Origin of the sequence: Pseudomonas sp. SORGH_AS_0211 (assembly GCF_031453455.1) — a bacterium.
In the GTDB taxonomy this organism is placed as follows: Bacteria; Pseudomonadota; Gammaproteobacteria; order Pseudomonadales; family Pseudomonadaceae; genus Chryseomonas; species Chryseomonas aestiva.
Genome location: NZ_JAVIZV010000001.1, coordinates 227,553 through 283,845, shown reverse-complemented (window position 1 = coordinate 283,845; position 56,293 = coordinate 227,553). Strand labels below are relative to the sequence as shown.

Annotated in this window: 49 protein-coding genes (2 of these 49 only partly in view); 19 read left to right on the top strand and 30 right to left on the bottom strand. The window is 67.4% G+C overall.

The genetic code is table 11. The features are described from left to right. A protein-coding gene (argJ, locus tag QE393_RS01290) for a bifunctional glutamate N-acetyltransferase/amino-acid acetyltransferase ArgJ (protein WP_273810012.1) crosses the window boundary here: on the bottom strand, nt 1–632 show its 5' portion. It extends 586 nt beyond the left edge of the window; the window shows 632 of its 1,218 coding nt (coding positions 1–632); the start codon lies at nt 630–632; the stop codon falls past the left edge of the window. 188 nt (nt 633–820) lie between these two features. Continuing rightward, nucleotides 821–3,562, bottom strand: coding sequence for a preprotein translocase subunit SecA (secA, locus tag QE393_RS01285; RefSeq protein ID WP_187981174.1), 2,742 nt, complete (start codon nt 3,560–3,562; stop codon nt 821–823). Nucleotides 3,563–3,796: 234 nt separating this feature from the next. On the opposite strand from secA, the gene QE393_RS01280 reads away from it, so the two are divergent. Continuing rightward, nucleotides 3,797–4,255 (top strand): DciA family protein, encoded by a 459-nt coding sequence (locus tag QE393_RS01280; protein WP_273810014.1) that lies wholly within the window; start codon nt 3,797–3,799, stop codon nt 4,253–4,255. Nucleotides 4,256–4,259: 4 nt separating this feature from the next. On the opposite strand, the gene yjiA is transcribed toward QE393_RS01280, so the two are convergent. The 3 genes from yjiA to QE393_RS01265 all read right to left on the bottom strand — a co-directional run bounded on the left by yjiA (nt 4,260) and on the right by QE393_RS01265 (nt 7,727). After that, entirely contained in the window at nt 4,260–5,252 is a 993-nt protein-coding gene (gene yjiA, locus QE393_RS01275) for a GTPase (protein ID WP_310041702.1), read from the bottom strand. A gap of 201 nt (nt 5,253–5,453) precedes the next feature. Beyond that, entirely contained in the window at nt 5,454–5,657 is a 204-nt protein-coding gene (locus tag QE393_RS01270) for a YbdD/YjiX family protein (RefSeq protein WP_007162682.1), read from the bottom strand. 12 nt (nt 5,658–5,669) lie between these two features. Continuing rightward, nucleotides 5,670–7,727: a carbon starvation CstA family protein gene (locus QE393_RS01265; protein ID WP_273810020.1), complete on the bottom strand. Its 2,058-nt coding sequence runs from the start codon at nt 7,725–7,727 to the stop codon at nt 5,670–5,672. Between the two features lie 310 nt (nt 7,728–8,037). On the opposite strand from QE393_RS01265, the gene QE393_RS01260 reads away from it, so the two are divergent. The 3 genes from QE393_RS01260 to QE393_RS01250 all read left to right on the top strand — a co-directional run bounded on the left by QE393_RS01260 (nt 8,038) and on the right by QE393_RS01250 (nt 10,556). Then, nucleotides 8,038–9,411, top strand: coding sequence for a cache domain-containing protein (locus QE393_RS01260; RefSeq protein ID WP_273810021.1), 1,374 nt, complete (start codon nt 8,038–8,040; stop codon nt 9,409–9,411). After that, nucleotides 9,408–10,046 carry a response regulator transcription factor gene (locus QE393_RS01255; RefSeq protein WP_273810022.1) on the top strand — a complete coding sequence of 213 codons (639 nt, stop codon included), beginning with the start codon at nt 9,408–9,410 and terminating at the stop codon, nt 10,044–10,046. The genes QE393_RS01260 and QE393_RS01255 overlap by 4 nt, the downstream gene beginning before the upstream one ends. Before the next feature lie 144 nt (nt 10,047–10,190). Beyond that, nucleotides 10,191–10,556, top strand: a complete 366-nt coding sequence (locus QE393_RS01250; protein ID WP_273810023.1) for a PilZ domain-containing protein — start codon at nt 10,191–10,193, stop codon at nt 10,554–10,556. 465 nt (nt 10,557–11,021) lie between these two features. Here the strand turns inward: QE393_RS01250 and QE393_RS01245 are convergent, their stop codons facing one another. From QE393_RS01245 to QE393_RS01225, 5 genes are all read right to left on the bottom strand, one after another. Further along, the gene (locus QE393_RS01245; RefSeq protein WP_158895664.1) at nt 11,022–11,732 is read right to left on the bottom strand and encodes a copper resistance protein B; all 711 of its coding nucleotides are present in this window, start codon (nt 11,730–11,732) and stop codon (nt 11,022–11,024) included. A gap of 86 nt (nt 11,733–11,818) precedes the next feature. Further along, entirely contained in the window at nt 11,819–13,180 is a 1,362-nt protein-coding gene (gene radA, locus QE393_RS01240; RefSeq protein ID WP_017639095.1) for a DNA repair protein RadA, read from the bottom strand. 115 nt (nt 13,181–13,295) lie between these two features. Then, nucleotides 13,296–13,565 carry a hypothetical protein gene (locus QE393_RS01235; RefSeq protein WP_133862128.1) on the bottom strand — a complete coding sequence of 90 codons (270 nt, stop codon included), beginning with the start codon at nt 13,563–13,565 and terminating at the stop codon, nt 13,296–13,298. A 142-nt stretch (nt 13,566–13,707) separates the two neighbouring features. Continuing rightward, a complete protein-coding gene (locus tag QE393_RS01230) occupies nt 13,708–13,917 on the bottom strand; it encodes a hypothetical protein (RefSeq protein ID WP_183633565.1) in 210 nt (69 codons plus the stop codon). A gap of 93 nt (nt 13,918–14,010) precedes the next feature. Further along, nucleotides 14,011–14,250 (bottom strand): YdcH family protein, encoded by a 240-nt coding sequence (locus QE393_RS01225; RefSeq protein ID WP_007162691.1) that lies wholly within the window; start codon nt 14,248–14,250, stop codon nt 14,011–14,013. A 224-nt stretch (nt 14,251–14,474) separates the two neighbouring features. Between QE393_RS01225 and mscL the strand changes: the two genes are divergently transcribed. Further along, a complete protein-coding gene (gene mscL / locus QE393_RS01220) occupies nt 14,475–14,924 on the top strand; it encodes a large-conductance mechanosensitive channel protein MscL (RefSeq protein WP_273810026.1) in 450 nt (149 codons plus the stop codon). A 213-nt stretch (nt 14,925–15,137) separates the two neighbouring features. On the opposite strand, the gene QE393_RS01215 is transcribed toward mscL, so the two are convergent. Together QE393_RS01215 and QE393_RS01210 are read right to left on the bottom strand one after the other, a co-directional pair. Then, complete coding sequence (locus QE393_RS01215; protein WP_273810027.1) at nt 15,138–16,691, bottom strand: TerC family protein; 1,554 nt, start codon at nt 16,689–16,691, stop codon at nt 15,138–15,140. A gap of 233 nt (nt 16,692–16,924) precedes the next feature. Next, nucleotides 16,925–17,701, bottom strand: a complete 777-nt coding sequence (locus QE393_RS01210) for a ferredoxin--NADP reductase (protein WP_273810030.1) — start codon at nt 17,699–17,701, stop codon at nt 16,925–16,927. 261 nt (nt 17,702–17,962) lie between these two features. Between QE393_RS01210 and QE393_RS01205 the strand changes: the two genes are divergently transcribed. From QE393_RS01205 to QE393_RS01195, 3 genes are all read left to right on the top strand, one after another. Further along, on the top strand, nt 17,963–19,093 hold the full coding sequence (locus QE393_RS01205) for a class I SAM-dependent methyltransferase (protein WP_273810031.1): 1,131 nt from the start codon (nt 17,963–17,965) through the stop codon (nt 19,091–19,093). Nucleotides 19,094–19,121: 28 nt separating this feature from the next. Further along, a complete protein-coding gene (cls, locus tag QE393_RS01200) occupies nt 19,122–20,561 on the top strand; it encodes a cardiolipin synthase (protein WP_273810032.1) in 1,440 nt (479 codons plus the stop codon). 86 nt (nt 20,562–20,647) lie between these two features. Next, on the top strand, nt 20,648–21,532 hold the full coding sequence (locus QE393_RS01195) for a hypothetical protein (protein WP_310041691.1): 885 nt from the start codon (nt 20,648–20,650) through the stop codon (nt 21,530–21,532). A 204-nt stretch (nt 21,533–21,736) separates the two neighbouring features. On the opposite strand, the gene glsB is transcribed toward QE393_RS01195, so the two are convergent. From glsB to QE393_RS01180, 3 genes are all read right to left on the bottom strand, one after another. Further along, nucleotides 21,737–22,651 (bottom strand): glutaminase B, encoded by a 915-nt coding sequence (gene glsB / locus QE393_RS01190; RefSeq protein WP_405046271.1) that lies wholly within the window; start codon nt 22,649–22,651, stop codon nt 21,737–21,739. Nucleotides 22,652–22,727: 76 nt separating this feature from the next. Further along, nucleotides 22,728–24,044 carry an ATP-binding protein gene (locus QE393_RS01185; protein ID WP_273810037.1) on the bottom strand — a complete coding sequence of 439 codons (1,317 nt, stop codon included), beginning with the start codon at nt 24,042–24,044 and terminating at the stop codon, nt 22,728–22,730. Between the two features lie 178 nt (nt 24,045–24,222). Then, on the bottom strand, nt 24,223–24,951 hold the full coding sequence (locus QE393_RS01180; RefSeq protein WP_405046220.1) for a response regulator: 729 nt from the start codon (nt 24,949–24,951) through the stop codon (nt 24,223–24,225). 118 nt (nt 24,952–25,069) lie between these two features. Here QE393_RS01180 and QE393_RS01175 point away from each other — a divergent pair, with 118 nt between their 5' ends. Together QE393_RS01175 and QE393_RS01170 are read left to right on the top strand one after the other, a co-directional pair. Then, nucleotides 25,070–26,221: an efflux RND transporter periplasmic adaptor subunit gene (locus QE393_RS01175; RefSeq protein ID WP_310041688.1), complete on the top strand. Its 1,152-nt coding sequence runs from the start codon at nt 25,070–25,072 to the stop codon at nt 26,219–26,221. Then, the gene (locus QE393_RS01170) at nt 26,221–29,319 is read left to right on the top strand and encodes a multidrug efflux RND transporter permease subunit (protein ID WP_273810040.1); all 3,099 of its coding nucleotides are present in this window, start codon (nt 26,221–26,223) and stop codon (nt 29,317–29,319) included. Before QE393_RS01175 ends, QE393_RS01170 begins: the two co-directional genes overlap by 1 nt. Nucleotides 29,320–29,321: 2 nt before the next feature. Here QE393_RS01170 and QE393_RS01165 read toward each other — a convergent pair whose 3' ends face one another. From QE393_RS01165 to QE393_RS01140, 6 genes are all read right to left on the bottom strand, one after another. Then, the gene (locus QE393_RS01165; protein WP_310041687.1) at nt 29,322–30,710 is read right to left on the bottom strand and encodes an MFS transporter; all 1,389 of its coding nucleotides are present in this window, start codon (nt 30,708–30,710) and stop codon (nt 29,322–29,324) included. Between the two features lie 77 nt (nt 30,711–30,787). Continuing rightward, a complete protein-coding gene (locus tag QE393_RS01160) occupies nt 30,788–31,714 on the bottom strand; it encodes a hydroxymethylglutaryl-CoA lyase (protein WP_273810043.1) in 927 nt (308 codons plus the stop codon). Continuing rightward, nucleotides 31,711–32,901: a CaiB/BaiF CoA-transferase family protein gene (locus tag QE393_RS01155; RefSeq protein ID WP_310041686.1), complete on the bottom strand. Its 1,191-nt coding sequence runs from the start codon at nt 32,899–32,901 to the stop codon at nt 31,711–31,713. Before QE393_RS01155 ends, QE393_RS01160 begins: the two co-directional genes overlap by 4 nt. A gap of 109 nt (nt 32,902–33,010) precedes the next feature. After that, nucleotides 33,011–33,916 (bottom strand): LysR family transcriptional regulator, encoded by a 906-nt coding sequence (locus QE393_RS01150; RefSeq protein ID WP_310041684.1) that lies wholly within the window; start codon nt 33,914–33,916, stop codon nt 33,011–33,013. A 72-nt stretch (nt 33,917–33,988) separates the two neighbouring features. After that, a complete protein-coding gene (locus QE393_RS01145) occupies nt 33,989–34,459 on the bottom strand; it encodes a nuclear transport factor 2 family protein (protein ID WP_273810047.1) in 471 nt (156 codons plus the stop codon). A gap of 264 nt (nt 34,460–34,723) precedes the next feature. Beyond that, nucleotides 34,724–35,488 carry a LuxR family transcriptional regulator gene (locus QE393_RS01140; protein ID WP_273810048.1) on the bottom strand — a complete coding sequence of 255 codons (765 nt, stop codon included), beginning with the start codon at nt 35,486–35,488 and terminating at the stop codon, nt 34,724–34,726. A 154-nt stretch (nt 35,489–35,642) separates the two neighbouring features. On the opposite strand from QE393_RS01140, the gene QE393_RS01135 reads away from it, so the two are divergent. After that, nucleotides 35,643–37,025, top strand: coding sequence for an APC family permease (locus tag QE393_RS01135; protein ID WP_273810049.1), 1,383 nt, complete (start codon nt 35,643–35,645; stop codon nt 37,023–37,025). Nucleotides 37,026–37,051: 26 nt separating this feature from the next. Then, the gene (locus tag QE393_RS01130) at nt 37,052–37,984 is read left to right on the top strand and encodes an acetamidase/formamidase family protein (protein WP_310041679.1); all 933 of its coding nucleotides are present in this window, start codon (nt 37,052–37,054) and stop codon (nt 37,982–37,984) included. Here the strand turns inward: QE393_RS01130 and QE393_RS01125 are convergent. Next, on the bottom strand, nt 37,950–38,867 hold the full coding sequence (locus QE393_RS01125; protein WP_310041677.1) for a DMT family transporter: 918 nt from the start codon (nt 38,865–38,867) through the stop codon (nt 37,950–37,952). The genes QE393_RS01130 and QE393_RS01125 overlap by 35 nt on opposite strands. Nucleotides 38,868–39,005: 138 nt before the next feature. Between QE393_RS01125 and QE393_RS01120 the strand changes: the two genes are divergently transcribed. Beyond that, a complete protein-coding gene (locus QE393_RS01120; RefSeq protein ID WP_310041675.1) occupies nt 39,006–39,932 on the top strand; it encodes a LysR family transcriptional regulator in 927 nt (308 codons plus the stop codon). Here QE393_RS01120 and modC read toward each other — a convergent pair. The 4 genes from modC to QE393_RS01100 are packed head-to-tail and all read right to left on the bottom strand — an operon-like array spanning nt 39,924 to nt 43,269. Continuing rightward, nucleotides 39,924–41,000 carry a molybdenum ABC transporter ATP-binding protein gene (gene modC, locus QE393_RS01115; RefSeq protein WP_310041672.1) on the bottom strand — a complete coding sequence of 359 codons (1,077 nt, stop codon included), beginning with the start codon at nt 40,998–41,000 and terminating at the stop codon, nt 39,924–39,926. The genes QE393_RS01120 and modC overlap by 9 nt on opposite strands. Next, nucleotides 40,997–41,674: a molybdate ABC transporter permease subunit gene (modB, locus tag QE393_RS01110; RefSeq protein WP_273810054.1), complete on the bottom strand. Its 678-nt coding sequence runs from the start codon at nt 41,672–41,674 to the stop codon at nt 40,997–40,999. The genes modC and modB overlap by 4 nt, the downstream gene beginning before the upstream one ends. Before the next feature lie 4 nt (nt 41,675–41,678). Further along, nucleotides 41,679–42,434: a molybdate ABC transporter substrate-binding protein gene (gene modA, locus QE393_RS01105; protein ID WP_310041670.1), complete on the bottom strand. Its 756-nt coding sequence runs from the start codon at nt 42,432–42,434 to the stop codon at nt 41,679–41,681. 22 nt (nt 42,435–42,456) lie between these two features. Then, nucleotides 42,457–43,269 (bottom strand): TOBE domain-containing protein, encoded by an 813-nt coding sequence (locus QE393_RS01100; protein ID WP_310041669.1) that lies wholly within the window; start codon nt 43,267–43,269, stop codon nt 42,457–42,459. Nucleotides 43,270–43,367: 98 nt separating this feature from the next. Between QE393_RS01100 and QE393_RS01095 the strand changes: the two genes are divergently transcribed. After that, the gene (locus tag QE393_RS01095) at nt 43,368–43,796 is read left to right on the top strand and encodes a TOBE domain-containing protein (protein WP_310041668.1); all 429 of its coding nucleotides are present in this window, start codon (nt 43,368–43,370) and stop codon (nt 43,794–43,796) included. A 107-nt stretch (nt 43,797–43,903) separates the two neighbouring features. Here QE393_RS01095 and ettA read toward each other — a convergent pair whose 3' ends face one another. Continuing rightward, complete coding sequence (gene ettA, locus QE393_RS01090) at nt 43,904–45,568, bottom strand: energy-dependent translational throttle protein EttA (protein WP_310041666.1); 1,665 nt, start codon at nt 45,566–45,568, stop codon at nt 43,904–43,906. Nucleotides 45,569–45,779: 211 nt separating this feature from the next. Here ettA and QE393_RS01085 point away from each other — a divergent pair, with 211 nt between their 5' ends. Together QE393_RS01085 and glyA are read left to right on the top strand one after the other, a co-directional pair. After that, nucleotides 45,780–49,973 (top strand): EAL domain-containing protein, encoded by a 4,194-nt coding sequence (locus QE393_RS01085; protein ID WP_310041664.1) that lies wholly within the window; start codon nt 45,780–45,782, stop codon nt 49,971–49,973. Nucleotides 49,974–50,096: 123 nt separating this feature from the next. Beyond that, nucleotides 50,097–51,350 carry a serine hydroxymethyltransferase gene (gene glyA, locus QE393_RS01080; protein ID WP_273810062.1) on the top strand — a complete coding sequence of 418 codons (1,254 nt, stop codon included), beginning with the start codon at nt 50,097–50,099 and terminating at the stop codon, nt 51,348–51,350. A gap of 209 nt (nt 51,351–51,559) precedes the next feature. Here the strand turns inward: glyA and trxB are convergent, their stop codons facing one another. Beyond that, the gene (gene trxB / locus QE393_RS01075) at nt 51,560–52,534 is read right to left on the bottom strand and encodes a thioredoxin-disulfide reductase (protein ID WP_273810063.1); all 975 of its coding nucleotides are present in this window, start codon (nt 52,532–52,534) and stop codon (nt 51,560–51,562) included. Between the two features lie 300 nt (nt 52,535–52,834). Between trxB and cysZ the strand changes: the two genes are divergently transcribed. Continuing rightward, the gene (gene cysZ, locus QE393_RS01070) at nt 52,835–53,587 is read left to right on the top strand and encodes a sulfate transporter CysZ (RefSeq protein ID WP_273810064.1); all 753 of its coding nucleotides are present in this window, start codon (nt 52,835–52,837) and stop codon (nt 53,585–53,587) included. Nucleotides 53,588–53,862: 275 nt separating this feature from the next. On the opposite strand, the gene QE393_RS01065 is transcribed toward cysZ, so the two are convergent. After that, nucleotides 53,863–54,348 (bottom strand): peptidylprolyl isomerase, encoded by a 486-nt coding sequence (locus QE393_RS01065; RefSeq protein ID WP_017639847.1) that lies wholly within the window; start codon nt 54,346–54,348, stop codon nt 53,863–53,865. 224 nt (nt 54,349–54,572) lie between these two features. Between QE393_RS01065 and QE393_RS01060 the strand changes: the two genes are divergently transcribed. Both QE393_RS01060 and QE393_RS01055 read left to right on the top strand, forming a co-directional pair. Next, nucleotides 54,573–55,301: a GNAT family N-acetyltransferase gene (locus QE393_RS01060; RefSeq protein WP_273810067.1), complete on the top strand. Its 729-nt coding sequence runs from the start codon at nt 54,573–54,575 to the stop codon at nt 55,299–55,301. Then, nucleotides 55,298–56,095 carry a 1-acyl-sn-glycerol-3-phosphate acyltransferase gene (locus QE393_RS01055; RefSeq protein WP_273810079.1) on the top strand — a complete coding sequence of 266 codons (798 nt, stop codon included), beginning with the start codon at nt 55,298–55,300 and terminating at the stop codon, nt 56,093–56,095. The genes QE393_RS01060 and QE393_RS01055 overlap by 4 nt, the downstream gene beginning before the upstream one ends. Here QE393_RS01055 and QE393_RS01050 read toward each other — a convergent pair. Beyond that, nucleotides 56,038–56,293, bottom strand: the 3' end of a protein-coding gene (locus tag QE393_RS01050) for an ACP phosphodiesterase (protein ID WP_273810080.1). 332 nt of this gene lie beyond the right edge of the window; 256 of the gene's 588 nt are visible here — the last part of the coding sequence; the start codon falls outside the window, past its right edge; its stop codon occupies nt 56,038–56,040. The two genes, QE393_RS01055 and QE393_RS01050, sit on opposite strands and share 58 nt — an antisense overlap.

Here is a 56,293-nt window from a genome sequence, read left to right as displayed (position 1 = left end):
TCGGCCAGCAGATCCTGCAACAGGCCCCGCGCGACCTTGGCGTCGGTGGCCACATAGCCGAGCATGGTCGCCATGTTCGGCTTGATCATGCCGGCGCCCTTGCTGATGCCGGTCACGGTAACGGTGGCGCCGTCCACCTGGAACTGACGGCTGGCGCCCTTGGGCAGGGTGTCGGTGGTCATGATGCCGGTGGCGGCAGCGGCCCAGTTGTCCTCGGCCAGATCGGCCAGGGCGGCCGGCAGCGCGGCTTCGATCTTTTCCACCGGCAGCGGTTCGCCGATCACCCCGGTGGAGAACGGCAGCACCGCCTCCTCGCCGACGCTGGCCAGGGTGGCCAGGGTCTTGGTGGTGCGCTCGGCCGCGGCCAGACCGGGCTGCCCGGTACCGGCGTTGGCGTTGCCGGTGTTGGTCAGCAGGTAGCGCACGGGACCGGCGAAGCGCTGGCGGGCGACGATCACCGGCGCGGCGCAGAAGGCGTTTAGGGTGAAGACCCCGGCCACGCTGGAGCCTTCGGCACAGCGCATCACCACCACATCCTTGCGCCCGGGACGCTTGATGCCGGCGGAGGCGATACCGAGTTCGAAACCGGGAACCGGGTGCAGCGTGGAGAGCGGACCGAGACCGACAGCCATGGGAAAACTCCAGTGAAAGAAAAGGAAACGCCGCGAGCGGAAAACCGGTCGCGGCGTGGAAAGCAGCCTTCCCGCGCCCGCCTCGCCCAGCCTGGGCAAGGGGCGCAGACAGCCTAGCGGGTGGAGTTTACAACCTGTCGGCGGCTATGCCGACAGGTTGCCGTCGCCACGGCTGCCCGGGCCGGCCCTCAGTCGAGCTTGCCGTGGCACTGCTTGTACTTCTTGCCGGAGCCACAGGGGCACGGCTCGTTGCGACCGATCTTCTGGTCATTGCGCTGGGGCTGCAAGGGCACCACGGTGTCTTCGCCCTGCTCATCCTCGAGCACCTCGGGGTCGACCAGCGAAGGCGCCTCGGCGTGCTGGAACTGCATGCGCTCGGCCAGGGCTTCGGCCTCGCGGCGCATGCGCTCCTCTTCCTCGGCCGGATCTTCCCGGCGTACCTGGACGTGGGACAGCACGCGAATGGTGTCGCGCTTGATGCTGTCCAGCAGTTCCTGGAACAGGTTGAAGGACTCGCGCTTGTATTCCTGCTTGGGATTCTTCTGGGCGTAGCCGCGCAGATGGATGCCGTGACGCAGGTGATCCATGGTGGTGAGGTGGTCCTTCCAGAGGTCGTCGACCACCCGCAGCAGCATCTGCTTCTCGAAGTTGCGCAGGGCCTCGCGACCGGCCATGTCTTCCTTTTCCAGGTAGGCCGCTTCGAGCTGCTCGAGGATCTTCACCCGCAGGGTGTCCTCGTACAGCTTGTCGTCTTCGTCCAGCCATTGGCCGATGGGCAGTTGCTGACCGAAGACGCTGTAGATCTCGGCTTCCAGGCCGGGAACGTCCCACTGCTCGGGCAGCGACTGCGGCGGGATGTGCTCGTTGACCACCTGGGTCAGGGTCTCCTCGCGGAAGCCCTTGATGGTGTCGCCGACGTCTTCGTTCTCCAACAGGGTGTCGCGCATGTGATAGATCACCTTGCGCTGCTCGTTGGCCACGTCATCGTATTCCAGCAGCTGCTTGCGGATATCGAAGTTGCGGCCTTCGACCTTGCGTTGCGCCTTTTCGATGGCGTTGGTGACCATGCGGTGCTCGATGGCCTCGCCGCCCTGCATGCCCAGGGCCTTCATGAAGTTCTTTACCCGGTCGGAGGCGAAGATGCGCATCAGGCTGTCTTCCAGCGACAGGTAGAAGCGGCTGGAACCCGGGTCGCCCTGGCGACCCGCACGACCGCGCAGCTGGTTGTCGATCCGCCGGGATTCGTGGCGCTCGGAGGCGATCACGTGCAGGCCGCCGGCATCGATGACCTGCTTGTGGCGCGCCTGCCAGGCGGCCTTGATCGCGGCGATCTGCTCCTCGGTGGGATTCTCCAGGGCCGCGACTTCCACTTCCCAGTTGCCGCCGAGCAGGATGTCGGTACCACGACCGGCCATGTTGGTGGCGATGGTCACGGCGCCCGGACGACCGGCCTGGGCGATGATCTCGGCTTCCCGTTCGTGGTACTTGGCGTTGAGCACCTTGTGCTCGATGCCGGCCTGGGTCAGCAGCTGGTCGACGTACTCGGAGCTCTCGATGGAGGCGGTACCCACCAGCACCGGACGGCCTTCGGCCTGGCACTGCTTCACGTCCTCGATGATGGCCTGGTACTTCTCGGCCTGGGTCAGGTAGACCAGGTCGTTGAAGTCCTTACGGGCGATCTCGCGGTGGGTCGGGATCACCAGCACGTCGAGGTTGTAGATCTGGCGGAATTCGAAGGCCTCGGTGTCGGCGGTACCGGTCATGCCACCGAGCTTGTTGTACAGGCGGAAGTAGTTCTGGAAGGTGGTCGAGGCCAGGGTCTGGCTCTCGGGCTGGATCGGCAGTCCTTCCTTGGCCTCGATGGCCTGGTGCAGGCCTTCGGAGAGGCGGCGGCCCGGCATGGTCCGGCCGGTGTGCTCGTCGATCAGCAGCACCTGGTCCTGCTGGACGATGTACTCGACGTTGCGATGGAACAGGGTGTGGGCGCGCAGGCCGGCGAACACGTGAGTCAGGAGGCCCAGGTTGTGCGCGGAGTAGAGGCTCTCGCCCTCGGCCAGCAGACCGGTCTCGGTGAGCATCTCCTCGATGAACTGGTGACCCAGCTCGGTGATCTCCACCTGGCGGGTCTTTTCATCGATGGTGTAGTGGCCGACCTGGGTCGGATTGCCTTCCTCTTCCTCGATGTGCTGCTGCAGGCGCGGGATCAGCAGGTTGATCTTCTGGTAGAGCTCGGAGCTGTCTTCGGCCTGGCCGGAGATGATCAGCGGGGTCCGGGCTTCGTCGATGAGGATGGAGTCCACCTCGTCGACCACCGCGAAGTTCAGCTCGCGCTGGTACTTCTCGGCCATGCTGAAGGCCATGTTGTCGCGCAGGTAGTCGAAGCCGAATTCGTTGTTGGTGCCGTAGGTGATGTCCGAGGCGTAGGCGGCGCGTTTCTCTTCCGGCGGCTGGAACGGCAGGATGATGCCGACCGACAGGCCGAGGAACTCGTACAGCGGCCGCATCCAGTTGGCGTCGCGGCGGGCCAGGTAGTCGTTCACCGTGACCACATGGACGCCCTTGCCGGACAGCGCATTGAGATAGACCGGCAGGGTGCCCACCAGGGTCTTGCCCTCACCGGTACGCATCTCGGCGATCTTGCCTTCGTGCAGCGCGGCGCCGCCGATCAGCTGGACGTCGAAGTGACGCATGCCCATGACCCGCTTGCCGGCCTCGCGGACCACGGCGAAGGCCTCGGGCATCAGCACGTCGAGGGACTCGCCCTGCGCGACGCGCTGCTTGAATTCCTCGGTCTTGGCGCGCAGTTGCTCGTCGCTCAGGGAGGCAATCTGGGATTCCAACGCATTGGTGGCCACCACGACCTTGCCTAGGCGTTTGACATCTCGTTCGTTCTTGCTTCCAAAGAATTTCTTCAACAAAGGCGCAAACATATCGACTGGAATTCTTCCGCTGGAATGAGGGGAGCGAAACGGGCGGCAAGGCCTCTGCAGAGCCTGGCCAGACGCCTGGGCGCGGGGGTTGAAACCCGCGGTGTCCCGCGATGGTAATCGGGCATTCTACTCGGAAATGCCGATGAGGAAAGAACGACGGCCCCCCGGCCGCCAGGACGCCAGAGCGATCTGTTACCATCGGCGTCCTCTCTTCGCCCATCGCGAGTCCTGCGCATGGCCTTTCGCCCCCTCTCCGCCGTCGCTCCCGCCGCCCTGCTGCGCCAGGCCAAACCGCTCAAGGCGCTGTTTCGCGAGGCCGAGCGGCTGGGACGGCTGCAACAGTTGCTGGAAGAGCAGCTGCAACCCGCCGCCCGACCTCATTGCCGGGTGGCCAGCTGGCGCGAGGGCACGCTGTTGCTGGTGGTCAACGACGCCCACTGGGCGACGCGATTGCGCTATCAGCAGCGGCGCCTGCTCAGACTGCTGCAGCAGGCACCGGAATTCGCCGGCTTGCTGCGCCTGCAGTTCAAGATGCAGCCAAGTCCTGGCGTCGCCACCCGTACCCGGCCATTGCGTCAGGTCAGTCAGGTGGGCGCCGACAGCCTGCGCGAAGTCGCGGCCGGCATCCGCGACCCCAAGCTCAAGGCGGCCCTGGAGCGGCTGGCCAGTCGCACTGGCCAGTCCACCGAGTAAGTCCCTAGGTCTTGGCCACCGCCCGCTCGAAGGCGGCGCGGATGCGCTCTTCCGGCAGGTCCATGCCGATCAGCACCACGCGGCTTTCGCGCTCCTCGTCCGGCGCCCAGTCGCGTTCCCAGTCGGCGGCATAGATCTGCTGCACGCCCTGGAACAGCAGGCGGCGCTCCTCGCCAGCGATGTTGAGCAGCCCCTTGTAGCGCAGCAGGTCGCAGCCGAGGGTGTCGAGCAGCATCTCCATAACCTTGCCGATCTTGTCCTGGTCGTAGGGACACGACTCGCGGATGGCGATGGACTGGATGCGCTCGGTGAGACTGACGGCTTCCGATACCGGTCGCAGCGGACGAAACAGCGTGGGCGGCGCCAGGTCTTCGTCGTGCAGGTTGAAGCCGCGGATGTCCAGCAACTCGGCCAGGTGGATGCGGCCATGGTCGACATGGCGGATTGGCGCGCGGCGGTTGATGCGCTGCAGGCGGTTCTCCAGCGCCTCGACGGCCGCCGGTTCGGCCAGGTCGAGCTTGGTCAGCAGCAGGCGGTCGGCGAACCCGATCTGCGCCTGCAGCAGCGGATCGCTCAGTTGCTCGCTGGCGTGGACGGCGTCCACCAGGGTCAGCACCCCGTCGAGCAGATAACGCTCGCGCAAGAGCTCGTCGGTAAAGAAGGTCTGGGCCACCGGACCGGGATCGGCCAGACCCGTGCACTCCACCACCAGGCGCTCGAAGTCCAGCTCACCGCTGTCCAGCCGCTCCAGCAGCACGGTCAGGGCATAGGCCAGGTCCTTGCTGCCGGTGCAGCAGACGCAGCCGTTGGCCACCTTCATCAGTTGCACGGCGCCGGCGTCTTCGAGCAGTTCGCCGTCGACATCCAAGGCGCTGAATTCGTTTTCGATCACCGCGATCCTGAGGCCGTGCTCGGCCTGCAGGATGTGCTTGAGCAGGGTGGTCTTGCCGGCGCCGAGAAAGCCGGTCAGGACGGTTACGGGAATAGCTTCACGCATGGAAAACTCCAGACAGAAAGAGGCCGGGCATGGAGCCCGGCCTTAGAACCTGCTCACGATCTCGCGAGCTAGAGACAAACAAGGCGAAAATGGCTGAGGAAGCGGAGTTTACGAAGGGTAAATGAGCATTCCGAAGCCATTTTCAACGCGGTTTGGCCGACGCGCAGCAGCTCGTGAACAGGTTCTGAGAGTGACCCTGGGTCAGCAGCAGCGTATGGCGCCCGACTTGCCGCCACCGTAGCGCGCTTCCTGGCGCTCGCGGAAGAAGGCTTCGTAGCTCATCACCGGCTGGTCCGGGTGCTTGCCGCGCATGTGCTCGACATAGGTGTCGTAGTCGGGCATGCCCACCAGCATCTTGGCGGCCTGCCCCAGGTACTTACCCATGCGACCCAGGTCATTGAACATGAGGACTCTCCTTTAAACGCCCGTAGCCGGCTGGAACGGGGTCTCGCGGTCGCTGCGCTCGGGCTTGGCCAGGGCGGCGCGACCGACCTTGATGGAAAAGAACAGGATGCTCATCACCACCACCAGGAACAGCACCGACAGGGTGGCGTTGGTGTAGGCGTTGAAGACGATGTGCTGCATCTGTTCCATGCTCTTGGCAGGGGCGATCACCTGCCCCTGGGCCATGGCGGTGCTGTACTTCTTGGCCAGGGCCAGGAAGCCGACCGCCGGATTCGAATCGAACAGCTTGATCAGGCTGGCGGTGGTGGTGCAGATCAGCAGCCAGACGGCCGGCACCAGGGTGACCCAGACATAGCGCTGGCGCTTCATCTTGATCAGTACCACGGAACCCAGCATCAGGGCGATACCGGCGAGCATCTGGTTGGAAATGCCGAACAGCGGCCAGAGGGTGTTGATGCCGCCCAGCGGATCGACTACGCCCTGGTACAGCAGCCAGCCCCAGAGGGCGACGCAACCGGCGGTGCCGATGACGTTGGCGGTCCAGGAGTCGGTGCGCTTCAGGGACGGCACGAAGCTGCCCAGCAGATCCTGCAGCATGAAGCGCCCGGCGCGGGTGCCGGCGTCCACTGCGGTAAGGATGAACAGCGCCTCGAACAGGATGGCGAAGTGGTACCAGAAGGCCATGGTGTTCTCGCCCGGCAGCACGTTGTGCATGATCTGGGCAATGCCCACCGCCAGCGTCGGAGCGCCACCGGCACGGGCCAGGATGGTGTGCTCGCCGATCTCGGTGGCGGTGGCCTGCAGCATCTCGGGCGTTACCACGAAGCCCCAGGTGCTGATCTTGGCAGCTACCGACACCACGTCGGCACCGACCACGGCGGCCGGGCTGTTCATGGCGAAGTAGACGCCCGGCTCGATCACCGAGGCGGCGACCATGGCCATGATGGCGACGAAGGATTCCATCAGCATGGCGCCGTAGCCGATATAGCGAGCGTGGGTTTCCTTGGCGATCAGCTTGGGCGTGGTGCCCGAGCTGATCAGGGCATGGAAGCCGGACACCGCGCCGCAGGCGATGGTGATGAACAGGAAGGGGAACAGGGTGCCCTTCCATACCGGACCGGTGCCGTCGACGAACTGGGTCAGGGCCGGCATCTTGAGCATCGGCATGGTCACCAGGATGCCGATGGCCAGGGCGATGATGGTGCCGATCTTGAGGAAGGTGGACAGGTAGTCACGCGGCGCCAGCACCAGCCAGACCGGCAGTACGGCGGCGACGAAGCCGTAGCCGATCAGCATCCAGGTGATCTGCACGCCGGTGAAGGTGAAGGCCGGACCCCACACCGGATCGGCGGCGACCACGCCACCGGCCCAGATGGAGGCCAGCAGCAGCACCACGCCGACCAGCGAGATCTCGCCGATGCGACCAGGGCGGATGTATCTCATGTAGACGCCCATGAACATGGCGATCGGCAGGGTGGCGATCACCGTGAACATGCCCCAGGGACTCTCGGCCAGGGCCTTGACCACGATCAGCGCCAGCACCGCGAGGATGATGATCATGATCAGGAAGCAGCCGAACAGGGCGATGGTGCCGGGGATGCGCCCCATCTCCTCGCGCACCATGTCGCCCAGGGAGCGCCCGTTGCGGCGGGTGGAGAGGAACAGGACCACGAAATCCTGGACCGCGCCGGCGAAGACTACCCCGGCGATCAGCCAGAGGGTGCCGGGCAGATAGCCCATCTGGGCGGCGAGCACGGGGCCGACCAGCGGACCGGCGCCGGCGATGGCGGCGAAGTGGTGGCCGAAGAGGATGTGCTTGTTGGTGGGGACGTAGTCCAGGCCATCGTTGTTGAGGACGGCAGGCGTGGCCCTTTTGGCGTCGAGCCCCATCACCTTGGTGGCGATGAACAGGCTGTAGTAGCGGTAGGCAACGAGGTAGATCGCCACGGCGGCGACCACGATCCAGAGGGCGTTGATCGCTTCGCCTCGACTCAGCGCCACGGTACCCAGCGCGAAGGCGCCCAGTACGGCAACGGCGAACCAGGCTAGATGGCTGGCCATTCGGGTCATGCTTGTTCTCCTGCCGCGCGCCAGTGGCCGCGGCGATACTTGTTATTGTTTGAGAGCCTATTCAAAGTCTCGCGAGCTAGAGCCAAACAAGGCGAAAATGGCTGAGGAAGCGGAGTTTACGAGTGGTAAATGAGCATTCCGAAGCCATTTTCAACGCCGTTTGGCCGACGCGCAGCAGCCTTTGAACAGGCTCTGAGAGCCCATAGCGGAGCCATATTACTATCGGCGGCTCGACGCGACAGCGAAATTCGCAGAACTACCCAAGGCCCGCTACGTAGTTCTACGTAGCGGACAGTCCGGACAGGTGCCGATGCAGCTCAAATACAAGATGGTTGCCCTCGGACTGCTGCCCCTGCTGCTGGCGGTGGCCGCGGTCTGCCTGGTGGTACTGGAACAGAGCCAGCGCCTGGGCGAGCAGCAGGCCCGGCTGCTCGAACACAGCATCCTCGGCAGCAAGAAGACCGAGTTGCGCAACTATGTGGAGATGGGCGTCAGTGCCATCCAGCCGCTGTACGGCAGCGGTCGCGACGACGAGGAAACCAAGGCCAGGGTACTGGCGCTGCTGGCCAGTCTGAATTTCGGCAGCGACGGCTACTTCTTCGTCTACGACCAGCATGGCCACAATCTCATGCATCCGCGCCAGCCCGAACTGGTCGGCCAGGATCTCTGGCAACTGACCGACGGTACCGGCCTGCTGGTCATCCAGGCGCTGCTCAGGAGCGCCCGGGAAGGCGATGGCTTCCAGCGCTATGGCTGGCAGAAACCCTCCAGCGGCCAGATGGCGGAAAAGCTCGCCTACGTGACCCAGCTGCAACGCTGGGGCTGGGTGCTGGGCACCGGCCTCTACCTGGACGACGTGGACGCCGCCCTCGCCCAGGTCCGCCACGACGTGGCCGCCGGCATCCGCACCACCCTGCTGGCCAGCGCCGGGGTGGCCCTGGTGGCGGTGCTGCTGGTGTTCGCCGGCGGCCTGACGCTCAACGTCAGCGAGCACCGCCTGGCCGATCGCAAGCTCAAGCAGCTGACCCAACGCCTCATCACCTCCCAGGAAGAGGAAAGGTCGCGGCTGTCACGCGAGCTGCACGACGGCATCAGCCAGTTGCTGGTGTCCATCAAGTTCCAGTTCGAACTGGCCAGCCGCGAGCTGGGTGCGGGCAGGCCCAGTGCCGGCGAGACCCTGCGCGAGGGCACCCAGCGCCTGGCCGCCGCCATCGGCGAGATCCGCCGCATCTCCCACGACCTGCACCCTTCCCTGCTGGACACCCTCGGTCTGCCTGCCGCGCTCGGCCAGCTGGTGGAGGAATTCCGCCAGCGCAGCGGCCTGGACGTGGACTATCGACAGACCCTGGACGACAATCCCGCCGGCGGCGACATGGACGTCGCCCTGTTTCGCATCGTCCAGGAGGCCCTGACCAACATCGAGCGCCACGCCGCGGCCCGGCGCGTGGTCATCGACCTGCAACGACGCGGTCGCTGGATCTGCCTGACCGTGCACGATGACGGCCGCGGCTTCGATACCGGCCAGGTGGAGCGCCTCAGCGGTGGCATCGGCCTGCGCAACATCCGCGAGCGCGTGGAGCTGTTCGGGGGTCGCTGCGCCATCCAGTCCGGACCCGGTGGCACGACCCTCGACGTGGTTCTGCTACGCTCGGACCTCCCGGCCGACGAGGAAAGCCCGACATGACGCCCATCCGCATCCTCCTGGTCGACGACCATGCCCTGGTCCGCGCCGGCGTGCGGGCGCTGCTGGGCACCATCGAGCGCTTCGTCGTGGTCGGCGAGGCCGGCAGCGGCGCGGAGGCCCTCGAACTGCTGGCGCGCCTCGATCCGGACATCCTGCTGGTGGACATCGGCCTCAAGGACATCAACGGCCTGGAGCTGACCGCCCTGATCGCCGAGCGCGCGCCCCGCGCCCGGGTACTGATCCTGAGCATGTACGACAATCGCGAGTACGTGAGCACCTCGCTGCGGGTCGGCGCGGCCGGCTATGTGCTCAAGGATGCACCCTCGGAGGAGATCATCGCCGCGGTGGAAGCCCTGGCGGTCGGCGGGCGCTTCTACAGCAGCGCCATCGCCGCCCGCCTGGGTGAAGGAGGCGCCAGCGAGGGCGACCTCACCCCGCGGGAACGCCAGGTGCTGCTGCTGATGGCTCAGGGCCTCAACAACAAGACCATGGCCCAGCAGCTGGGGCTCAGCGTGCGCACGGTGGAGACCCATCGCCTGAGCATTCGCCGCAAGCTGGACATCCAGAAGCCGGCCGACCTGGTCCGCCATGCGCGCGAGTACGGCTGGCGCCCAGAGGGCACGTCCAGCTTCTGACAAAGGCCACTGCTCGCACCCTGGCGACCAATGAGCGCCCTCGCTGTGGCTCCGCTGGCCGCAGCCGGCTACCCTTCCAGGCGCAGTCGATACGGGACGGCCACGGTCGTCTACAGTGATCAGGAAACCTCAGGAAGCCTTTCCATGAACGACACCAACGAGCGTCGCCGCTTTACCCGCTTCACCTTCGATGCCCCTGCGCAGTTGCACCAGGGTGAGCGCCAGTGGGCGGCGCCCGTGGACGACATCTCGCTCAAGGGTGTGCTGCTGGCACGACCCGCCGACTGGTCGGCCCAGCCAAGCGCCGCCTATGAACTGCGCATCCTGCTCAACGACGAGGCCCAGGTGACCATGGGCGTGGAGCTGGTGCGGGAAACTCCCGAGCAGCTGGCCTTCGCCTGCCGCCAGATCGACCTGGATTCCATCAGCCACCTGCGCCGCCTGGTGGAGCTGAACCTGGGCGACGAGACCCTGCTGGAGCGCGAGCTGGCGGCACTGGGCACGCCTTGAGCGACCTAAGCAGTAGGTTGGGTTGAGCGAAAGCGAAACCCAAGGGGGCGAGCTCAGCCCTGGCTGTCGGGCTTCGATGATGAGGCTGTCTCAACCCAACCGACGGTATCGGTAGCTTCGTAGGTTGGGTTGAGCGATAGCGAAGCCCAACGGGGCGAGTTCAGCCCTGGCTGTCGGGCTTCGATGATGAAGCCGTCTCAACCCAACCTACGGTATCAGTAGCTTCGCAGGTTGGGTTGAGCGAAAGCGAAGCCCAACGGGGCGAGTTCAGCCCTGGCTGTCGGGCTTCGATGATGAAGCCGTCTCGACCCAACCTACGGTATCGGTAGCTTCGCAGGTTGGGTTGAGCGATAGCGAAGCCCAACAGGGCGAGTTCAGCCCTGGCTGTTGGGCTTCGACGATGAGGCTGTCTCAACCCAACCGACGGCGAAATTAGCCTCGTAGCGCAGCGAAGCCCAATGAGGTTTAGAACTCCAGATGCAGACCCACCACCAGGCGCGCGTCGTGGGTGTCCTCGCCCTCTTCGCGCGCCATGGCGGCGGTATTGCCGTGGGTGGCGTTCCAGGATACGCCGACATAGGGCGCGACCTCCGGGGTCACCTGGTATCTCAGGCGCAAGCCCGCCTCGCTTTCGGCAAAGCCGGCGCCCTGGCCGCGAGACTCGTCGTTGCGGCCGTAGAAGTTGAGCTCGGTATGGGGCTGGAGGATCAGCCGCTGGGTCAGGGCCCAGTCGTATTCGGCTTCCAGGCGCAGGGCGGTCTGGCTGTTCTCGCCGAAGAAGGCGGTGATCTCGATGTCGAGATCCTCGGGATCGTGCTCTTGGATGCCCAGGGCCGCCCAGGTCTGTGGCGAGCCGGGTTTGAAATCCTGGCGAATGCCGGCCACGCTGCCCCAGCCCTTGGCCAGGCTGTGTCCCCAGAGCGCCTGCACCTCGGCCTGCTCGGTGTGGCCGTTGGTACGCTCGCCCTGGCTGCGGAAATCCAGGCGATTGGCGCCGCCGCCCAGGGCCCAGCCTTCCAGATCCCAGTTGAAGACGCTGCCTTCGTCGGCATGCTGCCACTCCAGCTGATCCACCTCCAGGCTGGCCGGGGCGGAGCTGCTGGGATCGGCGGCCTGCACCAGGGCACTGGTGGCAAGGCCGGCAAGGAACAGGGAAAGCGGGAGCAGACGAGGCATGGCAGGTATCCGGGTTCGTGGAAGCGCCTGATAGACCACCCTGCCCCACCGAGAGTTTTAAAAAATATTACAAATGCCGCCCAAGGCTACTCGAAGAGCGCATCCAGCGCCTGCTCGAGGCGGGTCACGGCCACCACCTGCAGACCGGGCGGCGGATCCTTGGGGGCATTGCCCTTGGGTACGATGGCGCGCTTGAAGCCGTGCTTGGCGGCTTCCTTGAGGCGCTCCTGGCCACTGGGCACCGGGCGGATCTCGCCGGACAGGCCGATCTCGCCGAACACCAGTAGGTCATGCGGCAGGGCGCGGTCTCTCAGGCTGGAGATCACCGCCGACATCAGCGCCAGATCCACCGCCGTCTCCAGCACCTTGACCCCGCCGACCACGTTGATGAAGACGTCCTGGTCGTAGGTGGGAATGCTGCCGTGGCGGTGCAGTACCGCCAGCAGCATGGCCAGGCGATTCTGGTCGAGGCCCACGGTGACCCGGCGCGGATTGGCCAGGTGACTGGTGTCCACCAGGGCCTGCACCTCCACCAGCATCGGCCGCGAGCCTTCCCAGGTCGCCATGACCACGCTGCCGGCCACTGCTTCCTGGGCGCGGTTGAGGAAGATCGCCGAGGGGTTGGAGACCTCCTTGAGGCCCTTGTCGGTCATGCCGAACACGCCCAGTTCGTTGACCGCACCAAAGCGGTTCTTGACCGCTCGCAGCATGCGCAGACGGCCGTCGGACTCGCCCTCGAAATAGAGCACGGTGTCGACCATGTGCTCGAGTACCCGCGGTCCGGCCAGGGCGCCCTCCTTGGTGACGTGGCCGACCAGGAAGATGGCGGTGCCGGTCTGCTTGGCGAATCTCACCAGCAGGGCCGCGCTCTCGCGCACCTGGGCCACACCGCCGGGAGCGGACTGCAGCTGTTCGGTGAAGATGGTCTGGATGGAGTCGATCACCATGACCCGCGGCTTTTCCTGGCGGGCGGTGGCGACGATGGTCTCGATGCAGGTCTCGGTCATGACCTTGAGCTTGTCTTCCGGCAGCCCCAGGCGTCGAGCGCGCATCGCCACCTGCTGCTGGGATTCCTCGCCGGTGACATAGAGTGCCGGCATGCGCGCCGCCAGGTGGCAGAGGGTCTGCAGCAGGATGGTGGACTTGCCGATGCCGGGATCGCCGCCGATCAGCACCACGGAGCCATCCACCAGGCCACCACCCAGCACCCGGTCGAGTTCGGTGGAGTCGGTGGTGAAGCGCGGGGTTTCTTCGACGCTGACCTCGGCCAGGGTCTTGATGGTCGCCTGTGCCCCGGCCCAGCCGGCGCGACCGGAAGGGACGGCCGAGGTCTCGACGACGGTTTCCACCAGGGTGTTCCAGGCACCGCACTCGCCGCACTGACCCGCCCACTTGGGAAAGGTGGCGCCGCATTCGGTGCAGCCGTAGAGACGCTTGGCCTTGGCCATGGCGGAATTCTCCAGTCGAGAAAGGAAGGTTCCCAGCATATCACGACTGGATGCATAGACAGTAAAAAGGCGCGATCCCGGGGGAGCGCGCCTCTCTCACTAGCGGGCTTGAGCGTTAGTTGCCCTCGCCACCCGGCTGACGCAGCATGGTCAGGGCCTGGTTGGCCTGGGCGATGCACTTCTTCTCGTCGCCGGCCTTCTGGGCCTCCATGGCGCTCTTGCGGAAGCTGGCGATCTGTTGGGCCTGGGAACTGCCCGGGCCGATCATGTTGGTCTTCATCTTGCTGGCATCGTCCAGCTTCTGCAGCTGGACCGCGCACAGATCCTTGGCGAATACGGGTGCAGCGGCGAACATCATCAGGGCGATCAGGGCGGTACGCTTCATGGGGACATCCTCGTTGGGAGGGCCAGGTAGGCCGGATAAACCTCGCTCACCCCGCGAAATTCGCCTGGGGTACCCCATTGACCGCCAGGTACCGCCGGTCGTTCAGCGCTTGATCATCCGGGTCTGCTGCGAGGTTCTGGCGCTAGTGCTTGAGCGTGGACACCATCTCAACATCGCCCCTTAACCAGACCGGCAATGCCTGTTGCCAGCGCTCCTGTTCGAGTAGCTGCAGATTGGCCAGCAGGCGGCTGTATTCGGCAAATTCCAGCTGCACCCGACGACGCTGGGCTTCCACGGCCGCCTCGGTGATCCACAGGTGCCACTGCTGGTACATCGCCACTTCGTCGGTCATCGGTCCTCTCCTGGGAGACCATGATGGCAACGCCAGCGGCCCTTGCCAATCGCATAAACGTGGGCTCGGCGTCACGCGCCGAGCCCGGCACGGCTAGGACGGGTATTTCAGCTGCTGAGCGATCTTGTCCTTGAGCAGGACCCGTTCGCGCCGCAGGCGACCCAGTTCCTCGTCGCCGCTGGATTCTTCGACCTCCTCCAGATCGAGGATCTGCTGGTCGAGCTTGGCGTAGTCTTCCAGCAGTTTGGCAAAGGCCGCATCGGTCTGGGGACGGCTGTCCAGCTGCTCGGCGTATTCGGGAAAGTCTTTGTGCAGGTCGTGTTTGGCAACCATCAGGGGCTCCTAGGGGCGAGAGGTGGAAGTCGCGAGGGTTGCAGCCCTCGACGTACAGGGTGGACCCGGCCCTTTCGACAAAGTGCGACAGCCACGACCAGCTACCGATTTCGCGGCGATTTGCCGCTGCCGGGGAACCTCAGGACCGTTCGCAGGGTTCCAAACCCGAGCGAAGCGAGCACAATCGTCTATCGTCTCTTCGAAACCATCCAAAGGAGTGCAGCATGAGCATCATTGCCGAGTTCAAGAAATTCGCCATGAGAGGCAACGTGGTCGACCTGGCGGTCGGCATCATCCTGGGCGCGGCTTTCGGCAAGATCGTGTCGTCCTTCGTGGCCGACATCATCACGCCGCCGCTGGGCCTGTTGCTGGGGGGCGTGGATTTCTCGCAACTGGCGATCACCCTGAGGGCCGCCGTGGGTGACCAGCCGGCCGTGGTCATGTCCTACGGCAAGTTCCTGCAGACCATCTTCGACTTCGTGATCATCGCCTTCGCCATCTTCATGGCGATCAAGGTGCTCAATCGCCTGCGTCTGCACCAGGAGGCCGCTCCGTCCGGCCCGACCAAGGATCAGGTGCTGCTGACCGAAATCCGTGACCTGCTGAAGGAGCAGAACAGCCAGGCGACCGTGGCCCCTGCAGTGAAGCAGGAACCGCCGATCAACCCGCTGTAAGCCTTTCAAAGGCGGCTGCGCGTCGGCCAACCTGCGTTGAAAATGGCCTGGGTCGCCAGCCCGGCCTGGGCGGCCCCGTCGGAATGCTCATTTACCACTTGTAAACCCGAGCGCGGGTCCGATCCGCTTCCTCAGCCATTTTCGCGGGGCCGCCTAGGCCTTGTTTGACTCTAGCTCGCAGCCTTTGAACAGGCTTTCAGAACGCCCGCCTCGCTAGGAGGCGGGTCGCTCCAGGCGGATCCAGCCGATCCGCCGATCCTTGACCGACTCCACCGTCAGCTGCCAGCCCTGGTATTCCAGGCGATCGCCGGCCACCGGCAGGCGGCCCAGCAGGTCCACCACCAGGCCGCCGAGGGTCTGATAGTCCTCGTTTTCGGCGATCTGGAAGCCGGTGCGCTGGGCCAGGGGATGCAGCGTCAGGCCACCGCTGGCGCGATAGCCGTTTTCCACCTTCTCCAGCTCCGGCAGGCTTTCCTCGCTGGCGTCCGGCATCTCGCCGGCAATGGCCTCGAGGATGTCGGTCAGGGTCAGCAGACCTTCGAAGCCACCGAATTCGTTGACCACAAAGGCCACGTGAGTCGAGGCCGCACGCAGTTGCTCCAGGGCCCCGAGTACCGAGGCCTGGGCCGGCAGATGGATGGGCGTGCGCACGCGATTGCGCAGGTCGGGCGTCTGGCCCTGCAGGATGTCGGTGAACAGCTCCTTCTTGTGCACGTAGCCCAACGGTTCATCGATATTGCCGTTGACCACCAGCGGCAGGCGCGAGTGGGCCGAGGCCAGCAACTGCTCGCGCAGGCGCTCCGGGGCGGCGTCGGCATCGAGGATGTCGACGTCGGCGCGAGCGGTCATCACCGTGCGCACCGGGCGCTCGCCCAGTTGCAGTACGCCACTGATCATCAGTCGCTCGCGGCGATCGAAGATCGGGCCTTCGCCCTTCTCGCCGTCCATCAACTCGGCGATGTCCTCGTCCACCTCGTCTTCGCGCAGGCGACCGCCCAGCAGGCGCAGCACGGCCTGGGAGGTCCGCTCGCGCATGCCGAGGCGCTCGTGCAACTGGCGCTTGCGCTTCCAGCGCACCACCTGGTTGGCCAACTCGATAAGGATCGAGAAGCCGATGGCGGCATAGAGATAGCCCTTGGGGATATGGAAGCCCAGGCCTTCGGCGGTCAGGCTCAGACCGATCATCATCAGGAAGCCCAGGCACAGCATGATCACCGTGGGGTGGGCGTTGACGAAGGCGGTCAGCGGCTTGCTCGCCACCAGCATCAGACCGATGGAGATGATCACGGCGATCATCATCACGCTCAGGTGCTCGACCATGCCCACGGCGGTGATGACGGCGTCCAGCGAGAACACGGCGTCGAGCACCACGATCTGCGCGACCACCGGCCAGAAGGCCGCATAGGCACGATTGCCACCGGTCTTGTGGGTATGGCCCTCGATCCGTTCGTGCAACTCGGTGGTGGCCTTGAACAGCAGGAAGATACCGCCGAACAGCATGATGAGGTCACGGCCGGAGAAGGCCTTGCCGAATACCTCGAACAGCGGTTCGGTGAGGGTCACCATCCAGGAGATGCTGGCCAGCAGGCCCAGACGCATGATCAGCGCCAGCGACAGGCCGATCACCCGCGCCTTGTCACGCTGCGCGGGCGGCAGCTTGTCGGCGAGGATGGCGATGAAGACCAGGTTGTCGATGCCCAGGACGATTTCCAGGACGATCAGGGTGAGCAGTCCCAACCAGGCGGTGGGATCGGCGATCCATTCCATCAGCGGCGGACCTCCGTCTGAAGGGGCCGAACGGCCACGGAGGGGATAAGGCGAGAGGGGGTGTCAGCCGCACCTGGCACAAGGGCCGGGGGCGGCTCGGATCTGTCACTGCTCATCGGAACTCGAAAGGTAGCCTTGGAAATTCCGATCCTAGAGCAAGGCGGGCCCAAAACTAAAGGCCCAACCTTTTCCAATTGTGAAGAAAACGTAAAGACGCCGGTGCGACGCGGCCTTTACCAGTAGTTCTCCACCGCCACCTGGCCGGGCCGGCGACTCAGGGCCAGCTGCAGATCACGGGTCTTGAGCAGCTGGCGGGTGTCGTCGACCATCTCCGGGTTGCCGCAGATGAGGATGCGCGAGTGCTCGGGCGAGAGTTCGACGCCGGCGGCGCGTTCCAGCTCGCCGTTCTCGATCAGGGTGGTGATGCGGCCACGCAGGGCGCCGGGATGCTCCTCGCGAGTGACCACGGGGACATAGACCAGGCGATCGGTGAGGCCTTCGAGGTGTTCCACCTGGCCGTAACCGCGGATGACCTCCTGGTAGGCCAGGTCACGGGCTTCGCGCACACTGTAGACCAGCACGATGCGCTCGAAGCGCTCCCAGGTATCGGGTTCCTGCAGCATCGACAGGAAGGGCGCCAGACCGGTACCGGTGGCCAGCAGCCAGAGATCGCGACCGCCGCCGAAGCGCTCCAGGGTGAGATAGCCGTAGGGCTGCTTTTCCACCAGCAATTCGTCGCCCTCGCGCAGGCGGCTCAGCTCGCTGGTGAAGGCCCCGCCCGGCACCACGATGGAAAAGAATTCGAGGAAGTCGTCGTGGGGCGCCGAGACCATGGAGTAGGCCCGCCAAACGACGTCGCCATCGGCCTTGCGCACGCCCAGACGGGCGAACTGGCCGGCGCGAAAGCGATAGCGCGCATCGCGGGTGGTCCTCAGGCTGAAGAGGTTGTCGCTCCAGGGCCAGACGGCGGTGATCGTCTCGTGGGTGAACTTGTCTTCGGTGGCGGTCATACTGGCCTCTTTTTCCCGATTGCTTAGAGCCTGTTTACGATCTCGCGAGCTAGAGCCAAACAAGGCCTAGGCGGCCCCGCGAAAATGGCTGAGGAAGCGGACCGGTCTCGTGTTCGCGTTTACGAGTGGTAAATGCGCATTCCGACCGGGCTGGCGACCCAGGCCATTTTCAACGCCGTTTGGCCGACGCGCAGCAGATCGTAAACAGGTTCTTTGCGCCATTGTCCCGCACTGGGCCGCCGATAAACACCGACAGAAACCATGCCTTCTCTCGTCTCGCCCTTCGCCACCCTCGAACTCGACCGTCAGCCACCGCGCCGCGACGATCCCCTGCAGGCCTTCGACGCCGCCGACGAGTACCTGCTGCAGCAGGTCGCGGAGAGCGGCCTGGACCCCGCCGCCCGGGTGCTGGTGCTCAACGACGGCTTCGGTGCCCTGGCCGCCAGTCTCGCCGGCCATGCCCGGGTGACCTCCAGTGGCGACTCGCACCTGGCGGCCCTGGCGCTGGCGGCCAACCTGGCGCGCAACGGCCTCGCTGCCGAGACGGTGACCTTCGTCCCGGCCAGCGAGGCGACCAGCGGTCCCTTCGATCTGGTGCTGGTGCGGGTGCCCAAGACCCTGGCGTTGCTGGAGGAACAACTGATCCGCCTGCACGGCCAGCTGGCGCCCGGTGCGCGGGTGATCGCCGCCGGCATGCTCAAGCACCTGCCCCGCGCCGCCGGCGACCTGCTGGAGCGGCATATCGGCCCGGTGCAGGCTTCGCTCGCGGTGAAGAAGGCGCGGCTGCTGTCTGCCACGCCCGAGACGCGGCCGGCGGTGGCCTCGCCCTACCCGAGTCGTTATCGCCTGGATGCACCGCCGCTGACCCTGGTCAACCACGCCAACGTCTTTTGCCGCGAGGGCCTGGATATCGGCACCCGCGCCTTCCTCCCGCACCTGCCTCAGCAGCTGGGCCAGGCCCGGGTAGCCGATCTCGGGTGCGGCAACGGCGTGCTGGCCCTGGCCTGTGCCCTGGCCAATCCGGAGGCGCAATTCACCCTGGTGGACGAGTCCTACATGGCGGTGCAGTCGGCGCGGGAAAACTGGGCCGCGGCCTTCGGCGACCGTCCGGTGGCGATCCGCGCGGCCGACGGCCTGGCCGACCAGCCGCCGCGGTCGCTGGACCTGATCCTCTGCAACCCGCCGTTCCACCAGCAGCAGGTAGTGGGTGACTTTCTCGCCTGGCGCATGTTCCAGCAGGCGCGAGCGGCGCTGACCGAACAGGGCGAACTCTGGCTGGTGGGCAATCGCCACCTGGGTTACCACGCCAAGCTCAAGCGGCTGTTCAGGCGCGTCGAACAGATCGCGGCCACTCCGAAATTCGTGGTGCTCAGGGCGGTCCAACCTCTCTGACATCCACCCCGGAGCGAGAGCTGCCCGCGTGCCTTCCCTGCCCCTCGATCTCCACTACATCGCCCTGGTCCTCGAACTGATCGGCATCAGCGCGGCGATCCACGCCATCATCACGGTGCGTACCGCCCAGGGCGCCATGGCCTGGGCCATGGCGCTGGTGTTCATGCCCTTCCTCAGCCTGGTCCCCTATCTGGTGTTTGGCCGGCGGCGCTTCGACAGCTATGTGAAGGCGCGGCGCCAGGCCGACGAGGAGATGGCGCGCCAGGCCGCCGAGCTGGACTGGCGGCCCTGGATCGCCGAGGCCATGGCCGCCCAGCAGTGCAGCGCCGCCAATCGCAAGCTCAGGGCCATGACCGCCCTCACCGGCACCCCCTGCGTCGCGAACAATCAGGTGCGTCTGCTGATCAACGGCGAGGAAACCTTCGCCGCCATCCTCACGGCCATCCGCGGCGCGCAAAAGGTGGTGCTGGTGCAGTTCTTCATCATCCACGACGATGCCCTCGGCCTGGCCCTGCAGAACACCCTGCTCGACCGGGCCCGCGCCGGGGTGCAGGTCTTTCTGCTGTACGACGCCATCGGCAGCCATGCCCTGCCGCGCGCCTATGTGGAAAAGCTGCGCGAGGCCGGTTGCGAGGTGAAGGGCTTCAGCAACAGACGCGGGCTGATCAACCGTTTCCAGGTCAACTTCCGCAACCACCGCAAGATCGTCATCGTGGATGGCGAGGTGGGCTTCACCGGCGGGCTCAACGTCGGCGACGAATACATGGGCCTCAAGCCGCCCCTGGCGCCCTGGCGCGATACCCACCTGGAATTGCGCGGTCCGGCGCTGGCCACCCTGCAGGAGACCTTCGCCCAGGACTGGTACTGGGTCACCCGGCGGCTGCCCACCCTGCTGCTGCCGGAACGCTACGAAGAGGGTGGCGTGCTCTGCCAGGTGGTGCCCAGCGGGCCGGCGGACGACCAGGAGACCTGCTCGCTGTTCTTTGTCGAGGCCATCCACTCGGCGCGCCACCGGGTCTGGATCACCACGCCCTATTTCATCCCTGACGAAGCCGTTTCGGCCGCCCTGCGTCTGGCTGCCCTGCGCGGGGTCGACGTGCGCATCCTGCTGCCCTCGCGACCGGACCACAAGGTGGTCTATGCCGCCTCCTATCTCTATGCCTTCGAAGCGGTGCACGCCGGGGTGCGGGTGTTCCGCTACGGCCCGGGCTTCCTGCACCAGAAGGTGGTGCTGATCGACGAGGACGTGGCTGCGGTGGGCAGCGCCAACCTGGACAACCGCTCCTTCCGCCTCAACTTCGAGGTCATGGTGATGGTGATGGACGTCGCCTTCGCCTGGGAGGTGCGCAAGATGCTCGAGCAGGACTTCAGTCGCTCGCGCGAACTCACCCCCGAGGACAACACCGCCCTGCGCCGCTGGCGGCGGGTGGCCATGCGGGTGGCGCGGGTGTTCTCACCGGTACTCTAGGGCCTCGGAACCCGCTCCGCGACGGTTCGGTCCGATAGCTCATGGCGCCACGCCCGGAGCGCCCCGCGCCCCCGGAGTCGCCCGCCATGCCATCCTTTGCGCCCCTGCATTGCGCCTGCCTGCTGGCCGGCTGCCTGGCCGTGGCGGCCCATGCCGCGCCACGCAGCGTGCCCTCCATCGAGAGCGAGGACGCCGCCCTGGGCAGCGTGGAGGTCAGCGAGGCCGCCGGGCGCTTCCATCCGCTCCTGGGCGTGGACGTGCGCAACGGCGACTTCTCCCGTGGCAACTACGATGACGACGCAGCCAGCCTCGACCGCATCCCCTTGCACCTGCAGGCGGGCTTCGCCCTGGATCTGCACCAGGGTGCCGACGGTATAGCCGATGCCTGGCTGGTGTTCAGCAGCAGCAATGGCCTGCACAGCCCGTCCAGCGAGGAGCAGGTCAGCCCGCGGCGCTGGTACGAGAGCAACAATCTGCTGGGGTTGGTGGTGTCACCGGTCGACGGCCTGAGGGTCGGCTTCGTCTACACGGTGAAGAGCAGCCCCAACGACGTCGCCGCGACCACTCAGGAAGCCAGCCTGACCCTGGCCTATCAGGCCGATACGGGCCTGGGTGCCTGGCGCCCGGGACTGGCGGTGACCACCCGCGCCCAGGGCGATGGCGGTCTCTACACCCAGGGCAGCCTGGAACCCGGACTGGACCTCTCGGCCAGCGGTCTGCGCCTGAGCTTCCCCAGCGCCCTGGGGGTGGGCTGGAACGGCTTCTATGGGCCGGACTCCGGTGACCGCCTCTATGCCCGTACCGGCCTGGCCCTGGAGCAGCCCCTTCGCTGGGGCGAGACACGCTGGAGCGCTCGCGCCGAAGCCCTGGCGCTCTATCGCGACGGCGCCCTGCGCGACTTGAGCGGTCCGGAGGGCGAGACCGACGGCGTGGTCCCCCAGGTGACCCTCAGCCTGTCCATGGCCTATTAGAAGCTGTTCGCGATCTCGCGAGCTAGAGCCAACAGGGCCCAGGCGGCCCCACGAAAAGGCCTGAGGAAGCGGATCGGACCCGGGTTCGCGCGGGAACTTACTCAGGGTGAATGCGCATTGCGACGGGGCCGCCCAGGCGGGGCTGGCGACCCAGGCCATCGTTAACGCCGTTTGGCCGACGCGCAGCAGACGCTGAACAGGCTCTTAGCCCAGCGGCGCCACGCCCAGCCCTTCAACCAGGGTCTCCAGGGCGCGCAGGCCGGCGACCGAGTTGCCGTAGCTGTCCAGCCGGGGCGACCAGACGCAGATGCTCATCTGCCCGGGCACGATGGCGACGATGCCACCCCCTACCCCGCTCTTGCCCGGCAGGCCGACGCGCCAGGCGAAGTCGCCCGCCGCATCGTAGAGGCCGCAGGTCAGCAGCAGGGCATTGAGCTGGCGGGTCTGCTGGGGCGTCACCACGGCCTGGCCATCCTGGGGATTGACCCCGCCGTTGGCGAGAAAGGCGAAGGCGCGGGCCACGTCGACGCAGCTCATGGCCAGGGCGCAGCCGTGGAAATAGACGTCGAGGACGTCATCGACCTCGCTATGGAGATTGCCGTAGGCCTTCATCAGATAGGCCAGGGCGGCGTTGCGCGCCTTGTGGTCCATCTCCGAGCGGGCCACGCGGTCGTCGAAATTGATCGCCGGATTGCCGGCCAGGCGCCGCGCCTGTTCGCGCATCATCCAGTGGATCGACATGATGCGCGACACCAGCAGTTCGCAGACCTGCACGGCGCCGGCGTTGATGAAGGGATTGCGCGGCACGCCCTTCTCTTCTTCCAGCTGCGCCATGGAGTTGAAGGCATGGCCGGAGGGTTCGCGGCCGACGCGGGTCCAGATGTCCGGCTCGTCCAGGCGCTGCATGGCGATCACCAGGTTGAGCACCTTGGAGATGGACTGGATGGAAAAGGCCGTGTCGGCCGCCCCGGCGCGCCAGACCTGACCCTTGACGTCGCAGACGGCGATGCCGAACTGATCCGGTGCCACTTCGGCCAGGGCCGGGATGTAGTCGGCCACCTCGCCTTCGCCGAAATGGCGCGGCGCGGCGGCGGCGATACGGTCGAGCAGGGGTTGCAGCGGCTGGCGGTCGAAGGGCTCTGCCATGACGATTCCGAAACGGGCGGGGGCGCCAAGTGTAGGGGTCGCGGCGGCCTCAGGCGAGCCCCGGGCGCGGCCGCAGCGGCAGGCGGATCTCGAACCGGGCGCCACCCCCGGCGCCGGTGCTCAGGTCCAGGCGGCCACCCTGTTTTTCCACCGCGCGACGACTGATGGCCAGGCCCAGGCCGAAGCCACCGGTGGCGCGATCGCGGCTGCGATCCAGCCGGTAGAAGGGCTCGAAGACCCGTTCGCGCTCCGCCGCGGGAATGCCTTCGCCGTCGTCCTCGATCGCGATCAGCAGCGCTTCGCCATCGCCGCGGACCGTTATCCAGACCTCTCGCTGGCCATAACGCAGGGCATTGCCGAGCAGATTCTGCAGGGCGCGGGCGGTGAGGCGAGGCGCCAGCTCGACTCGCCTGGGCGCCCGCGTCACGTCCAGGTGCACCTCAAGCCCGCGGCGCTCCTGCTCCTCGGCGAAGTCGGCCAGCACGCTGTCGAGAAAGGCCTCGAGCTCCAGACTCAGGTGTTCGGGCGGCTGCTGGCTGCTCTGCAGTCGGGCGAAGGACAGCAATTCGTCGACCAGGGCATCCAGTTCGCGCACATGACGCACCAGTTGCTCCAGCTGCCGCTGGGTCTCGGCGGGCAGCGGATCGGCCTGCAGCAGCGCCAGGCCGAATTCCAGACGCGACAGCGGTGTGCGCAATTCGTGGGAGACGGCGTTGAGCAGGTCGCGCTGCTGGACGATCAGTGCCTCCAGCTCCTGAGCCATGTCGTCGAAGGCCCGCGCCACCTCGCCGATGTCCGAGCGCGGCGAGATGGCGGTGCGTTCGCCCAGATGACCCTTGCCCAGGCGCGCCGCGGTACGCCGCAGCCGTTCCAGGTCACGCCAGTGCGGTCTCAGCCAGACGTAGAGACAGACCAGCAGGGCCGCGCCGATCAGGGCGTTCATCGCCCAGTAGGTCAGGGCGATGTCGGTGGGCGCCTCGGGGATGCCGACCCAGAGCACCTGCTCCGCCGGCAGCGGCACCAGGGCCGCGCTGGGCTCGCCATAGTCGCCCAGGCGCACCCGCCGCTCGCCGGCTTCGAGCGCCGAGCGCTCTTCCGCGGTGAAGACCGGATCCTCGACCGCGACCAGGCGCAGGGTGATGGGTGCCAGATCCGTGGCCAGCTCCTGCTGCACCACCGGCCAGCGCTCCAGCGGCGTGGTGACGAAGGCCCGCTGCGCCAGGCTGAGCGGGCCGTGCAACTGCTCCAGGGCGTAGCGGCTGTAGCGTTCGTCGAACACCCTGATCAGCGCCTCGGGCACCAGGTAGCTGGCGGCGCCGTAGGTCACCAGCAGGATGAGGTAGAGGCGGACGAGGATCTTGAGCATCAAGTGTGGTGCCTCAGAAGTTCGCGCAAGAATTGGCGAGTGATTTTTGTTCGGTTCGGCGCTCCGAATGGGCTAGGCGCCGCGACGAGTCATAGCAGGGCTATGGCGAGGAGGGGCAACGACGCTCAGAAGCAAAAAGCGCCGCCAAAATTGTGCAGTTAACTTCTGAGACACCACACTAGTCCCACTCGGCGCGAGACAGCAGATACCCCTTGCCCCAGACGGTCTTGATCCGTCGTGCTTCGCCGGGATGCTCCTCGAAACGCCGGCGCAGCTTGGAGATGGCCACATCCACCGAACGGTCGACGCCGTTGAATTCGATGCCGCGCAGCTGCTGAATCAGCTGGTCGCGACTGAGCACCTCGCCGGCATGGCGCATGAGGATCGCCAGCAGATTGAATTCGGTGGACGACACCTCCACCAGCTGGTCGCGCCACCAGACCTGGCGTTCACCCGGCAGCAGCTGCAGCTGGCCGATCGTCAGGCGGTCATCGGCGGGTGCCTCGACCAGCTGGCAGCGGCGCAGCAGGGTGCGGATGCGGGCCAGCAGCACCCGCGGTTCGCAGGGCTTGCTGACGTAGTCGTCGGCGCCGATCTCCAGCCCCAGCACCTGATCGTGGCTGTCGTCCAGGGCGGTGAGCATCAGGATCGGCAGGCTCGGCTGGGTCGCGCGCAGCTGGCGACAGACCTGCAGACCGTCCAGCCCGGGCAGCATGACGTCGAGCACCACCAGCTGCGGGCGCAGTCGCTGCACCGCGGCCAGGGCTTCGTCGCCGCGACCGATCACCGTCACGGCATAGCCCTGGCGGCCCAGGTAGGTGGCGATGAGCTCGGCCAGGGCGGTGTCGTCTTCGACGATGAGCAAGGGGATCACGGCAGGTCTTCGTGGCGGGAAAGTGCCGAGCATAGCCGAGCCCCGGGCGGGCGGGCGCAAGGCTTAACACTCTTTCACAAGAGACCTACAGACGTTTACAGGGTGGCTTGAGCGAGACGCCTACCATGGCGCTCTCCTGGAGGAAGCCCCGATGTCCCTGTCCCACCCTGCCCTCGGCAGCCTCGTGCTGTTCTGCCTGCTGCTCGCCGCTTGCGACCGTCCGGCCCCGGACGCCGCCGCCCCGCCCGCGCCCAGGGTGCAGGTGGAGACACTGCACCCTGGGCCGCTGGCCATCGCCAGTGAACTCAGTGGCCGCCTGGTGGCGCCACGAACCGCCGAGGTACGGGCACGGGTCGCCGGCATCGTGCTGCAGCGGGTGTTTCGCGAGGGCAGCGAGGTCAAGGCCGGCGAGGTGCTGTTCCGTATCGATCCGGCGCCGCTGCAGGCCGAGGTGGACAGCGCCGCGGCCGCCCTGCGCAAGGCCGAGGCCAGTGCCTTCCAGGCGCGGCGTCTGGCCGAGCGCTATGCGGCGCTGGTGGAGAGCGAGGCCATCAGTCGCCAGGAACAAGACAACGCCCGCGGTGCCAGCCTGCAGGCGCAGGCCGAGGTGGCAGCGGCCCGGGCGGCGCTCAAGCGGGCGCGACTGAACCTGGGCTACGCCACGGTCAAGGCGCCCATTGCCGGGCGCATCGGCAAGGCCCTGGTCACCGAAGGTGCCCTGGTCGGCCAGGGCGATGCCACGCCCCTGGCGATCATCCAGCAGCTGGACCCCATCCATGCCGATGTCACCCAGTCGACCCGCCAGCTCAAGACCCTGCGCGATGCGCTGCGGGACGGTCGTCTGCAGCAGGTGGCGCCGGATCAGGCCCGGGTGACCCTGTTGCAGGAGGACGGCAGCCCCTACCCCGAGAGCGGCCGCCTGCTGTTCGCCGATCTGGCGGTGGACGCCAGCACCGGGCAGATCACCCTGCGCAGCCAGTTTCCCAATCCACGGCGCGACCTCCTGCCGGGCAGCTTCGTGCGGGTGCGCCTGGAGCAGGCGCGCCTCGACCAGGGCCTGAGCGTGGCGCAGCGGGCGGTGCAGCGCAGCGTCGATGGCGGGGCCCAGGTCTGGGTGGTGGACGCCGAAAACCGGATGGCCCTGCGCGAGGTGCGCCTGGGACCGGTGGTGGACGGTCGCTGGGTGGTGGAGTCCGGCCTGGCCGCCGGTGAGCGGGTGTTGCTCTCCGGCCTGCAACAGGCGCAGCCGGGCCTGGTGGTGGAGCCCGAAGAGGCCCGGGCCACCGCGGCGGAGGTGCGCTGATGGCCAGCTTCTTCATCGACCGCCCGGTGTTCGCCTGGGTGGTGGCGCTGTTCATCCTGCTCGCCGGCCTGCTGGCCCTGCCGCAGTTGCCGGTGGCCCAGTACCCCAATGTGGCGCCGCCGCAGATCGAGTTGACCCTGAGCTATCCGGGCGCCTCGCCGCAGACCCTGGACGAGAGCGTGGTCAGCCTGGTCGAGCAGGAGCTCAATGGCGTCAACCATCTGCTCTACTTTTCCTCCAGCAGCAGCCAGGGCAGCGCCACCCTGACCGTGACCTTCCAGCCCGGCACCGATCCGGAGCTGGCCAAGGTGGACATCCAGAATCGCCTCAAGGTGGTGGAGCCGCGCCTGCCGCGGGCGGTCACCCAGCAGGGCATCCAGATCGAGGAGACTTCAGCCGGCTACCTGCTGTTCGTCACCCTTACCGCGACCGACGAGCGCCTCGACACCACCGCGCTGAGCGACTACCTGGCGCGCAACGTGGTCAACGAATTGCGCCGGCTGGACGGGGTGGGCAAGGCCCAGCTGTTCGGCGCCGAGCACGCCCTGCGCGTCTGGCTCGATCCCAGTCGCCTGGTGGCGGTCGGCCTGACCCCGGCGGACGTGACCCGGGCCATCGCCGAGCAGAACGCCCAGGTGGCGGCCGGCAGCCTTGGCGAATTGCCCGCGCCCGCGGGCCAGGAGCTGACCGCGCCGGTATTGATCAAGGGCCAGTTGAGCGACCCGGCGGAGTTCGCCGGCATCCTGCTGCGCGCCGGGTCCGATGGCTCCAGCGTGACCCTGGGCGACGTGGCCCGGGTCGAGGTGGGCAGCCAGAGCTACAACTTCGGCACGCGGCTGGACGGCAAGCCTTCGGTGGCGGTCGGGGTGCAGCTGGCACCCACCGCCAACGCCCTGGCCACCGCCAAGGCGGTACGCGCCAAGCTGGCCGAGCTGTCCCGGTACTTTCCGCCGGGGATGAAATACGACATCCCCTACGACACGGCGCCCTTCGTCGAGATCTCCATCACCCAGGTCATCCATACCCTGCTGGAAGCCATGGCGCTGGTGTTCGCGGTGATGTACCTGTTCCTGCAGAAGCTGCGCTACACCCTGATCCCGACCCTGGTGGTGCCGGTGGCGCTGCTGGGCACCTGCGCCGTGCTCCTGGCGCTAGGCTATTCGATCAATGTGCTGACCCTGTTCGGCATGGTGCTGGCCATCGGCATCCTGGTGGACGACGCCATCGTGGTGGTGGAGAACGTCGAGCGGCTCATGGCCACGGAGGGACTGGATCCGAGCGCCGCCACCCGCAAGGCCATGGGCGAGATCTCCGGCGCCATCGTCGGCATCACCCTGGTGCTGACCGCGGTCTTCGTGCCCATGGCCTTCATGAACGGTTCGGTGGGCGTCATCTATCGCCAGTTCTCGGCGTCCATGGCGGTGGCCATCCTCCTTTCCGCCTTTCTCGCCCTGAGTCTGACCCCGGCGCTGTGCGCCACCCTGCTCAAGCCGATTCCCCAGGACGCCCATGCCCGCGGCGGCTTCTTTGGCGCCTTCAACCGGGGCTTCGAGTGCCTGACCGCCGGCTTCGAAGGCTGGGTGGCCCGCGCCATCCGCCGGCTGCTGCCCAATCTCCTGCTGTTCGCCGTCCTGCTGGTGGCCCTGGTGGCGCTCTATGGCCGGCTGCCCGGCGCCTTTCTGCCTACCGAGGACCAGGGCTATCTGATCACCGACATCCAGCTGCCGCCCGGCGCCACCCAGGAACGCACCCTCAAGGTGCTCGAGCGCCTGGAACGCCATTACGCCGCCGAACCCGGGGTGGCCAACGACCTCGTGCTGCTCGGCTTCAGCTTTTCCGGCAGCGGCCAGAACGCCGCCCTGGCCTTCACCACCCTCAAGGACTGGTCCGCCCGTGGCCCGACCGACTCCGCCGCGGCCATCGCCGAGCGCGCCAATGCCGCCCTGGCGGGCGAAAGCGAGGCCCAGGGTTTCGCCGTGCTGCCGCCACCGGTGGAAGGCCTGGGCACTTCCAGCGGTTTCGAGGTGCGCCTGCAGGACAGGTCCAATCGCGGCCAGGCGGCGCTCAAGGCGGCGCGGGATGAATTGCAGGCCCGGCTGGCGGGCAATCCGATCATCGCCTACGTGCGGGAGACCGCCCTGGCCGACAGCGCCCAGGTGCAGCTGGTGGTGGATCGCCGCCAGGCCGCCGCCCTGGGGGTAGGCTTCGCCGCCCTCGGCGAGACCCTGGGCACCGCCCTGGGCTCAAGCTATGTCAACGACTTCCCCAATCGCGGCCGGATGCAGCAGGTGATCGTGCAGGCCGAGCTGGGCAGCCGCAGCCAGGTGGACGACCTGCTGCGCCTGGAGGTACGCAACGAGCGCGGGCGCATGGTGCCGCTGTCCGCCTTCGTCAGCGCCGACTGGACCCAGGGCCCGGCGCAGCTGTCGCGCTACAACGGCTATCCCGCCATCAGCCTGTCCGGCGAGCCGCTGCCCGGTCACACCACCGGCGAGGCCATGGCCGAACTGGAGCGCCTGACCGCCGAGTTGCCGCAGGGCTTCGCCCTGGAGTGGACGGCGCTGTCGCTGCAGGAACGCCTCTCCGCCGGCCAGGCGCCGCTGCTGCTGGGGCTGTCGCTGCTGGTGGTGTTCCTCTGTCTGGCGGCGCTCTATGAAAGCTGGTCGATTCCCACCGCGGTCTTGCTGGTGGTGCCCCTGGGCGTGCTCGGCGCGGTGCTGGCGGTGACCCTGAGAGGCATGCCCAACGACGTCTTCTTCAAGGTCGGCCTGATCACGGTGATCGGTCTCACGGCGAAGAACGCCATCCTGCTCATCGAATTCGCCAAGCGCCTGCACGACGGCGGCCTGGACCTGTACCAGGCCACCTGTCGCGCCGCCCGGCTACGCCTGCGACCCATCGTCATGACCTCGCTGGCCTTCATTCTCGGTGTGGTGCCCCTGGCCCTGGCCACCGGTGCCAGCTCGGCGAGCCAGCAGGCGGTGGGCACCGGGGTGATCGGCGGCATGCTCAGCGCCACCCTGGCGCTGGTCTTCGTGCCGGTGTTCTTCGTGCTAGTGCTGCGGTTGGTCCGGCGCTGGCGCGCGCCGGAACTCTAGCCTCAGGAGTTGAGAGAGCGCTTGTCGCCCAGCAGCGCGGCATCCTCGACCGGCGCGGGCTCCGGCTTGCGGGCGCCGATCTTGTCCGAGGTCCGCAGACTCTGCGGCAGTGCCCAGAACATCAGGCCGGCGGCCAGCAGACTGGTGCAGCCGATGAGATAGAGCGCCGGGGTGGTGCTGCCGGTCATGTCCTTGATGTAGCCCACCATCACCGGACTGACGATGCCACCGACCTGCCCCAGGGTGTTGATCAGGGCGATACCCCCCGCGGCCCCTGCGCCCGCGCCGGCCAGCAGTTTCGGCGGCAGCGACCAGAAGGTCGGGATGGCGGCGATGATGCCGGCGCCCATCAGGGCCAGGGAGAGGATCAGGAAGGTGGTGTGGTCGGCGAAGAGTCCCGCGCTGAAGAAACCCAGGGCGCCGGCGATCACCAGACCGCAGACGAACTTGCGTCGCTCGCCGCTGGCGTCCGACAGCCGGCCCACCACCACCATGCTGATGGCGCCGAAGACGTAGGGCACGGCGGTCAGCAGGCCGATGAGGGTGGGACTCTCGGTACCGGCACTGCGGATCAGCTGTGGCGCCCAGAAGTTGAGGCCATAGGAGGCGACCTGGATCAGGAAGTAGATCACCGCGAGCAGCAGGAAGCCCGGCAGCCGGATCGCCGCCAGCAGCGAGCCATGGCTGTTGTTTTCATGACGGGCGATGCGGCTGGCCAGGAAGGTCTTCTCTTCGGCGTTGAGCCAGGGTGCGTCGGCGATGCGGTCGTGCAACAGGCGCAGCACCAGCACGCCCAGCAGTACGCAGGGAATGCCACCGACCAGGAACAGCCAGTGCCAGCCGCGAATGCCGAGCAGGCCGTCCATCTGGCCGAGGATCACCCCCGAGACCGGGGCGCCGATCAGCCCGGCGAAGGCCGAGGCGAGAAACAGCGTCGAGGTGATGCGCCCGCGATAGCTCTGCGGAAACCACAGCGTCAGGTAGTAGAGGATGCCCGGCGCGAAGCCGGCCTCCATGGCGCCGATGAGGAAGCGCAGCACATAGAACTGCCATTCGGCGGTAACGAACATCATCAGCGCCGTGGCGATGCCCCAGGAGATCATGATGCGCGCGATCCAGCGGCGGGCGCCGACCTTGTACAGCATCATGTTGCTGGGTACCTCGAACAGCACGTAGCCCACCACGAAGAGTCCCGCGCCCAGGCCATAGGCGGTGTTGCTCAGCGACAGGTCGGCCTGCAGCTGGAACTTGGCGAAGCTGATGTTGATGCGATCGAAGAAGGCGAACAGGTAGCAGATCATGATCAGCGGCATGAGCCGCCAGGCGACCTTGCGGACGATGGCCTGTTCGGCGGCCGCCACGGCGGCAGCGGAGGTTGCGGATAAGGGCATAGCGGTCTCCCGGGAGCGGCCAGACTGGCGCTCCTTTGTTGTTGTAGTCAGGGCGAACGAATGAAAGCGGGTGCGACTCAGCCAGTGGCCGCGGGCGGTGGATGCAGATCGCAATTGCGCCCGGCCTTGGCCACTTGGCCGGGGGTGTCGTGCCCCAGCAGCGCCGGCAGGGTGCGCGACAACTCGATCAGCCGTTGCAGATCGATGCCGGTGTCCACGCCGATCTCGGCGCAGAGATTCACCAGGTCCTCGGTGCAGATGTTGCCGGAGGCGCCCGGGGCGAAGGGGCAGCCACCGAGGCCACCGAGGGCGGCGTCGAAGCGCCGGGCGCCGGCTTCGTAGGCGGCCAGGACATTGCTCAGGCCCAGCCCGCGGGTGTTGTGGAAATGCAGGGTCAGGGCGGACGCCGGGATCAGTTCCAGCACCTGGCGGACGATCCGCGCGACCTGCCGCGGATTGGCCATGCCGGTGGTGTCGGCGAGGGTGATGCCGGTCATGCCCAGCGCCAGATAGCGCTGCACCAGTTCGAATACCCAGCCTTCGTCGATGCGCCCTTCGAAGGGGCAACCGAAGGTGGTCGCCACGGTGCCATTGAGCGAGACCGCCTGCCCCTGGGCCAGCTGCACCACCTCGGCGAAGCTGGCGAGGGACTGCTCGCAACTCATGCGCATGTTGGCGCGATTGTGGGTCTGGCTGGCGGAGAGCACCAGGTTCAGCTCGTCGGCGCCTGCCGCCAGGGCGCGCTGGGCGCCCTTGAGATTGGGCACCAGGGCGACATAGGTCACCCCGGGCCGGCGAGCGATGCCCTGGAACACCGCCTCGCCGTCGCGCAGCATGGGCACCGCCTTGGGCGAGACGAAGGAACCGGCTTCGATCCGCGAGAAACCCAGCGCGGAGAGCCCGTCGATCAGGGCGATCTTGTCGGCGGTTTCCACCCAGCTCGGCTCGATCTGCAAGCCGTCACGGGGCGCGACTTCCTGGACGATCAGGCGTTCGGTACTCATTGCACCACCCCGCCCTTCCTGAGTCGCTGGATGTCCGCTTCGCTCAGCCCCAGCTCGGCCAGCAGGCCATCGGTGTGCTCACCGAGGGTCGGACCCTGCCAGTTGACCTGGCCCGGGGTGGCCGACAGCTTGGGCACGATGCCCGGCATCTTCAGGGTGGCGCCGTCGGGCAGGGTGGTGTCCAGCAGCATCTCCCGCGCCTGGTAGTGGGGATCGGCGACGATGTCGGCGGCCGAATAGATGCGGCCGGCCGGGACCTCAGCGCCTTCGAGGATCTCCAGCACCTCGTCGATGCCGCGACTGCCGGTCCAGGCGGCGATGGCCTCGTCGATCAGCTCGCAGTGGCGGGCGCGCCCGTCGTTCTGCGCCAGATCCGGACGCTCGGCCAGATCGGGGCGGCCGATCGCCTGCATCAGCCGGACATAGATGGGATCGCTGTTGCCGGCGATCACCACGAAACCGCCGTCGCCGGTGGGATAGGTGTTGGACGGGGCGATACCCGGCAACGCCCCGCCGGTGCGCTCGCGCACATGGCCGAGCATGGAGTACTCGGGCACCAGGCTTTCCATGACGTTGAAGACGCTCTCGACCAGGGAGACATCGACCACCTGGCCGTCGCCCTGGCCGGTCTTGACCCGCAGCACCGACATCAGGGCGCCGATCACCGCGTGCATGGAAGCCAGGGAATCGCCCAGGCTGACCCCGACCCGCGCCGGCGGCACGCCCGGAGTACCGGTGGTGTAGCGGATGCCGCCCATGGCCTCGCCGATGGCACCGAAGCCGGGGCGATCACGATAGGGGCCGGTCTGGCCGTAGCCGGAGATGCGCACCAGGGTGAGCTTGGGATTGAGAGCGTGCAGCACGTCCCAGCCGAGGCCGAGCTTTTCCAGCGCGCCCGGGCGCAGATTCTCGATGAGCACGTCGGCGCCCTCGACCAGCTGCTTGACCAGGGCCACGCCTTCGGCGGAACGCAGATTCAGGGCCAGGGACTTCTTGTTGCGCGACTGCAGGTACCACCAGAGCGAGGTGCCCTCGTGCAACTTGCGCCACTTGCGCAGGGGATCGCCCTTGTCCAGGGCTTCGATCTTGATCACTTCGGCGCCGAATTCGGCCAGCAGGCGGGCGGCGAAGGGGGCGGCGATGAGCGTGCCGATCTCGATGACACGGAGTCCGGTGAGAGCCGTCATGGCGGGCGAGCCTCTTTGTTATTGGAATGAGGCCGATGCTAGGACAATAGAGCAGCCGGTGGTTAACGTCTTTCGGCAAGGGGTCTTCGCGAATCGCGAAGACCCGGATTCAGACCTCCAGCAGGTGGTCGTAGAGCAGCCGGCTGACCGGCGACAGCGTCTCGACGTCGCGCACCACCAGCGCCAGGCTGCGCTGGGACCAGTCGTCATCCAGCGCCGCGGCGATCAGTCCGAGCGGTCGCCCGATGAGTTCGAAGGCCTGCAGCGGCAGCACGCCCAGCCCGAAACCCGCCTGTACCATGCGGCACACGGCATCGAAGCCGGGTACATGGATGCGCAGGCGCAAGGCCTTGCCGTGACTGCGGGCGGCCGCCTTGGTGCGCAGGTTGATGAAACTGTCGGCATGCAGGCCGACGTGGTCATCGTCCAGGGTCTCGGCGAAGGCCAGCCGCGCGCGAGCGGCCAGGCGATGATCGGGACGCATCACCACCACCAGGGTGTCCTGCCGGTAGGGCACGGCCAGCAGGCCGCGGGTGTCGGTATCCGAGGAACAGATACCCAGGTCGGCGGCGCCTTCCAGCACCCCCTTCACCACCCCGGCGCTGGGCCGTTCGTCCAGGCTGACCTTGACCTGGGGATGGCCGACGGTGAAGGCCTGCAGGTCCTCGGGGAGGAATTCGATGATGGCGGAGATGTTGGCCATCATCCGCACGTAGCCGCGCACGCCCTGCAGGTGTTCGCCGACGTCGATGCTGATGCGCTCGACGTCGGCGAGGATGCGCTTGGCGTAATGCAGCAGCGTCTCGCCGACCGGGGTGAGGGTGGTGCCCTTGGCGTTGCGCTCGAAGAGTTCGATGTCGAGCGACCGCTCCAGATCATGCAGTCGCTTGCTGGCGGCGGACAGGGCGATCATCTCGCGCTCGGCGGCGCGGGTCAGGGTGCCCTCCTCGTGCACCGCCAGCAGCAGCTGCAGCGAGACCAGGTCGAGGCGGCGGAGCAGGTTGCGGTAGTGCATCGTCTTGGGGTCCTGGCGGCCAGAGGTCCTTGTACAGGACCCCGCTCGCCCGGGCTAGCCGCCCGCTTCCGGTCAGAGACCCAGGGCGCTCAAGCCGGGATGGTCATCCGGCCGCCGCCCCTGGGGCCAGTGAAACAGCCGCTCGGCCTCGGTGATCGGCAGGTCGTTGATGCTGGCGTGACGCTCGGCCATCAGGCCCTGGTCGTCGAACTGCCAGTTCTCGTTGCCGTAGGCGCGGTACCACTGGCCGTCTTCGTCCCGCCATTCGTAGGCGAAGCGCACGGCGATGCGCGCGCCGTCATGCGCCCAGAGTTCCTTGATCAGCCGGTACTCGTGCTCGCGCTGCCACTTGCGGGTGAGAAAGGCCTCGATGGCGGCGCGACCCTGGAGGAAATCGCTGCGATTGCGCCAGCGGCTGTCGGCGGTATAGGCCAGGGCCACCTTGGCCGGATCGCGGCTGTTCCAGCCATCTTCGGCAGCGCGGACCTTTTGCTGGGCGGATTCGAGGGTGAACGGCGGGACGGGGGGACGGGCAGCGCTCATGGGACACTCCTGGGCAGATGAGGCCCCAGTGTCGGGCCGCGGCGGGGGGTGTCACAAGGTCGAACGGCCCACGGATCCGGCCAAGTCGCTCAGAGCCTGTTCAAAGTCTGCTGCGCGTCGGCCAAACAGCGTTAAAGAGGCCCTGGAAGGCCAGCCCCGTCGGAATGCTCATTTACCATGCGTAAACCCCAGCGCGGGTCCGATCCGCTTCCTCAGCCCTTTGCTCCTTGCTTGGCTCTCGCTCGCGAGACTCTGAACAGGCTCTCAGACCTCGACCAGGCGATAGTGCAATCCCCGCACCACCGCCTCGACCCTGTTGCGTGCGCCCAGTTTGCGGGCGGCGGAGTTGAGGTGCAGGTTGACCGTGGCGGTGGAGCGGTTGAGGGTCGCGGCGATGCGCTTGGCGGTCAGGCCCTTGGCCGAGTACTGCAGGCATTCGCGCTCGCGCGGCGTCAGGCGGACCTGGCCACAGCGACGCTCGGCCGGGGCAAGCAGCTCGTCGGCACGGGCCTGGAAGGCATGGGCCAGCACCAGGAAGGCGCCCAGGCAGGCTTCGCCAGCGGCCTCGGCGTCCGGAGCATCGGCATCGAGGATGCCGGTCAGGGTGGCGAAGGCACCGCCCGGCAGGTGCAGCGGCACCGTCACCCCGGTGGCCAGGCCGCTGTCGCGCACATAGCAGGTGACCGGGCGATGACTGTCACCCAGGTACTCGCGCAGCGCGCTGCGGGTTTCGCTGCGAAACGACCAGACGAAGGGCGCCGCACGCCGACTGGCGCACTGTTGCACCGGATCGATCTGGTAGTAGCCGCGCTCGCACCAGAAGGCATGCATGTCCGCCGGGGCGTTGCGCACCTTGAACACCGAGGGGGTGATGAGTACCCCGTCGTGACTGAGGGGCACCGGGGCATAGTCGTAGATCAGTGCCTTGCAGCCCAGGTGATCGGCACTGGCCTGGACGGCATCCAGACAGGCGTCGAGCGTGGGCAGCCCGACGAGGCGGCTGCTGACGGTGAGCAGATCGGCATGCATCTTGGATGCTCCTCCCCTGATGGCGATGGGGAAAGCGAAGCAAAGGCTCTGCCAGTCGTCCCCAGCCGGCCGCAAACCTAGCACTTTTGTGGATGGGGCCAGGGCCCACCCTGGCCTAGAGTCGAGCCTACCCCGCCCCTTCGAGGAAGCCCCCATGACTCAGCACGCTCCGTCCGGCGACGCCACCGACCTCGCCCGCTTCGGCTACACCCAGGAACTCCGGCGCCAACTCGGGCTGAAGGATCTGCTGATCTATGGTCTGGTGTTCATGGTGCCCATCGCGCCCTTTTCCATCTTTGGCGGGGTGTTCGACGCCAGCCACGGCATGGTGCCCCTCACCTACCTGATCGGTTTCGTCGCCATGCTGTTCACCGCGGTCAGCTACCAGCAGATGTCGCGCGCCTTTCCGGTGGCCGGCTCGGTCTACGCCTACGTCGGTCGCGGCCTGCACCCGGCCCTGGGCTTTCTCGCCGGCTGGGCCATCCTGCTCGACTACCTGCTGGTGCCCACCCTGCTCTATGTGATCGGCGCCAACGCCATGGCCAACGTCATCCCGGCCATTCCCCAGCCGCTGTGGATCCTCTTCTTCGTCGGCCTCAACACCCTGGTCAACCTGCGTGGCATCGAGACCACCGCCCGCGCCAACCGGCTGTTCCTCTACGGCCAACTGGCGGTGCTGCTGGTGTTCGTGGTGCTGGCCTCGCTGGCCATCAGCCGCGGCGTGAATGGCGCGGAGTGGACCATGAAGCCGCTGTACAACCCCCAGGAATTCTCCCTGCCACTGATCTTCAGCGCGCTGTCGGTGGCGGTGCTGTCCTTTCTCGGCTTCGACGCCATCTCCACCCTCTCCGAAGAAACCCGCGGCGGCAGCCGGGTGGTGGGTCGCGCCACCCTGCTGGCCCTGACCCTGGTAGCCGCGCTGTTCATGGTGCAAACCTGGCTGGCCGCCCTGCTGCAACCCAACCTGATCCAGTACCCCGACGCCGATGCCTCGAACAACGCCTTCTACGAGATCGGTCGGCTGATCGCCGGCCCCTGGCTGCAGGTGGTGATCGCCCTGGCGGTGGCCATCGGCGCCGCCATCGCCAACGCCCTGGTGGCCCAGGCCGCCACCTCGCGCCTGCTGTTCGCCATGGCCCGTGATCGCCAGATGCCGCAGTTCCTGCGGCAGATCCATCCCACGACCCGGGTGCCGCAGCGCGCCATCCTGCTGGTGGCGGGCCTGAGCCTGGTGCTGGGGCTGTTCTTTGTCGGCCAGATCAACCTGCTCGCCTCCATGTGCAACTTCGGTGCGCTGACCGCCTTCCTGCTCCTGCATGTGGCAGTGGCCTGGCACCACCGCGGCGCCGGTCGCCCGCTGCTGCATGCGCTGGTCCCGCTGGTCGGTTTCATCATCCTCGCCTATGTGCTGTTCAACGCCGACGTCTACGCCAAGGTCGGCGGCAGCTGCTGGATGGTGCTGGGCCTGGCCGTGCTGGCCTTCCTCAGGCTCAGCGGCCGGACCACGGAATTCAAGGCCAACGACGCCGTCCATTAGGCACAGACCCGCCGCGGAGGCTCCCGATGATCAAGACTCTGCACAGCCAGCACTGCCATTGCGGCTGGGATCACAGCCTCCCCCCGGCGCTGGAGGTCGCGCCGGGCGAGACGGTCAGCTTTGCCTGCCGCGACGCGGCGGACGGCCACTTCCACGCCCAGTCCAGCGCCACCGACATCGCCACCCTGCCCTTCGAGCGGGTCAATCCGGTCTGCGGTCCGCTGTGGATCGAGGGCGCCGAGCCGGGCGACGTGCTCAAGGTGACGCTGGACAGCTTCACTCCCAGCGGCTTTGGCTGGACCGCCAACATTCCCGGCTTCGGCCTGCTCGCCGACCAGTTTCCGGACCCGGTGCTGCAGCTCTGGCATTACGACCGCAGCGGTCAGACGCCGGCCGCCTTCGGCGAGCTGGCGCGGGTCCCGCTCAAGCCCTTCGCCGGCACCCTGGGGGTGGCGCCCGCGGCGCCAGGTCTGCACTCGGTGGTGCCACCACGACGGGTGGGTGGCAATCTGGATATCCGCGACCTGGCCGCCGGCACCAGTCTCTACCTGCCGGTGGAGGTCGCCGGCGCGCTGTTTTCCATCGGCGACACCCATGCCGCCCAGGGCGATGGCGAGGTCTGCGGCACCGCCATCGAGACCGCCATGGCGGTCACCGCCACCTTCGAGCTGATCAAGCAGCAACCGCTGGCCATGCCACGCTTCAGCACCCCGGGGCCGGTTACCCGACACCTCGACGGCGCCGGCTACGAGGTCTTCACCGGGGTCGGACCCGACCTGCTGGCCGCGGCGCGCATGGCGGTCAGCGGCGCCATCGACTGGCTCGGGCAGACCCGCAACCTGCCGGCGGAACAGGCCTATCTGCTCTGCTCGGTCTGCGGCGATCTGCGCATCAGCGAGATCGTCGACGTGCCCAACTGGGTGGTCAGCTTCTATTTTCCGCGGGTCGTGTTCGAATAGCCGGGGCCGAACGGTCTGGCGTACGCCGCGGCAACGTCCCCCACAGCGAGGCGACGACGATCAGCAGGCCGCCCAGCCAGCCCCAGAGACCCAGGTGCTCGTCCAGCCAGAAGCTGGCGAACAGCGCCCCGAACAGCGGCTCGGCGCCCATCAGCAGGGCGACGCGGGTGGCACTGGTGCGGCCCAGGGCGTAGTTCTGGGCGAGAAAGGCGCCCAAGGTGCAGAACAGCACCAGGTAGCCGGTGGCGAGCCAGAAGCCCGCTTGCATGGGCAGCGGTGCCAGGCCCGGGCCCAGGGCGAACAGCAGCAGACAGGCCAAGCCCACCACCCCGGTCTGCACCGCGGTCAGCGCCAGGGGCGGCACCGGGGCACCTGCCTGCTGCAGACGCCGCCGCACCACGCAGACATTGACCGCGCGCAATACGGCCGCCAGCAGGATCAGGCCATCACCCAGGTTGAAGCTCAGGGTCACGCCGCGGGTCAGCAGCCCGGCGCCCGCTACCGCCAGCCCCGCGGCGCCCAGGGCGCGGGCCTCGGGGCGCTGACCGAGCAGCCACCATTCGGCGAAGGGCGTCAGGGCCACGCAAAGGCTGATGAGAAAGGCGGCGTTGCTGGCGCTGGTCAGGGCCACGCCATAGGTCTCGGCGAGAAAGATCGCCAATAGCAGCAGACCGGTCGGCACCCCGGGTCGCCAGGCCCGCCGGCCCTCGCCTCGCAAGGTAGGCAGCAGCAGCGCCGCGGTGAGGCAGAAGCGCAGCGCCAGGTAACCGAGCACCGGATAGAGCATCACGGCGTCCTTGACCACGGCGTAGCTGGTCCCCCAGACCAGGGCGGTGGCGAGCAGCAGGCCTTCGGCGAGGCCGAAGGTGGAGCGTTGCGACATGACGGCTTCTCCCTGAATCAGGCCGCCAGTGTGCCCGCCCCTGACACGCACGATAAGCCCGCCAGCGCGCATAGCTCTTGTTCCCCCAGGGAAGCAATGGCAACTTTTCCAGCCCTATTGCTACCTGCGGACATTGGCATGGACCCCCTGCGCGCCCTTCCCCTGCTGCCCTGCATGGTCGCCTTCGCCAAGGTGGTGGAAACCGGCAGCTTCACCGCGGCCGCCCGCCTGCTGGACGCCACGCCTTCGGCGGTCAGTCGTCAGGTCGCGCGGCTGGAACGGGAGCTGGGGGTGCGTCTGCTGCAGCGCACCACCCGCCAATTGCGCCTGAGCGAAGCCGGCCGCGAGGTACTAGGCCACTGCCGCCAGCTGCTGGCTGCCGCCGGTGCGGCGCTGGACAGTGGCCTGCAGCACAGCGAGGAACCGCGCGGGCAGGTGCGCCTGGCGGTGCCCAAGGCGGTCGGCTACCGGCTGATCGCCCCCCTGCTGCCGGAATTCTTCCAGCGCTATCCGCAGGTGGATCTGCAACTGCGCCTGGACGATCGCCCGCTGGACCCCATCGCCGACGACCAGGATCTGCTGGTGCGCATCACCGAGCAGCCACCCGCCGGCTTCGTCGCCCGGCCACTGCGCGAGATGGACTTCGTGCTCTGCGCCAGCCCGACCTATCTGAAAGGGCGCGGCACGCCGCAGCAGCCCCAGGCACTGGCCGAGCACGATTGCCTCTACCTCGGCGAAACGCCGGGCGATCAGCGCTGGCAACTGCGCCGCGGCGACCGGGTGGAAAGCGTGACGGTGCGCGGTCGCCTGGCCTGCAATCACAGCGGCGTGCGCCTGGAAGCGACCCTCGCTGACCTGGGCATCGCCTGCCTGCCGGCCTTCGCCGCCGAAGCCGGTCTGGCCGCCGGCAGCCTACGGCGGGTGCTGCCCGACTGGCAATACCTCGGCCCCTACCAGGGCACCGCCTGGCTGCTCTATCCGCCGGATCGCCAGTTGCCGGCGGCGGTCAGGGTGCTGGTGGATTTCCTGCTGGAGAGGCTCAGGTCAGCCCCGGGTTCAGGCTAGAACCGCCACCGACTTCAGCTGCGCCCAGACCCGACTCCCCGGCTGCAACGCCAGCCGCTCCAGCGAATAGCGGGTGATCCGCGCCAGCAGCGCCGCGCCGCCCAGGTCCAGGCGCACCAGCACCTGGGCCGGCGAACGGGTCGGGGCGATCTCGGCGACGGTGGCCGGCAGCACATTGAGGATGCTGCTGTGCTGGCGTTCCAGACTGAGGCTGACATCCCGTGCCAGCACCTTGATGCGCAGCCCCTGTCCGGGCGGCAGCGGGGCATGGGCCAGCAGCACGCGCTGCTCGCCGGCCAGGCCCAGGCTGAGCAGGCCGTAGTCAGGGTCATGGCCGAGCACCCGCCCTGCCAGCACCACGCCGGCGTCATCGGCCAGGGCGATGGGCAGGTCGAGACGCGCCAATACCTCGGTGGTCGGCCCGCTGGCCAGCACCCGACCCCGCTCCAGCAGCACCAGGTGATCGGCCAGCCGCGCCACCTCGTCGGGGGCATGGCTGACATAGAGGATCGGCAGCGCCAGCTCCCGGGTCAGGCGTTCCAGGTAGGGCAGGATCTCCGCCTTGCGCTCGGCGTCCAGCGCCGCCAGGGGTTCGTCCATCAGCAGCAGCCGGGGACTGGTCAGCAGCGCCCGGGCGATGCCGACCCGCTGGCGCTCGCCACCGGAGAGGCGCGCCGGCATCCGGGTGAGCAGTCCCTCGATGCCCAGCAGCTCGACGACCTGCTCCAGCTCCAGCCGGCGCTCGTGCGGCGCGACCCGCTGCCAGCCGAACAGCAGGTTGCGGCGCACGTCCAGATGCTCGAACAGATTGGCGTCCTGGAAGACATAGCCCAGGGCGCGCCGGTGCGGCGGCAGGAACAGGCCGCGGTCGCTGTCCTGCCAGATCTCTCCCGCCACCACCAGGCGCCCGCGGGCGGCGGGTTCGAGGCCGGCCACGCACCTCAGGCAACTGGTCTTGCCCGAACCCGAGGGCCCGAACAGGGCGGTGACGCCGCTGCCCGGCAGGGCGAGGTCCACCGCCAGCACGAAGTCGGCATGCCGCAGTTCGAAGCGCGCGGCGAGACTCATGTCCAGGCCGACCGCCCGCGGCGGCCATAGAGCAGCAGGAGGATCACGAAGGAGAAGGCCAGCATGCCCCCGGCCAGCAGGTGCGCCTGGGGATATTCCATGGCTTCCACGTGATTGAAGATCTGGGTGGAGACCACCTGGGTCCGCCCGGGAATGTTGCCGCCGATCATCAGCACCACGCCGAATTCGCCCACGGTATGGGCGAAGCCGAGGATGGCGGCGGTGACGAAGCCCGGCCGCGCCAGCGGCAGCACCACGTGGAAGAAGGTATCCAGGGGCCCGGCGCGTAGTGTGGCCGCGGCCTCCAGGGGGCGCGGGCCGATGGCCTCGAAGGCGTTCTGCAGCGGCTGCACCACGAAGGGCAGCGAATAGCACAGCGAGCCCACCACCAGCCCGGCGAAGGTGAAGGGCAACCGCCCTAGCCCCAGGGCCGAGGTCGTCTGTCCCACCCAGCCCTCCGGTCCCATGGCCAGCAGCAGGTAGAAGCCGATCACCGTGGGCGGTAGCACCAGCGGCAGGGCCACCAGGGCGCCGACCGGACCCTTGAGCCGGGAGCGGGTGCGCGCCAGCCACCACGCGAGGGGCGTACCCAGCACCAGCAGCAGCAGCGTGGTCACGCTGGCCAGTTCCAGGGTCAGGCGAATCGCCGCCCAGTCCGCCGCGCTCAGGCTCATGGGATCACTGCCGGTAGCCGTAGGCCTTGAGCACCGTGGCCGCCTGGGGTCCCTTGAGATAGGCCAGCAGTGCCTTGGCCGCCGGCTGATCCTGGCCCTTGTCCAGCAGCACGGCGTCCTGGCGGATCGGCTCATAGAGTCCGGCCGGTACGATCCAGGCCGAGCCTTCCTTGACCTTGCCGTCCTGGTAGATCTGCGACAGGGCGACGAAACCCAGCTCGGCATTGCCGGTGGCGACGAACTGGTAGGTCTGGGTGATGTTCTGGCCTTCCACCCGCTTGGTCGCGACCGCTTCGGTCAGGCCCAGCTTGGCCAGCACCTGGGTGGCGGCCAGGCCATAGGGCGCGGTCTTGGGATTGGCCACGGCCAGGTGGGTGAAGGCGTTCTGCTTGAGCACCGCGCCTTCACTGTCCACATAGCCGGTCCTAGGCGACCAGAGCGCCAGGGTGCCGATGGCATAGGTGAAGCGCGACCCCTTGACCGCCGCGCCTTCGCTTTCCAGCTTGGCCGGGGTGCTGTCGTCGGCGGAGAGGAAGACCGCGAAGGGCGCGCCATTCCTGATCTGGGTGTAGAGCTGGCCGGTGGCGCCGCTGGAAATCACCAGCTGATGGCCGGTGTCCCGGGCGAACTGCTCGCCAATGGCCTTGAGCGGCGCGCTGAAGTTGGCGGCCACGGCCACCTGGACCTCGTCGGCCAGAGCCGGGGTTGCCAGCGTCGCGGTGAGCAGGGAAAGCAACAGGCGGGAACGGCTGGAGATCATCGGTTCTGGCTCCTTGGGATGGTCAGGATGCGCTCATCAGCAGGACGCTGGCGGCGCTGAAACAGGCGTAGGCGGCCAGGCCGGGGACGAGTCCCAGCTGGCGACTGCTAGTGGCGGTCAGGGTGGCGGTGACGCGGCGACCGGCCGGCAGCGCCAGCACCACCTCGTGGTTGATCGGCCCCTCATGGACGCGCTCGACCTCTCCCCACCACAGATTCTGCGCCGACAGGCGCAGCCCCGGATCGGTGCCGATCAGCACCGCCGAGGCCTTGACCAGGGCCACCACGGCGCGGCCTGGCGCCAGGCCGAGCTGCGCGGCGCTGTCGCGGGTGACCAGGGCGGTGAGCCGCGTGGCATCGTCCAGGCGCAGCACCACGGCGCTTTCCACATCGCCCTGTTCGAGCGTCTCGACCACGCCGGAAAACTGGTTGCGGGCGCTGCTGCGCCAGTTGAGGTTGAGCAGCAACTGCCGAAAATCGGCCACTTCGGTGCGAGTGGCCTCGTCCAGTCCGGCCGCCACCTGGTCCAGGGTGGTCTGGTAGTGCTGCTCCAGCGCCCGGTAGAAGGCCACCACCCGCTGGCCATAGGCGGTCAGCCGGGTGCCGCCGCCGCCACTGCCCCCCGCGCTGCGGGCGACCAGGGGCTGGGCGGAAAGATTGTTGATCTGGTCCACCGCGTCCCAGGCCGCCTTGTAGGACAGCGGCACCCGCTTGGCCGCCTGGCTGATTGAGCCGGTGGCGGCGATGGCCTCCAGCAGGCGGATACGGGTCTGGGTCAGCTCGGCGCCGACGCTGCTTTCCAGGGACAGATGGGCAATGAAGGGCGAGGCGCTCATGGCGGACACCCCCGGCGCTCGGGTTGTATGACTACAACGCTCCGACCTAGAGTGGCGCCCCTTGCCTCTTCCATCCCAACGTCCAGGAACGAAATCCAATGAAGGTCAGTGCCCGCAATGTCTTCCCGGGAACCGTCAGCCAGGTGCGCGAAGGCGCGGTCAATGCGGAGGTGACCCTCACGCTGCCAGGCGGTACCGCGCTGGTGGCGGTGGTTACCCTGGACAGCGTCACCAGCCTGGGCCTGGCACCCGGCAAACCGGCCGTGGCCCTGGTCAAGGCGCCCTGGGTGATGGTGATGACCGCCGATAGCGGCCTGCGCCTGTCGGCGCGCAACTGCCTGACCGGAACCGTGGAGAGCGTCAGCGATGGCGCGGTCAACGCCGAGGTGGTCATCGCCCTGCCCGGTGGCAGCCGCGTGGTGGCCATGGTCACCCGCGACGCCGTGCAGGAACTGCAGCTGGCTCCGGGCGTGGCCGCCACGGCGGTGTTCAAGGCGTCTCATGTGATCCTGGGTGTCCCGGCCTGATCCTGGGGGCGGCGGATCCGATCCGCCAGGGCGTTATAGCCTCAAGTATATAGCGTCAGACAAAAGAAAACGCCGGCAGGTTTCCCGGCCGGCGCTTCGCTTGCCGCTTACGCGAGTTTCTTGTACTTGACCCGCTTGGGCTGGGCCGCGGCCTCGCCCAGGCGCTTCTTGCGATCGGCTTCGTACTCGGTGTAGTTGCCTTCGAAGAACACCACGTTGGAATCATCCTCGTAGGAGAGGATGTGGGTGGCGATGCGGTCGAGGAACCAGCGATCGTGGGAGATCACGATGGCCGCGCCGGGGAAGTCCAACAGGGCGTCTTCCAGGGCGCGCAGGGTTTCCACGTCCAAGTCGTTGGAGGGTTCGTCCAGCAGCAGCACGTTGCCGCCCTGCTTCAAGGTCAGCGCCAGGTGCAGACGACCGCGCTCACCACCGGAGAGGTCCTTGACGAACTTCTGCTGGTCGGCGCCCTTGAAGTTGAAGCGACCCACGTAGCTGCGCGAGGGCACCTCGTAGTTGCCGATCTTGATCACGTCGGAGCCGTCGGACACCTGCTCCCAGACGGTCTTGGTGTCGGACAGGCTCTCGCGGCTCTGGTCGACGCTGGCCAGTTGCACGGTGTCGCCGATCTCGATGCTGCCCGCGTCCGGCTGCTCCTTGCCCATGATCATGCGGAACAGGGTCGACTTGCCGGCGCCGTTGCCGCCGATGACGCCGACGATGGCGCCCTTGGGCACCACGAAGCTCAGGTCGTCGATCAGCAGGCGATCGCCATAGCCCTTGCTGACGTTCTTGAACTCGATGACCTTGTCGCCCAGGCGCTGACCGGCGGGGATGTAGATCTCGTTGGTCTCGCTGCGCTTCTGGAATTCCTGGGACTGCATTTCCTCGAAGCGCTGCAGGCGGGCCTTGGACTTGGACTGGCGAGCCTTGGCACCGGAGCGCACCCATTCCAGCTCGGCCTTCATGGCCTTGGCGTGGGCGGCTTCCTGCTTGGCTTCCTGGGTCAGGCGCGCGGCCTTGGATTCCAGCCAGCCGGAGTAGTTGCCCTCGAAGGGGATGCCCTGGCCACGGTCCAGTTCCAGGATCCAGCCGGCGACGTTGTCGAGGAAGTAGCGGTCGTGGGTGATGGCCACCACGGTGCCGGGGAAGTTGTGCAGGAAGTGCTCCAGCCAGGCCACCGAGTCGGCGTCCAGGTGGTTGGTGGGCTCGTCCAGCAGCAGCATGTCGGGGGCCGACAGCAGCAGGCGGCACAGCGCCACGCGGCGCTTCTCGCCACCGGAGAGCACGCCGACCTTGGCGTCCCAGGCCGGCAGGCGCAGGGCGTCAGCGGCGACTTCCAGCTGGCGCTCCAAGTTGTGGCCGTCGGCGGCCTGGAGGATGGCTTCCAGCTTGGCCTGCTCGGCGGCCAGGGCGTCGAAGTCGGCATCCGGCTCGGCATAGGCGGCATAGACCTCGTCCAGCCGGGCCTGGGCCTGCTTGATCTGACCGACTGCTTCCTCGACCACGTCACGAACCGTCTGCTCGGGATCAAGTTTCGGTTCCTGCGGCAGATAACCCACATTGATACCGGGCATCGGCCGCGCTTCACCTTCGATCTCGGTATCGACGCCGGCCATGATGCGCAGCAGCGTCGATTTACCCGCACCGTTCAGACCGAGCACGCCGATCTTGGCACCGGGAAAGAACGACAGGGAAATGTTCTTGAGGATTTCACGCTTGGGCGGCACGACCTTGCCGACCCGATGCATGGTGTAGACGTATTGAGCCATGGTGGGACCTTGGGACCGGAATGAAAAACAGGGGACACAGTATGGCGTCAGCAGCGAAGGCTGTCGAAACCCCGCGCGACGAAAGCGCCGGCGCTGATCACGCGGAAAAAACCGGCGGAGACACCGTCCGGTCCCTTATCATAGGCCATCCCTGCCCCGCGGAATCGGGCGCAGCCGAACGGCCATCGCCTCTGCAGGAACGCAGTCCGTCGTGAACAGCCCGCCCTCCTCGTTGCCGGATGAGCCGCTCGCCCCCGCTTCGCGACGCCTGACCCGCGGCCTGCTGATCCTCTCGCTGGTGGCCATGCTGGCCCTGATGTTCTGGCAGGCCTTCGCCAGCGTGGCCGAGCGCGAGACGCTGCGGCGCGAACAGCTGGATGGCCTGACCCGACAGCTGGCCAACACCGTCGAATTCGGGCTGGCGCTCAAGGCCCAGGCGGTGCGCAGCACCCTGCGCTGGTCGCTGGACCCCACCCTGCCGCTGGCCCCCAATCTGCTGCTCGGCCTCAAGGACTTCTTTCCCGGACTGCAACAGGTACGCTGGCTGCCGGCCAACGCCAACCTGCGCAGTGCGCGCCTGGGCGATACGCCGGACGCCGCCTTCATCCAGCAACTGATCGCCAGCGCCGGCCAGGCCGACTTCCGTTACGGCTACAACGCCCAGGCCACCGCCGCGCCCCTCTATGTGCTGCTGGCCGGCGATCCGCACCTGCAGGACGGCTGGTGGGTGCTGACCAGCGCGCCCCTGCTCGAACCCCTGTGGCGGCCGACCTGGGTACCGTCCGGTCTCGACTGGCGCCTGGAGGATCGCTCCCAGGGCACCCTGCTGTTCCGCGGCGGAGAAGCCCCGGCGGCGAACAGCGTCGACGAGGTGCGCCAGGAGCTGGCCTACAGCAACTGGCAGGTGGTGGGCAGCCATCCCGCCGAAGCCGTGGGCACCACGCTGCTGGGAGCCTCCTTCGGTCGCCTGGCGCTGTTCAGCCTGTCCGGCCTGGTGACCGTCATCCTGCTCTACCTGCTGCTGCGCGAAGAACGCGGCCTGCGCGCCCTGACCCTCGCCTCGCGACGCGGCCTGCGCCTCGCCGGCATCGCGCTCAACGGCATCGAGGAAGCTGTCTGCATGACCCAGGCCGACGGTCGCCTGGTCCATGTCAACGCCACCGCCGCGCGGCTGCTGGGCATCGCCGCCAATGAAGCCCGGCAGTATTTTCTCGCCAGTCTGCTGCCCGAGGTGGTGGCCCTGACGCCCGCCGAGCGTGACAGCGGCGCCCTGGTCACCCTGGCGGTGGAAGGCCAGCCGCGTCGCTTCGCGGTCAGCTGCCACGCCCTGGCGGACAGCCAGCCCAGTGCTCGCGTCCTGCGCGACCGCACCCAGACCCAGGACGGCTTCGTCTGGGTCCTGCGCGACGTCACCGAACAGCAGCGCAACCTGGAGACCATCCAGACCACCCGGCAGCGCTACGAGAGCATCTTCAACGGGGTGCACACCGGCATCTGCGTGGTGGATCTGAGCGCCGTCCAGCCGCACATGCAGGCCCTGGGCCTGGAGCGCCCCGAGCAACTGGCGGAGCTGTTCGCCCGCGAGCCCGAAGTCCTGGATAGCCTGGGCCGCCAGGTGCGCATCACCGAGATCAACCAGCGCGCCCTGGAAATGCTCGGCATCGAGCATCTCGACCAGGCCTGGGCGCGGCTGGTGGGTGACTCCCGCGTCCAGCTCGGTGGCAAGAGATACCGCCTGCTGGCGGGCCTGCTCTCCGGCCAGCAGGTACTGGAACTCGAGACCTGCATCAGCACCGCCAAGGGCGAACGGCACCTCTGGCTGACCATGCACCTGCCAGCCGACCCCCGGCACCTCGACGCTACCCTGATCAGCCTCAACGACATCACCCAGCGCAAGCTCGGCGAATTGCGCCTGCTCGAGCGCGACAGCTTCTGGTCGAATCTGATCAGCGCCATCCCCGACACCCTCTACACCTATGACGTGGCCAGCGGCGAACTGACCTACGAGAGTCGTTCGCTGGCCCTCAAGCTCGGCTATCCGCCGGAGGCCTTCGCCAGCCTCGGTCGCGCGCGCCTGCACCCGGATGACCTCGAACTGCACGAGCGGGTGGTGAGCATGCGGCCGACGCTCTCCGACCAGCCCAGCAGCAGCCTCTTGCGCTGGCAGCACCGCAACGGCGGCTGGCGCTGGTTCGACGTGCGCGAGCAGCGCCTCGCCCGTGCGGCGGACGGCACCGCGGCGAGCGTGGTCGGGCTGGCCCTGGACGTCACCGACATGGTGCGGGCCAGCGAGCGCCTGCGCGAAAGCGAGAATCGCTACCGGCAGCTGGCGGAAAGCATCAGCGACGTCATCTTCACCACCGACGCCCAGCTGGTGCTCAACTACATCAGTCCCTCGGTGGAGGAATTGCTCGGCTATCCCGTCGGCGAGCTGCAACAGCGCACCCTGGCCGAACTGGTGGTGCACTCGCGCCAGTGGCAGGAGGTGCGCCGCACCCTGCAGCGGCTGCTGCGCAGCCTCGACAATCCGCGCGCCCTGGCCGAGTTGCGCCGGGAACACTTCGCGCCCCTGTTGCTCGACTGCCTGCACGCCCAGGGTCACACCCTGCAGATCGAGTTGCGCCTCAAGCCGCTGTGGGACGACCACGAGCGCTTCGCCGGCCTGCTCGGCATCTGCCGCGACATCTCCGCCCAGCGCCGCACGGAAAAGGACATGCGCATGGCGGCCACGGTGTTCGACCACTCCGCCGGCGCCATCATGGTCACCGACCCGGCCGGCTACATCGTGCGGGTCAACCGCACCTTCACCCGCATCACCGGCTTCAGTCCCGAAGAGGTGTTCGACCAGCAGCCGATGATGCTCTGCGCGGACAAGCAGGAAGCCAACCAGCTGCAGCACGTGATGCAGCAGCTGCGTACCCAGGAGAGCTGGGAAGGCGAACTCTGGCAGCGCCGCCAGGACAACGAGCCCTATCCCTCCTGGGTCGGCATCACCGCCATCCGCGACGACGACGGCGACCTGATGAGCTATGTCTGCTTCTTCGTCGACATTAGCGAGCGCAAGGCCAGCGAAAGACGCATCCACCGCCTGGCCTACTACGATGCCCTGACCCTGCTGCCCAACCGCACCCTGTTCCAGGACCGCCTGCACAATGCCCTGCAGCAGAGCCGCCACAACGGCAGCTGGGTGGTGCTGATGTTCCTCGACCTCGACCGCTTCAAGCCGATCAACGACAGCCTCGGCCACGCCGCCGGCGACCGCCTGCTCAAGGACGTGGCCATGCGCCTGACCGCCTGCGTCGGCACCGAGGACAGCGTGGCGCGCATGGGTGGCGACGAATTCACCCTGCTGCTGTCCGGTCTGGAAACCCGCGAGGTCGCGCTGGCCCAGGCGATCCGCGTCGGCGAGCAGATCCTCACCCAGCTGTCCGAGGCCTTCGTGCTCGAAGGCCGCGAATTCTTCGTCTCCGCCAGCATCGGCATCGCCCTCTCGCCCCAGGACGGCCATGAGCTCAGCCAGCTGATGAAGAACGCCGACACCGCCATGTACCACGCCAAGGAGATGGGCAAGAACAACTTCCAGTTCTACCAGGCCGAGATGAACGCCCGCGCCCTGGAGCGCCTGGAACTGGAAGCCGATCTGCGGCACGCCCTCCTGCAGGGTGAATTCCGCCTGCACTACCAGCCGCAGTACCGTTGCGACAACCGGCGCCTGACCGGGGTCGAGGCCCTGCTGCGCTGGGAGCATCCGGTGCGCGGCCACGTCTCGCCGGCGGAATTCATCCCGGTGCTGGAAGAGATCGGCCTGGTGGTCCAGGTCGGCGACTGGGTGATTCGCGAGGCCTGCCGGCAGATGCGCGAATGGCACGCGGCCAGGGTGCGCATTCCCAAGGTCTCGGTGAATCTCTCCGCCCGCCAGTTCAGCGATGGCCAACTCGGCCAGCGCATCGCGGCCATCCTCGCCGAAACCGGCCTGGCGCCGGCCTGCCTGGAGCTGGAACTGACCGAGAGCATCCTGATGCGCGACGTCGGCGAGGCCCTGCAGCTGCTCGGCGAACTCAAGAACCTGGGCCTGTGCATCGCGGTTGACGACTTCGGCACCGGCTATTCCTCGCTCAACTACCTCAAGCAATTCCCCATCGACATCCTCAAGATCGATCGCAGCTTCGTCGACGGCCTGCCTCACGGCGAGCAGGATGCGCAGATCGCCCGGGCCATCATCGCCATGGCCCACAGCCTCAATCTCTCGGTGATCGCCGAGGGCGTCGAGGAGCCGGCGCAACTGGAGTTCCTGCGCCTCCACGGCTGCGACGAGGTGCAGGGCTTCCTCTTCGACCGTCCGCTGCCGCCGGATCTGCTGCGCGAACGGCTGGAGCTCCAGGGGCTGTTCCCCGTCCTGACATGAGACCAATGGCGGCGGTGCATGACCGGCGCTCATACCTCAGAGTTCCCGCGATGGGGTAGAATGTTGCCCCTCACGAGCCCCATCGGGCTCGCTCTTCGCCATGCCTCAGGGGACCCTGCCGCCATGTTCAGCCGTGAAACCACCCTCGCCCGCTTCGACGCCGACCTGTATGCCGCCATGCAGCAGGAAGCCCAGCGTCAGGAAGATCACATCGAGCTGATCGCCTCGGAAAACTACACCAGTCCGGCGGTCATGGAAGCCCAGGGCAGCGTGCTGACCAACAAGTACGCCGAAGGCTATCCCCACAAGCGCTACTATGGCGGCTGCGAATACGTCGACGTGGTCGAGCAACTGGCCATCGACCGCGCCAAGCAACTGTTCGGCGCCGACTACGCCAACGTCCAGCCCCACTCCGGTTCCCAGGCCAACTCGGCCGTGTACCTGGCGTTGATCGAAGCCGGTGATACCATCCTCGGCATGAGCCTGGCTCACGGCGGTCACCTGACCCACGGCGCCACCGTGTCTTCCTCCGGCAAGCTGTACAACGCCGTCCAGTACGGCATCGACGAGCAGGGCTTGATCGACTACGCCGAAGTCGAGCGCCTGGCCCGCGAGCACCAGCCCAAGGTCATCGTCGCCGGCTACTCCGCCTACTCCCAGGTGCTGGACTTCGCCCGCTTCCGTGCCATCGCCGATGCCGTGGGTGCCTACCTGTTCGTCGACATGGCCCACTTCGCCGGTCTGGTCGCCGCCGGTGTCTATCCGAACCCGGTACCCTTCGCCGACGTGGTCACCAGCACCACCCACAAGACCCTGCGCGGCCCGCGCGGCGGCCTGATCCTGGCCAAGGCCAACGAAGCCATCGAGAAGAAGCTCAACTCGGCGGTGTTCCCCGGTGCCCAGGGCGGTCCGCTGATGCACGTCATCGCCGGCAAGGCGGTGTGCTTCAAGGAAGCCCTGCAGCCCGAATTCAAGACCTACCAGCAGCAGGTGATCAAGAACGCCCAGGCCATGGCCAGCGTGTTCATCGAGCGCGGCTTCGACGTCGTCTCCGGCGGCACCGACAACCACCTGTTCCTGCTCAGCCTGATCAAGCAGGAAATCACCGGCAAGGATGCGGACGCCGCCCTGGGGCGCGCCTTCATCACCGTGAACAAGAACTCGGTGCCGAACGATCCGCGCTCGCCCTTCGTCACCTCCGGTCTGCGCATCGGCACCCCGGCCGTCACCACCCGTGGTTTCCAGGAAACCGAATGCCGCGAGCTGGCCGGTTGGATCTGCGACATCCTCGGCAACATGGGCGACGAGTCGGTGATCGACGCCGTGCGCGAGAAGGTCAAGGCCGTCTGCGCCCGCCTGCCGGTGTACGGCAAGTAAGAGGTACGCCTTCCCCCTCTCCCCCGGGAGAGGGTTGGGGTGAGGGAACCCCAACAACCGAAAGCCCCGGTCAGACAACCGGGGCTTTTGGCATTTTCAGAGAGGTCGTCAAGGCAGCCAAGCCAGCTCTTGCCGCACGCCGGAAGACCCCGGAAACGAAAAACCCCGGCCAGTGCCGGGGTTTTTCGTTGTCAGGCGCTGATCAGGCCCTAGAGGACCTGCAGATCGCCAAGGCCATCCAGGTAGCGCTCGGCGTCCAGGGCGGCCATGCAGCCGGCGCCGGCCGAGGTGATGGCCTGGCGATAGGTGTGGTCGGCCACGTCACCGGCGGCGAACACGCCCGGCACGTTGGTGGCGGTGGCATTGGCCTCGCGACCGCCCTTCACCACCAGGTAGCCGTCGTGGGTCTCAAGCTGGCCTTCGAACAACCCCGTGTTGGGGGTATGGCCGATGGCGACGAACAGACCGGCCACCTGCAGCTCTTCGGTGCTGCCATCGTTGTTCCTGATCCGCACCCCGGTGACACCCATGTTGTCACCCAGCACCTCGTCGACGCTGGCGTTGAGCTTGAGCGCCATCTTGCCTTCGGCGACCCGGGCGCGCAGCTTGTCCTGCAGGATCTTCTCGGCGCGGAAGGTCTCGCGGCGGTGGATCAGGGTCACCTTGCTGGCGATGTTGGCCAGGTACAGGGCTTCCTCGACCGCGGTGTTGCCGCCGCCGACCACCGCCACCTCGCGGTTGCGATAGAAGAAGCCGTCGCAGGTGGCGCAGGCGGACACGCCCTTGCCCATGAAGGCTTCTTCGCTGGCCAGGCCCAGGTAGCGGGCGCTGGCACCGGTGGCGATGATCAGGGCGTCGCAGGTGTAGGTGGCGCTGTCACCCTTGAGGGTGTAGGGCTTGCCACCGAAGTCCACGGCATTGATGTGGTCGAAGACGATCTCGGTCTCGAAGCGCTCGGCGTGCTCGCGCATCCGCTCCATCAGCGCCGGACCGGTCAGGTCGTGGGGATCGCCCGGCCAGTTGTCGACCTCGGTGGTGGTGGTCAGCTGGCCGCCCATCTGCATGCCGGTGATCAGCAGCGGCTTGAGGTTGGCACGGGCGGCATAGACCGCGGCCGTGTACCCGGCCGGACCGGACCCGAGGATGATGAGACGCGAATGGCGCGAGTTGCTGGCTTCAGACATGACATTCTCCCTGCCGGGATCTCCGGCAGACCTAAGAGTAGAGTGGCCGGCGCGCCCTGTGGGCATGCCGGCCGGTTGTGCGTGCGGAGCCGTTCCGCAGCGCCTGTCGCTCCTGGCGACGGCGCGACCGGCGCCGATAGGCGGACACCGGGTCCAGGGATGGGGCTCAGCCTAACGGGTGCCGCCCCTCCACAGAAGCGAGCATTCTAAATCCAGACCATAGGTCGCGCCTATGTCGACCGCTGCGGCAATGCAGCCCTGAGGTAAGCTGTGCATTCCCGCCACCCGTCAGGAATCTTCATGGCTGTCGCTCCGCTGTCCGGCTCCGCCTATTTCGCCGAAGGGCTGCGCCTGGTGACTCGCCCCGGCATGCGCCGCTTCGTGGTCATCCCGCTCACCATCAACCTGCTGCTCTACGCGGCCATCCTCACCTTTGCCGTGCGCGGTTTCGAGGGCTGGCTGGAGCAGCTGATGCCGAGCCTGCCGGCCTGGGCGAGCTTCGTCGAATGGCTGCTCTGGCCGCTGTTCGTGCTCCTGCTGCTGGCGATCATCTTCTTTACCTTCACGCTGCTGGCCAACCTGGTGGCGGCGCCCTTCAACGGCTTTCTCGCGGAAAAGGTCGAGGTCTTGGTCCGCGGCCAGGACGATTTCCCGCCGTTCAATCTCGCCGAACTGGTCACCATGGTGCCGCGCACCCTGCAGCGCGAACTGCGCAAGCTGGGCTACTACCTGCCGCGTGCGCTGGGCCTGCTGGTGCTGACCTTCATCCCCGGTCTCAACCTGATCGCCGCGCCGCTGTGGATCCTGTTCGGCGTCTGGATGATGGCGGTGCAGTACATCGACTTCCCCGCCGACAACCACAAGCTGGATTTCCGCAGCATGCTCACCTGGCTGCGTACCCGTCGCCTGCGCTGCCTGGGCTTTGGCGGGGTGACCTACCTCGCGCTGCTGGTCCCCGGCCTGAACGCCCTGTTCATGCCCGCCGCCGTGGCCGGGGCCACGCTGTTCTGGGTGCGGGAAGGCGGCGACAAGGCGCTGGTGGTGCGCGCCTGAGGAGCGGATTCGTCGGACTTCCTGACGTAGGTTGGGTTGAGCGCAGCGAAACCCAACGATTCCAGGCCGTCACACCGGACATCACGGTTTCCGCCTGTGGGCTTCGGCAATAGAGCCGCCTCAACCCAGCCTACGGCGCCTTCCGCCCACACCACCCCAATCCTCTCCCCGCGGGAGCGGGTCGGGGGTGAGGGTCACCCTGCACAGACTCCACAAACGACAACGCCCGCGCCGGCTGGGCCGGACACGGGCGTTGCGGGAGCCTGTTGCCAGGCTTAGTGCTGGTGACCGCCTTCGCCATGGATGTGGCCGTGGGCGATTTCTTCGTCGCTGGCCGCACGCACGTTGACCACCTTGACGTCGAAATTCAGACGCTGGCCGGCCAGGGGGTGGTTGCCGTCGACGGTGACCTGGTCGCCGTCGATGTCACGCACGGTGACGATCTGCATGGCGCCGTCCGGGCCGGAGGCGTGGAACTGCATGCCCACTTCCAGCTCGTCCACGCCTTCGAACATTTCCTTGCCCAGGGTGGCAACCAGTTCGGGGGTGTATTCGCCGTAGGCGTCTTCCGGCTCGATGGCCACCTTCAGCTCGTCACCAGCCTGCTTGCCGGACAGGGCGCGCTCGAGGCCGGGAATGATGTTGCCCGCGCCTTGCAGGTATACCAGCGGAGCACCACCAGCGGAGCTGTCGATGACTTCGCCGGCGTCGTTGGTCAGGGTGTAGTCGATGGATACTGCCGTGTTCGCCGCGATCTGCATGGCCAGAACCTTCATGCTGGGAAAAAATAGGATGACGCATCAGTCTACCCGCCCAACCTAGCAATTGCGAATGCGTTCGGTCAGTCCCCTGGCGCCCGGAGGCATCTGGAGGGCGCCCCTGCAACGGTGCTCGACCGCTCGTCACGCAATCGCCATGACCGCTTCACGGCGCTGTCATCCCGGCTACCTAGGGTTTGCTGCATACCCACTGCCGGAGCCCTGCCATGCCGATTCCAGTGTCCGCACCGCCCGCGCTGCGCGCCGAACGCCTGTCGACCGCCGCGGATATCCGCGCTGCCCAGCGCCTGCGGGCCGCGGTCTTCGGCAGCACCTACGGCGTGCATTTCGCCGACAACCTCGACCAGGACGCCTACGACGCCCACTGCCTGCACCTGGGGGTGCGCGACCTGCGCAGCGGCGAGCTGATCGCCACCACGCGGCTGCTCGACGGGCGCCGCCGCGAGCGCCTGGGCAGTCTCTACAGCGAAAGCGAATTCCAGCTGGAAGGCCTGGATGGCCTGCAGGGTCCGCTGCTGGAAATCGGCCGCACCTGCGTGGCACCCGGGCATCGCACCGGTGCCGCCATCGCCCTGCTGTGGGCGGAACTCGCCGAGATCATGGCCTGCGGCGACTATCGCTACCTCATGGGCTGCGCCAGCGTGCCCATGGCCGACGGCGGTCTGCAGGCCGCCGCCCTGCTGCGCCAGGCCGCGCGGGACGAGCGCACCCCGGCGATCCGCGCCACGCCGCGGCGCCCGCTGCCCTTCGTCGCCGTGCCCGACAACCTAGTGGTACAACTGCCACCCCTGCTCAAGGCCTATCTGCGCCTGGGCGCCCAGGTCTGCGGCGCGCCCTGCTGGGATCCGGAATTCGGCGTGGCCGACGTTTTCATCCTGCTCAAGCGCGAAGACCTCTGCCCGCGCTATGCCCGCCACTTCAAGGCCGCGGTATGAGGCGACTGCGCCTCGCCGTGCGGCTGCTGCCGGTCCTGGCCGCGCTGCTGCTCGGGGCGCTGTTCGCCCTGACGGTGGCGCTGGCGGTAGTGCTCAGTCGCCGGCCCTGCCTGGGGCTGCGGCAACGGCTGACGCGACGTTTCTTCCAGCTGCTGGCCCGGACCCTGCGCCTGCGCCTGGAGGTCCGGGGCGAGGTACCGCGCGGCACCCACCTGTGGCTGGCCAATCACGTGTCCTGGCTGGATATCGTCGCCCTCGGCAGCTTGCGGCCGCTGGGCTTCCTGTCCAAGGCGGAGGTGGCGGAGTGGCCCTTCGCCGGCTGGCTGACGCGCCAGGCCGGCACCCTGTTCATCCGCCGTGGCGCCGAACGCGGCGACGCCCTGGGCGAGGCGCTGACCACGCGCCTGACCCAGGGCCTGTCACTGGCGCTCTTTCCCGAGGGCACCACCACCGACGGCAGCGTGCTGCGGACCTTCCATGGCCGGCTGCTGAGTCCGGCCATCGCCACCGGCACCCCGCTGCAACCCGTGGCCCTGAGCTACTGGCGCCACGGCGAGCCTGACCGGGCCGCGGCCTTCATCGGCGACGACGACCTGGTGAGCCACCTGCTGCGCCTGCTGGACAACGGCGGCACCACCCTGAGGATCGAGTTGCTGCCAGCCATCCTGCCCCAGGGCCGGCCGCGTCAGGCGCTGGCAGGTGAATGCCAGGCGGCCATCGCCGCCCGCCTCGGGATTCAACTGGAAACGCGCGCCGCGCGCTCGGCAGCGGCGAAGGCCTGCAGCTGCGGATAGAAGTCGCGAAAGTCTGCCAGCAGGCCGTCGTAGGCGGCCTCCAGCTCGGCGAAGGCGCCCGCCAGCAGGTCCGGGCGCGACAGCCGCCGTGCCATGCCCTCCACCACTCGCTCCAGCACGGCGAAGTCGCGATAGCTGCCCAGCCAGTCCTGGCGTGCCATCAGGGGGGCGATAGAGGCCAGCCGTGGCGGCAGTTCC

Coding starts and splice junctions, on each gene's coding strand:
- secA (WP_187981174.1), bottom strand. CDS start 3,562: ATGTTTGCGCCTTTGTTGAAGAAATTCTTTGGAAGCAAGAACGAACGA.
- QE393_RS01280 (WP_273810014.1), top strand. CDS start 3,797: ATGGCCTTTCGCCCCCTCTCCGCCGTCGCTCCCGCCGCCCTGCTGCGC.
- yjiA (WP_310041702.1), bottom strand. CDS start 5,252: ATGCGTGAAGCTATTCCCGTAACCGTCCTGACCGGCTTTCTCGGCGCC.
- QE393_RS01270 (WP_007162682.1), bottom strand. CDS start 5,657: ATGTTCAATGACCTGGGTCGCATGGGTAAGTACCTGGGGCAGGCCGCC.
- QE393_RS01265 (WP_273810020.1), bottom strand. CDS start 7,727: ATGACCCGAATGGCCAGCCATCTAGCCTGGTTCGCCGTTGCCGTACTG.
- QE393_RS01260 (WP_273810021.1), top strand. CDS start 8,038: ATGCAGCTCAAATACAAGATGGTTGCCCTCGGACTGCTGCCCCTGCTG.
- QE393_RS01255 (WP_273810022.1), top strand. CDS start 9,408: ATGACGCCCATCCGCATCCTCCTGGTCGACGACCATGCCCTGGTCCGC.
- QE393_RS01250 (WP_273810023.1), top strand. CDS start 10,191: ATGAACGACACCAACGAGCGTCGCCGCTTTACCCGCTTCACCTTCGAT.
- QE393_RS01245 (WP_158895664.1), bottom strand. CDS start 11,732: ATGCCTCGTCTGCTCCCGCTTTCCCTGTTCCTTGCCGGCCTTGCCACC.
- radA (WP_017639095.1), bottom strand. CDS start 13,180: ATGGCCAAGGCCAAGCGTCTCTACGGCTGCACCGAATGCGGCGCCACC.
- QE393_RS01235 (WP_133862128.1), bottom strand. CDS start 13,565: ATGAAGCGTACCGCCCTGATCGCCCTGATGATGTTCGCCGCTGCACCC.
- QE393_RS01230 (WP_183633565.1), bottom strand. CDS start 13,917: ATGACCGACGAAGTGGCGATGTACCAGCAGTGGCACCTGTGGATCACC.
- QE393_RS01225 (WP_007162691.1), bottom strand. CDS start 14,250: ATGGTTGCCAAACACGACCTGCACAAAGACTTTCCCGAATACGCCGAG.
- mscL (WP_273810026.1), top strand. CDS start 14,475: ATGAGCATCATTGCCGAGTTCAAGAAATTCGCCATGAGAGGCAACGTG.
- QE393_RS01215 (WP_273810027.1), bottom strand. CDS start 16,691: ATGGAATGGATCGCCGATCCCACCGCCTGGTTGGGACTGCTCACCCTG.
- QE393_RS01210 (WP_273810030.1), bottom strand. CDS start 17,701: ATGACCGCCACCGAAGACAAGTTCACCCACGAGACGATCACCGCCGTC.
- QE393_RS01205 (WP_273810031.1), top strand. CDS start 17,963: ATGCCTTCTCTCGTCTCGCCCTTCGCCACCCTCGAACTCGACCGTCAG.
- QE393_RS01195 (WP_310041691.1), top strand. CDS start 20,648: ATGCCATCCTTTGCGCCCCTGCATTGCGCCTGCCTGCTGGCCGGCTGC.
- QE393_RS01185 (WP_273810037.1), bottom strand. CDS start 24,044: ATGCTCAAGATCCTCGTCCGCCTCTACCTCATCCTGCTGGTGACCTAC.
- QE393_RS01180 (WP_405046220.1), bottom strand. CDS start 24,951: ATGCTCGGCACTTTCCCGCCACGAAGACCTGCCGTGATCCCCTTGCTC.
- QE393_RS01175 (WP_310041688.1), top strand. CDS start 25,070: ATGTCCCTGTCCCACCCTGCCCTCGGCAGCCTCGTGCTGTTCTGCCTG.
- QE393_RS01170 (WP_273810040.1), top strand. CDS start 26,221: ATGGCCAGCTTCTTCATCGACCGCCCGGTGTTCGCCTGGGTGGTGGCG.
- QE393_RS01165 (WP_310041687.1), bottom strand. CDS start 30,710: ATGCCCTTATCCGCAACCTCCGCTGCCGCCGTGGCGGCCGCCGAACAG.
- QE393_RS01160 (WP_273810043.1), bottom strand. CDS start 31,714: ATGAGTACCGAACGCCTGATCGTCCAGGAAGTCGCGCCCCGTGACGGC.
- QE393_RS01155 (WP_310041686.1), bottom strand. CDS start 32,901: ATGACGGCTCTCACCGGACTCCGTGTCATCGAGATCGGCACGCTCATC.
- QE393_RS01150 (WP_310041684.1), bottom strand. CDS start 33,916: ATGCACTACCGCAACCTGCTCCGCCGCCTCGACCTGGTCTCGCTGCAG.
- QE393_RS01145 (WP_273810047.1), bottom strand. CDS start 34,459: ATGAGCGCTGCCCGTCCCCCCGTCCCGCCGTTCACCCTCGAATCCGCC.
- QE393_RS01140 (WP_273810048.1), bottom strand. CDS start 35,488: ATGCATGCCGATCTGCTCACCGTCAGCAGCCGCCTCGTCGGGCTGCCC.
- QE393_RS01135 (WP_273810049.1), top strand. CDS start 35,643: ATGACTCAGCACGCTCCGTCCGGCGACGCCACCGACCTCGCCCGCTTC.
- QE393_RS01130 (WP_310041679.1), top strand. CDS start 37,052: ATGATCAAGACTCTGCACAGCCAGCACTGCCATTGCGGCTGGGATCAC.
- QE393_RS01125 (WP_310041677.1), bottom strand. CDS start 38,867: ATGTCGCAACGCTCCACCTTCGGCCTCGCCGAAGGCCTGCTGCTCGCC.
- QE393_RS01120 (WP_310041675.1), top strand. CDS start 39,006: ATGGACCCCCTGCGCGCCCTTCCCCTGCTGCCCTGCATGGTCGCCTTC.
- modC (WP_310041672.1), bottom strand. CDS start 41,000: ATGAGTCTCGCCGCGCGCTTCGAACTGCGGCATGCCGACTTCGTGCTG.
- modB (WP_273810054.1), bottom strand. CDS start 41,674: ATGAGCCTGAGCGCGGCGGACTGGGCGGCGATTCGCCTGACCCTGGAA.
- modA (WP_310041670.1), bottom strand. CDS start 42,434: ATGATCTCCAGCCGTTCCCGCCTGTTGCTTTCCCTGCTCACCGCGACG.
- QE393_RS01100 (WP_310041669.1), bottom strand. CDS start 43,269: ATGAGCGCCTCGCCCTTCATTGCCCATCTGTCCCTGGAAAGCAGCGTC.
- QE393_RS01095 (WP_310041668.1), top strand. CDS start 43,368: ATGAAGGTCAGTGCCCGCAATGTCTTCCCGGGAACCGTCAGCCAGGTG.
- ettA (WP_310041666.1), bottom strand. CDS start 45,568: ATGGCTCAATACGTCTACACCATGCATCGGGTCGGCAAGGTCGTGCCG.
- glyA (WP_273810062.1), top strand. CDS start 50,097: ATGTTCAGCCGTGAAACCACCCTCGCCCGCTTCGACGCCGACCTGTAT.
- trxB (WP_273810063.1), bottom strand. CDS start 52,534: ATGTCTGAAGCCAGCAACTCGCGCCATTCGCGTCTCATCATCCTCGGG.
- cysZ (WP_273810064.1), top strand. CDS start 52,835: ATGGCTGTCGCTCCGCTGTCCGGCTCCGCCTATTTCGCCGAAGGGCTG.
- QE393_RS01065 (WP_017639847.1), bottom strand. CDS start 54,348: ATGCAGATCGCGGCGAACACGGCAGTATCCATCGACTACACCCTGACC.
- QE393_RS01060 (WP_273810067.1), top strand. CDS start 54,573: ATGCCGATTCCAGTGTCCGCACCGCCCGCGCTGCGCGCCGAACGCCTG.
- QE393_RS01055 (WP_273810079.1), top strand. CDS start 55,298: ATGAGGCGACTGCGCCTCGCCGTGCGGCTGCTGCCGGTCCTGGCCGCG.